The 57,671-nt window shown below is 59.1% G+C and carries 42 protein-coding genes and 1 pseudogene (2 of these 43 only partly in view); 19 read left to right on the top strand and 24 right to left on the bottom strand.

All coding sequences use genetic code 11. From position 1 onward, the window contains the following. The 9 genes from L6R21_08195 to L6R21_08155 all read left to right on the top strand — a co-directional run. On the top strand, positions 1 to 1,523 hold the 3' portion of the coding sequence (locus L6R21_08195) for a tetratricopeptide repeat protein (protein ID MCK6559167.1). 433 nt of this gene lie to the left of the window's left edge; the window shows 1,523 of its 1,956 coding nt (coding positions 434-1,956); the start codon falls outside the window, past its left edge; the stop codon is at positions 1,521 to 1,523. Between the two features lie 701 nt (positions 1,524 to 2,224). Next, on the top strand, positions 2,225 to 2,593 hold the full coding sequence (locus L6R21_08190) for a hypothetical protein (GenBank protein ID MCK6559166.1): 369 nt from the start codon (positions 2,225 to 2,227) through the stop codon (positions 2,591 to 2,593). A 91-nt stretch (positions 2,594 to 2,684) separates the two neighbouring features. Then, on the top strand, positions 2,685 to 4,511 hold the full coding sequence (locus L6R21_08185; protein ID MCK6559165.1) for an FG-GAP-like repeat-containing protein: 1,827 nt from the start codon (positions 2,685 to 2,687) through the stop codon (positions 4,509 to 4,511). A 464-nt stretch (positions 4,512 to 4,975) separates the two neighbouring features. Continuing rightward, the gene (locus tag L6R21_08180; GenBank protein ID MCK6559164.1) at positions 4,976 to 5,341 is read left to right on the top strand and encodes a hypothetical protein; all 366 of its coding nucleotides are present in this window, start codon (positions 4,976 to 4,978) and stop codon (positions 5,339 to 5,341) included. Between the two features lie 125 nt (positions 5,342 to 5,466). Beyond that, on the top strand, positions 5,467 to 7,326 hold the full coding sequence (locus L6R21_08175; GenBank protein MCK6559163.1) for an FG-GAP-like repeat-containing protein: 1,860 nt from the start codon (positions 5,467 to 5,469) through the stop codon (positions 7,324 to 7,326). Between the two features lie 891 nt (positions 7,327 to 8,217). Further along, positions 8,218 to 8,583 carry a hypothetical protein gene (locus L6R21_08170; GenBank protein ID MCK6559162.1) on the top strand — a complete coding sequence of 122 codons (366 nt, stop codon included), beginning with the start codon at positions 8,218 to 8,220 and terminating at the stop codon, positions 8,581 to 8,583. 86 nt (positions 8,584 to 8,669) lie between these two features. Further along, positions 8,670 to 10,523, top strand: coding sequence for an FG-GAP-like repeat-containing protein (locus tag L6R21_08165; protein MCK6559161.1), 1,854 nt, complete (start codon positions 8,670 to 8,672; stop codon positions 10,521 to 10,523). 478 nt (positions 10,524 to 11,001) lie between these two features. After that, a complete protein-coding gene (locus L6R21_08160) occupies positions 11,002 to 11,466 on the top strand; it encodes an Lrp/AsnC family transcriptional regulator (GenBank protein ID MCK6559160.1) in 465 nt (154 codons plus the stop codon). A gap of 108 nt (positions 11,467 to 11,574) precedes the next feature. Beyond that, positions 11,575 to 12,579, top strand: a complete 1,005-nt coding sequence (locus L6R21_08155; protein MCK6559159.1) for an EamA family transporter — start codon at positions 11,575 to 11,577, stop codon at positions 12,577 to 12,579. A 124-nt stretch (positions 12,580 to 12,703) separates the two neighbouring features. On the opposite strand, the gene L6R21_08150 is transcribed toward L6R21_08155, so the two are convergent. The 6 genes from L6R21_08150 to xseB all read right to left on the bottom strand — a co-directional run bounded on the left by L6R21_08150 (position 12,704) and on the right by xseB (position 25,789). Further along, the gene (locus L6R21_08150; GenBank protein ID MCK6559158.1) at positions 12,704 to 16,009 is read right to left on the bottom strand and encodes a DUF4623 domain-containing protein; all 3,306 of its coding nucleotides are present in this window, start codon (positions 16,007 to 16,009) and stop codon (positions 12,704 to 12,706) included. Positions 16,010 to 16,180: 171 nt separating this feature from the next. Beyond that, on the bottom strand, positions 16,181 to 17,209 hold the full coding sequence (locus L6R21_08145) for a PorV/PorQ family protein (GenBank protein MCK6559157.1): 1,029 nt from the start codon (positions 17,207 to 17,209) through the stop codon (positions 16,181 to 16,183). A 78-nt stretch (positions 17,210 to 17,287) separates the two neighbouring features. Beyond that, complete coding sequence (locus L6R21_08140; GenBank protein MCK6559156.1) at positions 17,288 to 21,181, bottom strand: T9SS type A sorting domain-containing protein; 3,894 nt, start codon at positions 21,179 to 21,181, stop codon at positions 17,288 to 17,290. Between the two features lie 131 nt (positions 21,182 to 21,312). Further along, entirely contained in the window at positions 21,313 to 24,126 is a 2,814-nt protein-coding gene (locus L6R21_08135) for a TonB-dependent receptor (protein MCK6559155.1), read from the bottom strand. A 551-nt stretch (positions 24,127 to 24,677) separates the two neighbouring features. Continuing rightward, entirely contained in the window at positions 24,678 to 25,553 is an 876-nt protein-coding gene (locus L6R21_08130) for an NAD(+)/NADH kinase (protein ID MCK6559154.1), read from the bottom strand. Positions 25,554 to 25,555: 2 nt separating this feature from the next. Beyond that, positions 25,556 to 25,789 (bottom strand): exodeoxyribonuclease VII small subunit, encoded by a 234-nt coding sequence (gene xseB, locus L6R21_08125; protein MCK6559153.1) that lies wholly within the window; start codon positions 25,787 to 25,789, stop codon positions 25,556 to 25,558. Between the two features lie 322 nt (positions 25,790 to 26,111). Between xseB and L6R21_08120 the strand changes: the two genes are divergently transcribed. Both L6R21_08120 and L6R21_08115 read left to right on the top strand, forming a co-directional pair. Continuing rightward, positions 26,112 to 27,590, top strand: coding sequence for a CoA-acylating methylmalonate-semialdehyde dehydrogenase (locus tag L6R21_08120; GenBank protein MCK6559152.1), 1,479 nt, complete (start codon positions 26,112 to 26,114; stop codon positions 27,588 to 27,590). A gap of 345 nt (positions 27,591 to 27,935) precedes the next feature. After that, positions 27,936 to 29,192: a GWxTD domain-containing protein gene (locus L6R21_08115; GenBank protein MCK6559151.1), complete on the top strand. Its 1,257-nt coding sequence runs from the start codon at positions 27,936 to 27,938 to the stop codon at positions 29,190 to 29,192. A gap of 255 nt (positions 29,193 to 29,447) precedes the next feature. On the opposite strand, the gene L6R21_08110 is transcribed toward L6R21_08115, so the two are convergent. From L6R21_08110 to L6R21_08100, 3 genes are all read right to left on the bottom strand, one after another. Continuing rightward, positions 29,448 to 31,307, bottom strand: coding sequence for a bifunctional homocysteine S-methyltransferase/methylenetetrahydrofolate reductase (locus tag L6R21_08110; GenBank protein ID MCK6559150.1), 1,860 nt, complete (start codon positions 31,305 to 31,307; stop codon positions 29,448 to 29,450). Positions 31,308 to 31,366: 59 nt separating this feature from the next. Then, on the bottom strand, positions 31,367 to 33,052 hold the full coding sequence (locus tag L6R21_08105) for a HEAT repeat domain-containing protein (protein MCK6559149.1): 1,686 nt from the start codon (positions 33,050 to 33,052) through the stop codon (positions 31,367 to 31,369). 148 nt (positions 33,053 to 33,200) lie between these two features. Further along, on the bottom strand, positions 33,201 to 33,941 hold the full coding sequence (locus L6R21_08100) for a lysoplasmalogenase (GenBank protein ID MCK6559148.1): 741 nt from the start codon (positions 33,939 to 33,941) through the stop codon (positions 33,201 to 33,203). Between the two features lie 242 nt (positions 33,942 to 34,183). Here L6R21_08100 and L6R21_08095 point away from each other — a divergent pair, with 242 nt between their 5' ends. Both L6R21_08095 and L6R21_08090 read left to right on the top strand, forming a co-directional pair. Then, positions 34,184 to 34,720, top strand: coding sequence for a YkgJ family cysteine cluster protein (locus tag L6R21_08095; GenBank protein MCK6559147.1), 537 nt, complete (start codon positions 34,184 to 34,186; stop codon positions 34,718 to 34,720). Then, positions 34,720 to 34,950, top strand: coding sequence for a hypothetical protein (locus tag L6R21_08090; GenBank protein ID MCK6559146.1), 231 nt, complete (start codon positions 34,720 to 34,722; stop codon positions 34,948 to 34,950). The genes L6R21_08095 and L6R21_08090 overlap by 1 nt, the downstream gene beginning before the upstream one ends. A 230-nt stretch (positions 34,951 to 35,180) precedes the next feature. Here L6R21_08090 and L6R21_08085 read toward each other — a convergent pair whose 3' ends face one another. Next, the gene (locus L6R21_08085; GenBank protein ID MCK6559145.1) at positions 35,181 to 36,029 is read right to left on the bottom strand and encodes an HAD-IIA family hydrolase; all 849 of its coding nucleotides are present in this window, start codon (positions 36,027 to 36,029) and stop codon (positions 35,181 to 35,183) included. Positions 36,030 to 36,177: 148 nt separating this feature from the next. Here L6R21_08085 and L6R21_08080 point away from each other — a divergent pair, with 148 nt between their 5' ends. After that, positions 36,178 to 37,212 (top strand): dipeptide epimerase, encoded by a 1,035-nt coding sequence (locus tag L6R21_08080; GenBank protein MCK6559144.1) that lies wholly within the window; start codon positions 36,178 to 36,180, stop codon positions 37,210 to 37,212. On the opposite strand, the gene L6R21_08075 is transcribed toward L6R21_08080, so the two are convergent. The 4 genes from L6R21_08075 to ggt form a co-directional block, all read right to left on the bottom strand. After that, positions 37,191 to 37,781, bottom strand: a complete 591-nt coding sequence (locus L6R21_08075; protein MCK6559143.1) for a Maf family protein — start codon at positions 37,779 to 37,781, stop codon at positions 37,191 to 37,193. The genes L6R21_08080 and L6R21_08075 overlap by 22 nt on opposite strands. A gap of 117 nt (positions 37,782 to 37,898) precedes the next feature. Beyond that, a complete protein-coding gene (locus L6R21_08070) occupies positions 37,899 to 38,441 on the bottom strand; it encodes a macro domain-containing protein (GenBank protein ID MCK6559142.1) in 543 nt (180 codons plus the stop codon). Beyond that, positions 38,441 to 38,842 (bottom strand): hypothetical protein, encoded by a 402-nt coding sequence (locus L6R21_08065; GenBank protein ID MCK6559141.1) that lies wholly within the window; start codon positions 38,840 to 38,842, stop codon positions 38,441 to 38,443. Before L6R21_08065 ends, L6R21_08070 begins: the two co-directional genes overlap by 1 nt. Before the next feature lie 54 nt (positions 38,843 to 38,896). Beyond that, the gene (gene ggt, locus L6R21_08060; GenBank protein ID MCK6559140.1) at positions 38,897 to 40,612 is read right to left on the bottom strand and encodes a gamma-glutamyltransferase; all 1,716 of its coding nucleotides are present in this window, start codon (positions 40,610 to 40,612) and stop codon (positions 38,897 to 38,899) included. Positions 40,613 to 40,813: 201 nt separating this feature from the next. On the opposite strand from ggt, the gene L6R21_08055 reads away from it, so the two are divergent. After that, on the top strand, positions 40,814 to 42,151 hold the full coding sequence (locus L6R21_08055) for a 6-phosphofructokinase (protein MCK6559139.1): 1,338 nt from the start codon (positions 40,814 to 40,816) through the stop codon (positions 42,149 to 42,151). Positions 42,152 to 42,236: 85 nt separating this feature from the next. Here L6R21_08055 and L6R21_08050 read toward each other — a convergent pair whose 3' ends face one another. From L6R21_08050 to L6R21_08035, 4 genes are all read right to left on the bottom strand, one after another. Next, entirely contained in the window at positions 42,237 to 43,874 is a 1,638-nt protein-coding gene (locus tag L6R21_08050; GenBank protein MCK6559138.1) for an NYN domain-containing protein, read from the bottom strand. Positions 43,875 to 44,111: 237 nt separating this feature from the next. Further along, positions 44,112 to 45,326 carry a dipeptidase gene (locus tag L6R21_08045; GenBank protein MCK6559137.1) on the bottom strand — a complete coding sequence of 405 codons (1,215 nt, stop codon included), beginning with the start codon at positions 45,324 to 45,326 and terminating at the stop codon, positions 44,112 to 44,114. Between the two features lie 86 nt (positions 45,327 to 45,412). Next, positions 45,413 to 46,573, bottom strand: a complete 1,161-nt coding sequence (locus tag L6R21_08040) for an aminotransferase class I/II-fold pyridoxal phosphate-dependent enzyme (GenBank protein MCK6559136.1) — start codon at positions 46,571 to 46,573, stop codon at positions 45,413 to 45,415. Positions 46,574 to 46,725: 152 nt separating this feature from the next. Then, on the bottom strand, positions 46,726 to 47,727 hold the full coding sequence (locus L6R21_08035; GenBank protein ID MCK6559135.1) for an EamA family transporter: 1,002 nt from the start codon (positions 47,725 to 47,727) through the stop codon (positions 46,726 to 46,728). Positions 47,728 to 47,983: 256 nt separating this feature from the next. Between L6R21_08035 and L6R21_08030 the strand changes: the two genes are divergently transcribed. Both L6R21_08030 and serA read left to right on the top strand, forming a co-directional pair. Next, positions 47,984 to 49,186 carry a CoA transferase gene (locus L6R21_08030; protein ID MCK6559134.1) on the top strand — a complete coding sequence of 401 codons (1,203 nt, stop codon included), beginning with the start codon at positions 47,984 to 47,986 and terminating at the stop codon, positions 49,184 to 49,186. A gap of 47 nt (positions 49,187 to 49,233) precedes the next feature. Next, the gene (gene serA / locus L6R21_08025; GenBank protein MCK6559133.1) at positions 49,234 to 50,499 is read left to right on the top strand and encodes a phosphoglycerate dehydrogenase; all 1,266 of its coding nucleotides are present in this window, start codon (positions 49,234 to 49,236) and stop codon (positions 50,497 to 50,499) included. Between the two features lie 513 nt (positions 50,500 to 51,012). On the opposite strand, the gene L6R21_08020 is transcribed toward serA, so the two are convergent. From L6R21_08020 to L6R21_07995, 6 genes and pseudogenes are all read right to left on the bottom strand, one after another. After that, the gene (locus tag L6R21_08020; protein MCK6559132.1) at positions 51,013 to 51,828 is read right to left on the bottom strand and encodes a 4Fe-4S binding protein; all 816 of its coding nucleotides are present in this window, start codon (positions 51,826 to 51,828) and stop codon (positions 51,013 to 51,015) included. Between the two features lie 558 nt (positions 51,829 to 52,386). Continuing rightward, positions 52,387 to 53,112, bottom strand: a pseudogene (locus L6R21_08015) (NAD(P)-binding domain-containing protein). Positions 53,113 to 53,443: 331 nt separating this feature from the next. Continuing rightward, entirely contained in the window at positions 53,444 to 53,833 is a 390-nt protein-coding gene (locus L6R21_08010) for a DUF5362 domain-containing protein (GenBank protein ID MCK6559131.1), read from the bottom strand. Positions 53,834 to 53,922: 89 nt separating this feature from the next. Continuing rightward, positions 53,923 to 54,486: a hypothetical protein gene (locus L6R21_08005; protein ID MCK6559130.1), complete on the bottom strand. Its 564-nt coding sequence runs from the start codon at positions 54,484 to 54,486 to the stop codon at positions 53,923 to 53,925. A 100-nt stretch (positions 54,487 to 54,586) separates the two neighbouring features. Then, positions 54,587 to 55,195 (bottom strand): DUF3052 domain-containing protein, encoded by a 609-nt coding sequence (locus L6R21_08000; GenBank protein ID MCK6559129.1) that lies wholly within the window; start codon positions 55,193 to 55,195, stop codon positions 54,587 to 54,589. A gap of 19 nt (positions 55,196 to 55,214) precedes the next feature. Beyond that, entirely contained in the window at positions 55,215 to 55,838 is a 624-nt protein-coding gene (locus L6R21_07995; protein MCK6559128.1) for an arylesterase, read from the bottom strand. 114 nt (positions 55,839 to 55,952) lie between these two features. On the opposite strand from L6R21_07995, the gene L6R21_07990 reads away from it, so the two are divergent. Next, positions 55,953 to 56,681 (top strand): ABC transporter ATP-binding protein, encoded by a 729-nt coding sequence (locus L6R21_07990; GenBank protein ID MCK6559127.1) that lies wholly within the window; start codon positions 55,953 to 55,955, stop codon positions 56,679 to 56,681. Between the two features lie 88 nt (positions 56,682 to 56,769). Beyond that, on the top strand, positions 56,770 to 57,671 hold the 5' end (the start) of the coding sequence (locus L6R21_07985) for an ABC transporter permease (protein ID MCK6559126.1). 1,606 nt of this gene lie beyond the right edge of the window; the window shows 902 of its 2,508 coding nt (coding positions 1-902); its start codon is at positions 56,770 to 56,772; its stop codon lies beyond the right edge, outside the window.

Here is a 57,671-nt window from a genome sequence, read left to right as displayed (position 1 = left end):
CCGATGAGCTGGCCGGCTACGCGCCGGATGCAGTGCTCATCTACGCGGGCCACAACGAATTCTATGGCGCGTTTGGCAGCGCCTCCACCGAGTCGCTCGGCCGGCGCCGCGGTTGGATCAGGCTCTATCTGCGGCTGCAGCACCTCAAACTGATGCAACTGTTGCGCCGTTCTCTGCTGCAGCTCACCTCTGCTTCCGGCGCGCTCGCTCCTCGTGAAAGCGGCACGCTGATGGCCCGCCTCGCCGAAGAGAAGCAAATTCCCCTGGGCAGCGCGCTTTATACTCTCACCGCGCACCAGTTTCATGACAATCTCGACGAGCTGGTGGCGCTGCTGCAAAGCCGCGGCCTCAAAGTGATGTTGAGTGATTTGCCCAGCAATTTCAGCGGCCTGCCGCCGTTTGCCTCGCTGCATGGGGCCCGCAGCGATCGCACCCAGTGGCAGCGTTGCTTCGAGCAGGCCATGCGGCTGGCAGCCGCCGACAGTTGTGCTGCCGCGCTCGCGTGGTTCAACCGGGCGGCAGAGATCGACAGCCTGCCGGCGCGCTTGCACTTTGAAAGAGGGAATTGCCTCCTGCGGCTGGGAAGAGCATCAGAAGCACGCGCAGCCTTCACGGCCGCCCGCGACTTGGACGGCCTGCGTTTCCGCGCCAGCAGCGATTTCAATCGCATCATTCACGCGGTCGCACGCAGCCGCAATCTGCCGGTGATCGCGATGGCCGATACCTTTGCCGCGCACTCGCCGCACGGCATTATCGGCAATACGCTGCTGTTCGAGCATGTCCATCCCAACCTCGACGGGCATCTACTGATCGCCAGAGCGTTCGGCGCGCAACTGCAACGCCTCGGCTGGCTGCCGCCGCCAGCGGGCGCGATTTCGCCGTTGGACACGTTGCCGTGGCGCGTGCAGGGAGTGACGGCATTGGATGAAGAAGTTGTACGTTTGCGGCTGGCCGTGCTCACTTCCAACTGGCCGTTCACGGCCGCAGCCAACAGCTTTGTGCCGTTGCAATACCAGCCGCAGAATCGCCTGCAAGAACTGGCCTATGCCCTGTTGCGCGAAGAAACCAGTTGGGATCAGGCGCATGCTGAGCTTGCGGATTACTATCTCAAGAACAAGCTGCCGGACTTGGCGGCGCGAGAATACGAGGCGCTGGTGATCGGCATGCCCTACGTGGTTGCGCCCTATCTGCGGCTCGGGCTGACTTATCTTGGCCTCAATCGCCTGCCTGAAGCGTACGAGATATTTGAGCAATCCCTGGCGGTCGAGCCGACGGCGCTGGCGCACAAGTGGCTGGGAACCATCGCCGTTCATCGCAATGAGCTGGCGCAGGGCTTGCGTTATTTGCATCAGGCGCTGCAACAGGAGCCGAACGATCCCGAGTCGCTTTACAATCTCTCGATCGGCTGTGCAAAGAGCGGGGATTTCGTGGCTGCGCGGCAATTCGCAAGGCAATTGCTGCAAGCCCATCCCCGCTATCCCGGCGCAGCGGAGCACTGGCAGAGATTGCAAGCCATGAAGTAGGTGGCCGCCCGGGCGGTAAAGTCCGCTGTCATCCCGAAGGGAACTCGTGAAGACTCAAGCACAGCCCCAGGCAATTCGCAAACCCCAGCCCGCATGAGCCGAAACCGAAAAGCAAAGCCTCACGCAAAGCCGCTAAGACGCAAAGAATGCGCAAAGCTCTTCTTTGCGAAACCTTCGCGGCTTGGCGCCTTCGCATGAATAGCTTTGTTTTTTTCACTGCGAGCAGCAGCCCACCAGAGATTCTGCAAACAGCCTCGGGCAGGCCCGCACGGCCAGTTTGCGGTCGCGGCACAGATTGTTACAAAAAATTCAACAAATTTTCCTTGACAATGTCAATTTCGTTTTCTTTCTTGCGTCGTCAATATAGGAACACAAGGTGGGAGCGGGGGTCTCTCTCGTCTCTCTCGTCTCTCTCGTCTCTCTCGTCTCTCGCTTTGTCATGGGATGTTTGATGCCATTTTAGGCGATCCCTGCCATGAAGAAACACCGCTTTCATGGCCGCTGCACGTTTTGCTGAGCTTCCTCCCACCCGGCTTTTTCTTGCTCTCCAAAAAGGAAAAGCTTTGGCAGCCTGCTGAGAGACCACCAAAGCTTCTCAACCAAAAAGCACCCGATGATACTCATTGGCCTCTTGAGAAGCAAGGGTTTCTTTGCGGCTGCCAAGCTCACACGTGAATGCTTTCTCAAGAAAGGAGTTTCAAATGAAACGCTTCTTGGCTGTTCTCGCCCTCCTGCTTGCCGTGGTGGCTCTGGCAACCTCTGCCTTTGAGTCCAAAGCCCGGCCCGTGGACAACATTCAATTTGCGGGGTACGTAAAATACAGGATTGGCACCCCAGCACCACCCAACACGGAAGTCAGGATTTTTCTTGGCAGTGAGCTGAAGAGGACAATATACCTTCAGCACAGCGACGGCCGCTATCAGATTCGCGGTAGCGATGAAGAGTTTCCCACCGGCAGCTACACCCTCAAGGGAGATGATCTCGTCGGCATGCTGGGCGTGGAAACGAACGTGAGTCATACGATTCATGTCTCTACAGATCAGGATATCATTCTTGATACGGCCTACTGAATCACCTCAGCACTCTTATTGCTGACTTCCCTTGCGAGACCGAGACAACAACCTTGTCTCGGTCTTCTATTTCTGGAGAAGAAGAACGCACATGCAAGATCATATTCCTGTTGAATTGACGTTGGTTTTTCTATTGGCATCCTATTGTTTGAAAACCCATGCCCAGGAGAGACCGTCCCCTGCACCAGGATTTCCAACGCTGATTGATTCAATTGGCCCAACGGGCCCTCAAGAGGGGGCGATGCTGGCTGATCTCGATCGCGACGGCCGGCTCGATATCATTGTTGCTAGCAGCAAAACGGTCTATGCTTTCAGGAGTGAGGGCAGCTTGTTACCTGGCTGGCCGCAGAAAACTACTTTTAATACTATCCACTCTCCGGCAGTCGGTGACCTGAACGGTGACGGTACCCTCGAAATTATAACGTTGGACAGGGAGGGCCTCAGCCGGCAAAGCTTCGTCTATGCTTGGGCTTGTAACGGCATACCTCTACCGGGCTTCCCGGTGCGGTTGGAGATGGGGGTGGGTGCCATTTCGTTGTTTGATTTGGACAACGATGGTGATCTGGAAATCATGGGAGGTTTTGGTCAGAAATTCTACGTCTTTCATCACGATGGCTCTATTCTGCCGGGTTGGCCGAAGCAATTGGCGCCCTTTTATCCAATGAGCAAGGCCAGCGTCGGTGATCTTAACCGTGATGGGTTCGCCGAAATCGTGATTGCCGCTGAATTCATTGCACCACAAAAGAATCAAAGTCTTGGCCGTTTGTATGCTTGGGATTGTAATGGGAATATTCCTGCAGGATGGCCAATCGACACGCCAAGCGGTTATCTTTATGCCAGTCGGTGCGATCCCGCGCTGGTCGATGTTGATCGTGACGGCTTCCTCGAGATTGCCGTAGGCAGTTACGTCGACGACCTTCGCCTGCCTCCCGGGTATGCGATTCTATACCGTCATGACGGCACGATCATGCCGGGTTGGCCAATCTACACCGCGGGCACAGATTCGCTCTACGAATTCGGCGCCGGCCCGGCGGTCGCCAATCTCGACGACGATGAAGAACCGGAGCTGATCTTTGCCGATCTTTACGATCACATCGTCGCCTGGAATGGCGATGGCAGCTTGGTGCCAAACTGGCCGGTCCTTCTCGGGCAATTGGATTCCATCCTCGTCGGTCGGTCAACATTCATCAATCCCTCGGCGGGAGATATTGATGGCGATGGCAACGTGGAGATTTTGACCAATAACAACCAGGCCGAACTGATCGATGGCATATGGCTGGGGCGAATCTATGCTTTCAACCATGATGCCAGCAGTCTGCCCTGGTCACCGCTACGGCCGCGACAAACGGCCGCCATCAATACTGTCGCGATGGGAGATTTGGAAGGTGACGGCACTCTGGAACTGATAACCCTTTCCGGCGATACACGGGATCGCGAAGTCTGGCTCACCGTCTGGCAAATCCCCGGCGTGCCTTATGTCAAAGAGCGCTTTCCCTGGCCGATGTACGGCCATGACCGCTGGCATACTTCGCAATATGGTTTCGAGCTGCCGGACGAGCCTTCGGTGCGAGTTGATGACAGAAATCCAACCGGCGCGCTGCCGACGGAGTTTGCACTCGAACAGAACTATCCCAATCCCTTTATGCTCTCCGCCAAGGCTGCTGGCGCATTCACTGAAATCCGCTTTGCGCTGCCCCGAGCCGCGCAGGTGCAGATTCGCCTCTTCGATATCTTGGGAGCCGAAGTCAAATCCTGGGCAATGATGAAGCCTGCCGGTGTGCATCAATTCCGCTGGAACGGCCGGGACAACCGTGGCCAGCCTTTGCCCCGTGGAGTCTATTTCTATCGGTTGGAAGCAGCTTCAGCGGCGGGTAGCGTCGTGCTCACCAAGAAGCTGCTGCTGATGCGGCAGAGGTAGAACTGCCTGGGCGGTAATGTCCGCTGTCATCCCGTTGTCATCTTGCAGAGAAAAGCCTGAAAATCCTGCTTGACAATGAGTTTTTTTTCTTATTCTGCCGTCGCCGGTTCAACGGCATGGTGGGAATGGGGAGTTGATCTCTCACGCCTGGCAGCACACTGGTATCCTCTGCCGCGCTTTCCCCTCTCACTCTGCCCAAAGAGATCAAACGCTATTTTTCTTAGGCGATCACCGCCATGAAGAAACACCGCTTTCATGGCCGCTGCACGTTTTGCTGAGCTTCCCCCCGCCCGGCCTTTTCTTCCTCTCCAAAAAAGAAAAGCTTTGGCAGCCTGCAGAGAGACCACCAAAGCTTCTCAACCAAAAAGCACCCGATGATACTCATTGGCCTCTTGAGAAGCAAGTGTTTCTTTGCGGCTGCCGCGGCGTATGCTTGAATGCTTTCTCAAGAAAGGAAATTTCCGATGAAACGTTTAATCATCTTCTTCGCAGCGGCGCTTGCCCTCCTTTTGGTGGGGCTTGCCGTGTTGAAGTCGGAAGCGCGCACGCCCAGCAGCACGCAGTTCTATGGCAAGGCGATTCACATGAATGGTGAGCCGGCCGACAAGGGCACAGTTGTTCGAGCATGGCTTGGAGGTGTTCCAGTGGAATCTCCTGGTGAAGTGTGGGATACGAGAGGCAACTTTTACATCGGTGGAGACAACTCAGATTTCCCAACCGGAACCTATTCAATTCATGCAGATGATGGTCACTGGACAGGTTCCGTCTCAGCCTACCATACCCAAGGCAGCGCCACTCATACCGATGACATCATCATGGTTCCTTACTGAGCCTGAGGTATTGTCTGTTCTTCATTCATAGGAAACTCGCTGCCTTATCGGCAAGCCATTCGGGCGTTGATCCCGACCTCTCGGGATCAACGCCTCATTGTATGGTATGCGACAGGAGGATTTTCATGTTGGCATCTCACTCCGTTCAGCACTGGCCGCCTCTTGTGATTCTGCTGTTAATCTTGAGCCCCTTCAGGTTGTTCTCACAACCGTCACCTGTCCTCCGCGAAGGCTTCCCAATTCTTCTGGAATCGGGAACATATACTTCGCCTCACGAAGGCCCAAACTTGGCAGATCTCAATCGTGATGGCAAGTTGGAGATTCTGGTGTCGAGCGGTCGCAGGGTCTACGCGTTTCGAAGCGACGGCAGTCTCCTGCCCGGCTGGCCGCAAACCACAACGCATGAAACCAGAGAACCTGCGGTCATTGGCGATTTGGATCATGATGGCAACTTGGAAGTTGTAACCGTTGACTATTCGTACGACGTTGATTCGGCGCACACCCATGAAAGTTTCCTGTATGCCTGGACTCATGACGGCAACCTTCTTCCCAATTTCCCGCTGGCACTGCGGGATGGCTTCGAACCACTCACGCTCTATGATTTGGACAACGATGGCGACCTGGAAATCGTTGGCAACTTCAACACCAGGGTCTATGTCTTTCATCATGACGGCATCGTCGCCAGCGGCTGGCCGCAAGACATTGCGCCTTTTTACCCAATTGCAAAAGCGTCGATTGGGGACATCGATGCCAACGGCCAACCCGAGATTGTGTTACCTGGGCAATATGCGGCGGATCGCTTCGAGGATTACCTCGGCCGATTGTATGTTTGGCGGCCCAATGGCGAGTCGCTGGCAGGCTGGCCGTTAACATTACCCGACAACTACACGTTTGCTTATTCAAACGATGCTGTGCTCGTAAATGTAGACTTGAATGGCCCACTGGAGATCGCCGTGGGAACATTTAAGTTCATTCCTCCCGTTGTCAGAGGCTTTGCCGCGCTCTATCGCCATGATGGCAACCTGATGCCCGGTTGGCCGCATTTTACCGTCGCAGCGGATTCTCTCAATGGCTTTCAGTCAGGGCCAGCAGCCGGCGATCTCGACGCTGATGGTTTCCCGGATTTGATCTTCGGCGATGGCTTTGATCACCTCGTTGCTTGGAAAGGCGACGGCACTCTGGTCCCGGGGTGGCCTGTCATATTCCGAGAAATCGGCAATCCGTTGGTTGGAGATGTTACTCTTTCCAACCCCTGTGCCGGCGACATTGATCATGATGGAAAAGTTGAGATCTTTGCAACAAATGCCGGCGGTTCCTTCGTTGATGGTATCTGGATCGGCAGCATTCCCGTCTTTGATCATGATGGCACATTGCTGCCGTGGTTTCTGCGACCACGGCAACTAGCGGGTCTCAATAGCGTTGCCCTGGGAGATTTGGATGAAAATGGTTCTGTAGATGTTGTCACCGTGTCAACCGGGCGCTCTCACGAAAGACTCCCCAAAGAGACTTGGCTCACCGTCTGGGAAATCCCCGGCGTGCCTTATGTCAAAGAGCGCTTCCCCTGGCCGATGTACGGCCATGACCGCTGGCACACTTCGCAATACGGTTTCGAGCTGCCGGATGAGCCTTCGGTGCGAGTTGAAGACAGAAACCAATCCCACGCGCTGCCGGCAACGTTTGCACTCGAACAGAATTATCCCAATCCCTTTGTTCTCTCGCAAAATGCTACTAGCCATTTCACCGAAATCCGCTTTGCGCTGCCCCAAGCCGCGCAGGTGCAGATTCGCCTCTTCGATATCTTGGGAGCGGAAGTTAAAACTTGGGCGATGATGAAGCCTGCCGGCGTGCATCAATTCCGTTGGAACGGTAGAGACAACCGCGGCCAGCCCCTGCCCAGCGGAGTCTATTTCTATCGCTTGGAAGCGGCTTCAGCGGCGGCCAGTGTTTCTCTCACCAAAAAGCTGCTGCTGATGCGGCAGAGGTAGAACTGCCTGGGGTTAGAATCTGATGATGCGGCAGTTCACCGCCCGGGCGGTAAAGTCCGCTGTCATCCCGCAGGGAACTTGTGAAGACTCAACCACAGCTCCCAGCAATTTGGCAATCAACAACCCGCACAAGCCGAAACCGAAAAGCAAAGCCTCACGCAAAGTCGCTAAGACGCAAAGAATGCGCAAAGCTCTTCTTTGCGAAACCTTCGCGGCTTTGCGCCTTCGCATGAGACGTTTTGCTTTTTGCACTGAGGGGAACAACCCACGCGAGACCCGGCAAACGCCGTCATCCCGCAGAGACCTTGTGAAGACCCAGGCACAGCGCCGTCATCCCGTAGGGACCTTGTGAAGACCCAGGCACAGCGCCGTCATCCCGCAGAGACCTTGTGCAGCCTCATGCGCACCTCCCAGAACATTCGCAGGCTGCCTGGCAAAATGACAGCACCAATCCCCGGTTTCTCTCCTGCCGCTTGCAAAGAAAAGCCTGAAAATGCTGCTTGACAAAGAGTTTTTTCTTTTTCTTATTCTGCCGCCGGTTCAACGGCATGGTGGGAATGGGGAGTCGACCTCTCGCGCCTGGCAACACACCGCTCTCCTCCGCCGCGCTTTCCCCTCTCACTCTGCCCAAAGAGATCAAATGCCATTTTAGGCGATCCCTGCCATGAAGAAACACCGCTTTCATGGCCGCTGCACGTTTTGCTGAGCTTCCTCCCACCCGGCTTTTTCTTGCTCTCCAAAAAAAGAAAAGCTTTGGCAGCCTGCTGAGAGACCACCAAAGCTTCTCAACCAAAAAGCACCCGATGATACTCATTGGCCTCTTGAGAAGCAAGGGTTTCTTTGCGGCTGCCAGGCCATACGTGAATGCTTTCTCAAGAAAGGAAATTACCGATGAAACGTCTGATTGTTTTCTTCGCAGCGGCGCTTGCCCTCCTTTTGGTGGGGCTTGCCGCGTTGAAGTTGGAAGCGCGCACGCCGAGCAGCACGCAGTTCTATGGCAAGGCGATTCTCATGAATGGCGAACCGGCGGAACAATACACAGAAGTTCAAGCTTGGCTTGGAGGTGCGCCAATCGGCAATCCTGGCTATGTTTGGGATACGAGGGGAAACTACATTATCGAAGGATCTGATTCAGACTTTCCCACCGGCACTTATTCCGTTCATGCAGATGACGGTCACTGGACGGGATCCGTCTCAGCCTACCATATCCAAGGCAGCGCCACTCATACCGATGACATCATCATGGTTCCTTACTGAGCCTGAGGTACTGTCTGTTTCTCATTCCGGCGGTGATTCCGGCTTTTGGGATCACCGCCTTCAATCTTCGCGACGGGAGAAGTTCCATGTCATCATCCCGCTGGCTGCAGCGCTGGCCGCTCATTTCATTGTTGCTTTTCGGCCCGGTGGGACTGTTCTCACAGCCGGTCCCTGTGTTAAGCGAGGGTTTTCCGATTCTGCTCGAATCAGGAAAATACACCTCGCCTCGTGCCGGCCCGAATCTGGCGGATCTCAACCGCGACGGCAAGTTGGAGATTCTGGTGTCGAGCGGCCGCAGGGTCTACGCGTTTCGAAGCGACGGCAGTCTCCTGCCCGGCTGGCCGCAAACCACAACGCATGAAACCAGAGAACCTGTGGTCATTGGCGATTTGGATCATGATGGCAACTTGGAAGTTGTAACGGTTGACTATTCGTATGACGTTGATTCTGCGCATACCCATGAAAGTTTCCTGTATGCCTGGACTCATGACGGCAACCTTCTTCCCAATTTCCCGGTGGCATTGCGGGATGGCTTCGAACCACTCACGCTTTATGATCTGGACAACGATGGCGACCTGGAAATCGTTGGCAACTTCAACACCAGCGTCTATGTCTTTCATCATGACGGCACCGTCGCCAGCGGCTGGCCGCGAGACATTGCGCCTTTTTACCCAATTGCAAAGGCGTCGATTGCGGACATCGATGCCGATGGCGAACCCGAGATTGTCATGCCGGGGCAATATGCGGCGGATCGCTTCGAGGATTATCTCGGCCGGTTGTATGTTTGGCGGCCCAATGGCGAGCCGCTGCCAGGCTGGCCGATCACGCTGCCGCAGAACTATACCTTCGCAGCCGGCAGCGATGCCGCGCTGGCTGATGTTGATCTGAATGGTACGCTGGAGGTCGCAGTGGTAACTTTCAAGTTTGTTCCTCCCGATCTGTTCGGTTATGCTGCGCTCCACCGTTACGATGGCACGATGATGCCCGGTTGGCCACATTTTTCGGTTGGCGGAGTACCTGTTGCCGGCTACTATTCACGTCCTGCAATGGCAGATATCGACCAAGACAGTTTTCCGGATTTCATAGCCGTCACCAATTATGATCATATGGCAGCGTGGAAGGGCGACGGTACTTTTGTTTCAGGCTGGCCTGTGATCTTGAGTGAAGTTGACGCAACCACGAGAGGCCCCAGCACTTTTTGCAGCTCCGCGATTGGTGACATCGATGGGGATGGACTTTTGGAGATTGCCTTAAGCAATAATGAGCAGGTTTTTGCCGGCAGTGTTTTGAGAGGCCGGATTTCCATTCTTAATCACGATGCGACCAGACAGTCGTTTTCGCCTTTGTATTTGCGGCAAAATGTTGGCTTCAATACCGTCGCACTGGGTGATTTGGATTGCGATGGCACTACAGAAATCGCAGCAGTATCAAGTGGCCGTCCTGACTCACTAACAAAAGAGACTTGGCTCACCGTTTGGCAAATCCCCGGCGTGCCTTATGTCAAAGAGCGCTTCCCCTGGCCGATGTACGGCCATGACCGCTGGCACACTTCGCAATACGGCTTCGAGCCGCCGGATGAGCCTTCGGTGCGAGTTGAAGACAAAAAACAGTCCGGCGCGCAGCCCGAAATGTTTGCGCTCGAACAAAACTATCCCAATCCCTTTGTTCTCACCGCCAAGGCTGCTGGCGCATTCACTGAAATCCGCTTTGCGCTGCCCCAAGCCGCGCAGGTGCAGATTCGCCTCTTCGATATCCTGGGAGCGGAAGTCAAAACCTGGGCAATGATGAAGCCTGCCGGCGTGCATCAATTCCGTTGGAACGGCCGGGACAACCGCGGCCAGCCCCTGCCCAGCGGAGTCTATTTCTATCGCTTGGAAGCAGCTTCTGCAGTGACCAGTATTTCTCTCACCAAAAAGCTGCTGCTGATGCGGCAGAGGTAGAACTGCCTGGGGTTAGAATCTGATGATACGGCAGTTCACCGCCCGGGCGGTAATGTCCGCTGTCATCCAGTAAGGAACTTGTGAAGACTCAACCAGAGCCCTCTGTCATCCTGTAAGGACCTTGTGAAGACTCAACCACAGCTCCCAGCAATTTGGCAATCAACAACCCGCACAAGCCGAAACCGAAAAGCAAAGCCTCACGCAAAGCCGCCAAGACGCAAAGAATGCGCAAAGTTCTTCTTTGCCGAACCTTTGCGGCTTTGCGCCTGCGCATGAGACGTTTTGCTTTTTGCACTGAGGGTGACAGCCTGCACGAGATCTATCAGACGGTTTCAGGCTGGTCCGCGTGGTCGCGCCAAGGCCTGCAATGAATTCCCTCCTCGAGAACCTCCAGTTGGCCCCGCCACCCGGCACAGCCCGGCCGTGAAACAAATTTTTCCCCACCGGCGTATATTCTGCCCAAAACTGGAAAAGCAGAATGATCGACGAACTTGATGCGAAAATTCTGAACATTCTTCAGAAAAACGCACGAATTCCGAATGCTGAAATCGCGCGCCAAGTCGCGCTGGCCCCCTCCGCCGTGCTGGAGCGCATCCGCAAACTGGACGAGCGCGGTGTCATCGCTGGCTACGAAGTGCGCCTCGATGCCGCGGCACTTGGGTTCGGTCTGACCGCCTTTATTTTTGTCAAGACCGAGGAGAGCCTCGGCGGAAGCACGACCACCCGGCAAATTGCCAAACTGGCCGAGGTGCAGGAGATTCACAATGTCGCCGGCGAAGACTGCTATCTCCTCAAAGTGCGGGTGCAGGACACCCGGCATTTAATGGAATTCATGCGGGAAAAATTGGGCCGAATCAAGTCCGTGCGCTCCACACGCACCACCATCGTATTGGAAACGGTCAAGGAGTGCCGCACGCTTCCTCTTCCCGAAACAAACGGGTAAAGGTTTGTCCGCTTTTCCAATAGCGCGTCCGCCGAAGCCCTCTCGATCTGCCCGGCCAGTTTTGCTGTGCTCCAATCACCAAACCGCAAGGGACTTCTTGCAACCACTATGAACCAGCACACCCAGTTCAAACTGTTTGCCGCCTTTGCCGCCATCTACTTCATTTGGGGTTCGACCTACTTGGCGATCAAGTATGCGCTGACCGCCCTCCCTCCCTTCCTGATGATGGGAACGCGCTCGCTGGCCGCCGGCTTCATCCTTTACCTGTGGAGCCGTGCGCGCGGAGCAGGAAGAGTCAAAAGAGAAAACCTCCTGCCCCTCCTGACGATCGCAATCTTGTTCTTTCTGGTGGGTCACGGTTTGCTGGCGTGGGGACAGCAGCGAATCGCCTCCGGGTCCGCGGCGTTGCTGGTGGCTTCCGAGCCGTTGTGGATCGCGTTGATCGAGGCGTTTCTCGTGCGCGAAGACAAAGCGAGCCTTCGCACGATCATCGGGATGGCTTGCGGCCTCTCCGGCCTCGGCTTGCTATTGGCGCCCGGACAACAATTCAGCACGGCGCACTTGGATTTCGGCGGCGCATTCGCCATTCTCGTCGGCACACTGTCCTGGTCGATCGGTGCGGTCTATTCCCGGGTGGCCAAACTCCCCAGCACGCCGGCGCTGGTGGCCGGGCTACAACTCATGGTGGGCGGATTCCTGCTCATCCTCACCGGCCTGCTCATGGGTGAAGGCAGCCGGCTGCAAATCGCGGCGCTTTCCCTGCTGCCTCTCCTGAGCTGGGTGTATCTCGTCGTCTTCGGCTCAGTCGTTGCCTTCACTGCCTATGTTTGGCTGCTGCGCATCACTTCGGCAACGCGGGTGGCAACGCACACTTACGTCAATCCGGTAATCGCGGTGTTTCTCGGCTGGGCGCTGGCGGGCGAGCCGGTGTCCATGCAGACCTTCGCAGCGACGATCGTGATCGTTATCTCGGTTTATCTGGTGCTGGGACAAAATCGCGAGAGGCGCAACAGCAGCTTGCCCATTGCCAGCAAAACCAGAGCGGTTTCATCATCAAACGCAATGGATCCGTGGCCGCTCCCGGCCGTGGCGCCAAAACCGGAATCCAGCTAAAGGCGCGCTGTTTGAACCCGGCCGGGCAGCGCCACAACCCGATCTTTCCACCCGCAAAAAAAATCCCGCAGCCACCGCAAAGGGTGGCGCGGGATTTTTGGTTACAGCTCTGCTGCACCTGAGGCTACTTGGTGAGCACCATCTTGTTGGTCTTCACGAAGTCCGGCGTTTCCAGCTTGTAGAGGTAGATGCCGGAGCTGGCGCGCTGGCCGTCGCGATCGAACCCATTCCATCTCACCGAATGCGTGCCTGCCACCTGCGCGCCGTCAAACAGCGTCGCCACGAGCTGGCCGGCGAGATTGTAGATGCTAAGGGTCACCCGCGTATTCTTCGGGATGCCGTAGCGAATCTCGGTTTCCGGATTGAACGGATTGGGATAGTTCTGTTCCAGCACATAGGCGAGCGGCGCCTGGCCCGGCCGGTCTTTGACGGCCGTCGGCCGGCGGTTGTCAAAGTCCCAAGCATCATAGTAAGCGGGGTTGATGCTGCCGAATTGGGTATAGATGGTGAAGGTCGGGCCGCTGTCATCGATGTTGGCAACATGGTTGTTGCCGAAGCCGCCCTTGCCGCCTTCGTTATCACCGCCCTGAATGCCGAACTTGTACACTTGGCCGACCTGGCTCTTGGAACCGATGCCGGTGCTGTCCGGCGAGGCCAACACCATACGCGTGAAGATGGAGTCGCCCGCGACGCGGTCGCCATTGGTGCCGTCGTCATACATCTTCTTGTTGAGGTTGTTCTGCAGGCCCAGGCCCCAGTCGCCGCCGGTGTTGCTCCAGCCGCCGACTGCCGGACCATTCATCCACACGCCCGCCGCCAGGATGTTGGTGGCCTTGGTGATGTTGAAATCGCCCTGAATGTCGAACAGCGTATCGCCGGCCATGACTTGATAGATCGCCGGGCGCAAATCGACTTCCCAGGTTACCATCACGTTGCGCGCCAACCGCGATTGATTCGGGAAGGTGGGCTGGCGGCGCGCGTTGACTTCGCTCGCTTCGACGTCATCGATTTGGAATGTGGCACCGGGCACGTTGAGGCGGCGGCGTTCCGCACGTGAGGCCGGGCTGCCGGTGAAATTGAAGTCGTAGTAGTTCTCGCGCACCTCGACGCCGTTCTTGGTGACATAATACTGGTAGTCCAGGTCCTTGTTGATCGTGCTCACCAGATCAAGCTGGCCCTGGTAGATGTTGGTGAATCCCTGCCGTGCCAGACGCACCCGGCCGACCGTATTGGCGGTGGCGTTGTAGCCGGCCACTGCTTCCAGCGTATCGCCATGCGAAAAACCGCGCTCCCGGATGGCCTTGGTCACGTCGGTGCGGAAGGTCACAGTGATGGCATCCTTGTTGTTGGTGGGCAGCGGCGGGACATCACCGAGCCACTTCCAGTAGAGCGTGGTGTCCGGAGTCGCGGTGTTCAGCAACAATTGGCGGTTGCCGCCGAAACCACCGAGCTGGTTTTCCCACAGGACGACATTGTCGGTGCCCTTCTCGAGCACGACGAATTGATACGGCACATCCGCGGCCGCTTTCGGGAACTGTGCCACGCCGCTCCAGAAATTCGCGGCCGGATAGTTCAACTGGCCGGCATTCTGCGTGTCTTGTTCCGGGGCGAGTTTGAAGCTGGTGCCCCAGTCAAACGGCGCGACGCCGCCGCGAATGCCGATTTCACGGGTGGCGGGATTCCAGTCTTGATAGCCTGCCACATTCACGCGTAACAGCACGTCGATCTTGTCGGCGTCGGTGAAGGGCGTGTAGAATTGATCGCGGCCATTGACGGTGTTGTAGAACAGCAACGGCACGGTCTCATCGGCGTTCCCCACCTTCCATTCCCGGTTGGTGGAGCCGGTGCCGAGATTCGCTTCCCAGCCGCTGTTGCCGTCGTTCTCGGAATCGGCAAAGAGCTTGAAGCGCAGCTCGGTGCCGGATTCAAACTCCAGCGTCGTGGTCCAGTAGTCGCCGGAGACATAGTTGAGCTTGCCGCCGGTGGCATTGTCCCACGTCAACGGCGCTTCGTTGCCGCGGATTTGAATGTTGGCCCGGCTGGTGATGGTGTCGGGCACGGTGGCGGTATTCACCCAGAAGGTCACCTTCACCTTGGCCGAAACCGAGGTCTTGTTGTTGAAGTAGACCTTATCCAGCACCTGGCCGCCGGCCGCCAGCGTGAACTTGCGGTTGTCGACGTTCTCCCAACTGCCGCCCTGGGTGGCGCTGTCACCGCGGGCGGTCAAGTTCTCGATGACATACTTGAACTCGAATTCCGAACCCGCCGCGCTGGCAGGAAAGCCGACGGTCAGGGTGTAGACATCCGGGTTGGCCGCGCTGGCAAAGGCTTCAATGCGGTTGCCCTTCCATTCCTCCAGGCCGGGATTGGCTTCATTGATGAAATTGCCGCGCAGCACGACAATCTGGGAATCCGGTTTGAAGAAGCCCAGTTGTTTCTGAATGCCCATGTCGATCTGAAACGTCACGGGCACGCGCGTCACGGCCTCCGCCAGGCTGTAGGAACCGATCACGTTGTTGGAGAGCAGCACGATCAAGGCATTGCGCACGGGATCATAGCCGAAGGCGCCGGTGCCGTTGAGATTGGCATTGGTGCCGACCATCGCCGTTTCACCTACGGCAAACGCACGCTCCGGGCCGTTGGTGACATTGATCAACCGGGTCCATTTCGGCAGACCGGCAGAAATGTTTTGATTGACGGCAATGAACTCAGGCGTGGTCTTGAAATACTTGATGCCGCAAGACTGGAAGCCGGCAACTGCTTCTGCAACGCCGCCGAGCAGCATGCCGGTTTGATCGAACAGCGCCGGCCGCACGCCGTAGGCATTGCCCCAAATGTTGCCGGCAGGCGCAGTGGCATCGATGCCCAAGCGCGCCCGGGTGCCCACACGAATGGTGTCGTTGACCACGTAGGTCACGCCATCCGCCGTGGTGAGCAGGCCGGCATGCAGCGTGTTGCCGCCGCCCGCGGCATAGATTTCTGTGTTGGCGCCGGTGCCGACCACACCGAAGGCATCACCATAGCGATGCGGCGTGGTGGGGAACAACGCATCGAAAGCCACGGTGGGTTGCGCGGCTTCGTTCTGCCAGCGATAGACCTTGAAATTGGCGGTGTTGCTGACGCTGAGATTGCAGGCATAGATGACACCGTTCTCATCCACATCGATGAGATTGATGGGGAACGTGCCACCGCCGACATTGGTCAGGTCCAGCGTGCCCAGGCTGTCGCCATTGGCCGCATTGAGAATGACGACGCGCGGGGCGCCCGTTCTGGCAACGACCAGCACATGATCCGTGGCCGGATTGTAGGCCAAGCCGCGCGTGTTGTTGTCGGCCTTGAACCACGAGACCGCATCGGCCTTGATCTCCCAGTTGGGTGTCATCTTCACCTGGGAAAAGGCGGCTGCCGCCATTAGTAACAGAGACAACATCCCTATACCTAGACGTCTCATACTAACCTCCGCTTGAGTTTTGGGTGGTACGGCGTTGAGTTTGTTTACCCTATTGACCCGTTGTCGCGTCATCGGCCATCCATTTACCTCCCTGAGTTGTGGTGAACAAAGCCCGGCTCATCGGGGTGCGCTGCGCAGGCGCTCCGGATTTCAGAAGGCCAGGCCGAGTGAAAACATTTTGACATTGTCGAGCAGGCCGTAATCGGCATAGGCGAAGTCGAAATTGAGCATGCCGGCCGCGCCCATGTTATATTTCACCCCGGCGCCCAACGTCAGCCCCTCTTCACTGTCCTCGCGGAAGAGCGATTTGTAGCCGCCGCGCAAGAACAGCGTGTTGTACAGCTCGACTTCAGTGCCGAGATTGAGCACGCCGGTGTTGTCGCTCGGCCGCAGCGCGTCGGCGGCCAGCGTGACGCGCGTGTTCTGCGCGCGCAGCAAATCATACGCGAGCCCCACCCGGAAAAACAGCGGCAGCGGCCAGCGCTCCGTGCGCAATTCGGAAACCAGCGTCTCATTGTTGCCGGAGTTATCCGGATCGATGTCGATGCGTTGCAGCAGGTCCTTGCCGCCAAATTTCATGTCCGCCCCGAAATTCGAAATGCTCATCCCCAGCCGCATGTCGTTGAACTGGGTGATGAACAGCAGGCCGGCATCGAAGGCAAACGAGCTGGCCGTCTCGTTCCAGATTTTCTGCTGGATATATTTGGCGTTGCCGCCGATGGCAAAGCGATCGGTGAAGCGCCGCGCATAGCTGGCGGCCACCGCCAGATCGTTCGCCGACCAGCGCGCGCCGGTGCCGGTTTGATTGTACTCATCGACGACTTCCTCTTCGCCGTAATCCAGCAGGGTCACGCTCAGGCCCAGGGCGTTGCCCTCTCCCACCTGCAAGACGAAGCCGGCCCAGTTGAAATCCGTGTTGACCAGCCATTGCGTATGCGAAACCAGCAGTTGTGATTTCTCCAACATGGCAATGCCGCCGGGATTCCAGTACAGCGCGGTGACATCGTTGCCCAGAGCGGCGAAGGCGCCGCCCATGGCCGCGGCACGCGGCCCAATCGCGATGCCGAGAAACGGCGCACTCGCCGTTCCCACTTTGGCCTGAGCCCGCAGCTCACTCGCGCCCAGGCTGAGGATGAGCAGCGCCAGGCTCAGCGCCACGATATTCACTTTGCGGATCATGTTCTCGTGCTCCCTGTTTTCAATCGAGCAGTCTCGAAACTTGTTCTCCAACGCGGCGGCCAGGGGTGGCCGCCGGCGCTACTTGATGATCGCGATCTTGCCCTGCTTCTGGCCGGCCTCGGAGTCGACCACGTAGAAATACACGCCCGGCGCGATATCGAGATTCTCAAAGGTCTTGAGGTTCCAGGCCACGGCGCCGCTCTGGAGGTTGCCGCCGTTTTGCAGCGTCTGCACCAGCTCGCCGCGCGCCGTGAAGATGCGAATCGTGGCGTTGACCGGAACATTGGTGAAGGTGATGCGCCGTTCGCCGCGCCCGCTGGTGACGCCCTCCGGCAGCGGCGGCTCGTGCACCGAGGCCACGACGTAGGGATTGGGCACGACGCGAATATCGGAAAGCATCTGGCTGGCGCGGGCCCGATCGACCGTGGGCAGCTCCGGTGCAAAAGTGAAACGATCGCCGCGGCGGAACGGCTTGCTGGTGTTGATGAACAGCGTGTCGCCCGCGCCGAAGGAGATGGTGGTATCCTTCGAAGAGGAGAACACCATGTCCCAGGTCACGACCGGAATATTGTTCGCACCGGTCTCCACCAGCACTACTTCGTCAAAGGTCGAAATGGTCGTGCCGTCGTTGTCCCGGTCGAGCACGAGAAAATCAATATAGCGCCTGTCGGTCAAATTGTAGACGCGATAGTTGACCGGCACCGGCTGTGCCCCGAGGAAATCCGAGGAGGTATCGACAATCGTGCTGGCAAACTCGAAGCGATAGCTGGCGGCGTTGCGGAAGCCCTTGATGGTTTCGGTGCCGAGATTCAACTCCAGCGGCACGAAGCTGAAGAAGAACGGCTGCTTGTCGCGGTTGAAGCGCGACCGGCTTTCGATTTTGGCAATCGCCTTGGCGTTGCGGAACGACAGCACCAGGCCGTCGAAATTGTCGGCATCGGAGAGCCGCGGCGCCGTGGTACTGCTCGGCACCTGGCGTTGCGTTGAATCGAGGTTGGCGCTGCGATAGACCGGATAGTAGCGGTAGCTGATGGCGTACTGTCCGGCCGGCAGCGCGCCGCGCCGCGCACCGCGAATGCGGCCGCGATCCAGCAGCACGAGATACTCGGAGGCCGGCACCGTGGCGCCGGCGGGATTGCGCACCACCACCGAGCCCGGCACCAGGTTTTGCTTCGACAGATTCACAAAAACCGTATCCTGGGCCAGAAAAGCCTCCGTCACGCCCGTGCTGTCCATGATCGAATAGGAGGTGGTGAATTTCTCCAGCAGCTCCTTGTTGTCGCGGTGATCGAGATTGGGCTCGCCGCGATCGGGCACGCCGTTGCCCTCGGAGCCGTCGGGATCATTGGTGTCTGCCACGCCGTCGCTGCCCACGTCATCGGTGAGCAGATTCCAGTTGTTGTTGTTGTCGATGCCGTCGGTCGAGGTGTCGTAGAACTCCAGCACGTAGAGGTGGCCGGTCAGGGCTTCGTGATTGAGCACCTGATAGTTGATGTCGCCGGTCGCAACGGTCTGCACCGGGCTCAGCGGCACGCTGTCCTTGGGATGCTGGTAGCCTGCCACTTTCGTGCGCGGCGTCGCGATCACGGTGTTGAGATCGGTCTGATATTCTCCGTTTGCCAGGCGGCGGATCACGCGGGTGTTTTCTTTGGGGAAAATGTCTTTGGAAGCGTCGCCGCGATCGTAGGCCACCACCGCGTAGTAGTAAGTGCGGCCGTTCTCGACATTCTCATCGATGTAAGTATGCTGCAAACCGGTATCATTGCCGAGCAGGAACGACAACCCGCGCAAATCCTGATACAGCGAGCCTTGCGCCTGGAAATAGCCGGTGAGGCCGTTGATCAGGTCGAACTGGGCAATGGGCTTGAGCTGCTCGATGGTGCCGTCGGCGTTGGTGATCAAACGCGCGTCATTGAAGAGCGGATCAGTCGAGCGATAGACTTTGTAACCCTCGAAGTCTTTCTCGCGCGTCGTCGGATCCACCGACTCCTCCGCATGGCGATCCCAAGTGAGCGTCACTTTGCCGTCGCCGGCATAGGCCTGCACCACCGGCTTGCGCGGCGCCTGCGGGAATTGGTAGTTGCTGTTGTAGATCTTTTGCACGGTGTCGCGGTTCTTCAGCAGATCATCGAGATCGAGCTGCCGGCCGCCGCCCGCGCCATAAACCAGCGCCAGCGAGAAGCTGCGCGTCTGGCCGGCAGGCAGCGGGAAATAACCCGAGCCGAAGATGAAATCTCCATCTTCGCCTTGAATCGGCCGGTTGTTGACGATCGACGGCGGCACGTCGAAGAAGCCGGGCGTGAGGCGCTGCCACAGGCTCTCATCGTCGCGGATCGAGAAATTGCCGGCAGGCGCGAAATATTCGAAGCTGGTCAAGCCGATTTGATCAGACTCATCGACGTCGGTCTTGTCGATGTTGGGTTCACCCGGCAGATTCGTGCCGGCGCCGCTGGTGGCCAGGGCATCGCCTTCGCCGAGGTCGCCGGTGCCGGCTTCACCATCGAGGCCGACGTCGTGGAATTCCACGTCCCAGTCATTGTCATTGTCGATCTTGTCATCGCGCTTTTCATCGAGCATGCGGTCGATGGCGCCGCGGCCGGTAAGATAGTCGATGCGGGCGAGCGGATTGAGGCGGTCGAACAGAGTGTTGCCGTTCTGATCCACCCGCACCTGGCGGTAGTGCAATTGCGAGTTTTCGTCGATGACGCCGTCGAGATCATTGTCGATGCCGTCATAGGCATTGGGATTGACAATGGTGCGGAACTGGCCCGGCAAGCGGTAGGTGTTGCCTTCGACCAGCTTGGTGATGCCCGGGCGCACGAAGATTTTGGCGCCCAGCGTCGTGAAGGTCGTGTCGCGGTCGGGAACAGTAGCTATGGTGCGCCCGAACCGGCCTTCATTGGTGATCAACACCACTCGCTGCCCGGGGAGGATGCGCACCGAATCGAACTCGGTGGACTGAAACAGCCCGGCCGTGGCAGGCACGCCGCTGTCGACGTAATCATCGAAATCGCCGTCGTTGTCGAGGCCGTCAAACGGATTGCCCGGGCTTTCCAGAAACGCGTAGCCGACGACGCCCACTTCACCGACCCAGTTGGGGTTGCGTCCGGAAACGTTGTCGTCAAAATCCGCGGTGTAGGTGAGATCGCGCTCGACATCAAAGAAGGAAAAATCGTCGTCATACTCGCGGCGATCTTCCGTGGAGGTCACGCCGACATAGGTTCCCACCAGCGAGCCGAACACCACGCGATTGTAGTTGGTGGTGCTGTTGTTGGACACTTCATAAAGCCAGAAGATGTTGTCTTGCGCCAGCACATCGTTCCACTGCAGCGCGCGCACCCGCACTTCCAGCCCCAGGCCGTTGCGGCTGGGATTGTTGGCATCGGGCTTGAAACTGACGCCGAAGCGATTGTTGGCGGCGACGTTGAACTCTTCGTCGGCGTTGTCATCCATGACGAAGTAGGTTTCCAGGTCGGCGTTGAATTGATTGCGGCCAAAGTAGCCGTTCCAGGCGCCGCGCCAGCCGGGATCGAGCGCATCATCCAGGCGGTCAGGCCAGAAGCCCGGCCAGGAACTGGGGTTGTTGCTGATGGCCACATCTTGTTGGCTGGCGTTCAAGTAACCGGAGACCGGCTCGAAGCCCCAGCGCTTGCCGGTGGGCGATTGCTCCGGCCCGCCGGAGGACGGGCGATCCACCGGACACACCACCACCGAGTGAAAGACCGTATCGGCGGCATTGATTTCGGCGCCCACCAGGATGCTCACGTCGCCGACGTAACCGTTGTTGGGGTTCAGCCAGGCGCCCCGGTTGCCGCGCGTCGAAGGCTGGCCAATCACGCCCCAGTTGCCGTAGACGGTTTTGACCAGATTGCCGTCCATGATGCCGGAGCGGCGGAACTCCGCGCCGCTTTGTGCCTGCAGCGCAAAGGGCAACAGCGCCAACAAAGCAACGATGCTCAAAACTCTTTTCATGAGATGACTCTCCCTCATGTCGAACTCACACATGTCTGCCGCCTTCCGGGCGGTTTGATTAGTTGGAAATGCACGTCCGCAGGAGGCTGCGGGAGGCGCTGAGCGACCGCCCGGACGGTCGAGCGCAAAAGTCAGAAAGTGATGGTCGTGCCGAACTCGACACGGCGCGGCTCGGAGAAATAGGTCGGATAGGTGTACCACTCGTCGATCGAATTCACCGGCGTGCGCGTGCCCACGGTGCGGATCGCAAGATTGCGATCGGTGGTGAAATCGGCCTGGCCGGTGTCATTGAAGACGTTGACCTCGTTGAGCGTGTCGAACAGGTTGAACACCCGCGCAAACAGCGAGAGATTCAGACGGGAAAGCCGGAAATCCTTGTACAAACGCAAATCGACGTTCAGGTTTCCCGGTTTGCGTTCGGAATTGATCGACAGCGCCGAGATGTCGGTGACCTGGCGTGGCGAATACGGCTGTGCGCTGGCGGCCTGCAGAATCAGGCCGGCGCCCCAGCTCGAGCCGTTGTAGGCGGTGGAGATATTGAGCGTGTGGCGCTGGTCCCAATCCACCGGCGTGAGCTGGACTTCCGGCAGGGCACCGGAGTTGGCCGCATTGCGCGCGGCTTCTGGATCCGAATTCGAAGCCTTGGCGACTTGGAAGGTGTAGTCGGCGTTGGCGGAAAAGCCGCCGGCAAAGCGCCGGCTGTAGGAAATGATGACGCCGCGCACCAGGCCAAAATCAGCATTGACGAATTTGTTGTAGTAGGCGGCGCCGCCGAAGACTTCGATATTGTCGGCGCGCGTGCTGGTGAGATCGCGAATATCCCGGAAAAACGCGGTCACATCGATCGTGCTGTTACCGGTGATCTCCTGCTTCAACCCGATCTCATAGTTCGTGGTCTGTTCGGGCTCCAGATCAGCATTGCCGATCAAACCCTGGTTGCCGGTGCCGCTGCCGATTTTGAAATCGCTGTTCTGATACAGCCGCTCGAACTTGGGCGCCTGGAAAAACTGGCCGAAGGAAAAATGAAACACGCCGCCGGCCAGCACGGGGAAGGAAACGCCCAGCCGCGGGCTGACCTTGGTCTTGCTGCCCACACTCTTATACCAGTATTGCTGGCGCTGCTCGATGGTCAGACTCGGCTCGTCCGCATCCTGTATGCCGTTGCCGTTGCGATCGAAGAAACGGTTTTCCGGCCGGATGGGATTGTAGATGTTGGGATCGCTGGGATCCGCCAGCACGCGGCCGTCGGGATCGAAATGATCCAGCCGCACGCCGACATTCACGATGAAGTTTTGCAGCTCGATCTTGTCCTGCAGGTAAGCTGCAAATTCCGTGGGCCGGTGCGTGCTGCGGTTGTGATCCGGCGTGCTGAGATCCGGCACGCGCGTGCGGATGAAAGGTGAATCGTTGGCAGGATCGAAATCCGATTGCTCGAGCACCGGCTGCAGACTGATGTCTTCGAAGAACACCCGGTTGCGGCGATACTCCACCCCGGTTTTGAATTGATGGCTGTTCGTCACCTGGCTGGTGATATCGAGCTTGACCAGGCCGGTGGAAGTGCGGCGGTTGAAATGACGATTGCTCACGCCGCCGGTTTTGAAGCTGAACAGCAGTTGATTCGACAATTGCGGATGAACATAGCGCGGATCGTGCGGATCCTCGTAGGCATATTCCCGGTATTCCTTCTCCGTATAGGAGACGGCCAGATCATAGAAGGTGCGATTGCTGACGGTGTGGGTGAGTTTCAGGATGTTGGTGAGGCCGGTGCGGAAGCGGTTGACGTTGCCGTCGGGGTTGAGCACGAAGTCGCGGTCGAAGTCTTGATAATCGACATCATCGTAGATCGAGGTGAGCGTAAACTTCATCGTCGGGCGAAATCGGTAGGTCAGCTTGCCCTGGCCATAGACCTTGCGATTCCAGTTCATCGGCACATAGGCGCCGTCGCCCAAGCCGGAAGGATCGCGCGAGGCGATGAAGGTGCCGGTCGAATCCAGAAAGCCGATGTTCTCCGGTTTGTAAACGCGCTGGCCGCGCAGCCAGCCGTCAAAGTAGATGTAGCGGCCGGCGACGTTGAAGGAGAGCTTGTCGCCGATCAGCGGGCCGTAGAGGCTGCCCTCGAAATTGCGGATATCCGCTGGATTGACGTTTTTGATGTCACGGAAGAGGGGCGCCGGGGTGGCCGCCTGCGTCGAGTAGGGTGCCGGAAAGCCGCCCCAATCCAGCTTGTCGTTGCCGCTGACGTAATCGCCAAAATAGGTGGTGAGCGCGCCGCCAAATTGCGCGGCTCCTTCCTTGGTCGCGATGTTGACGATGCCCGAGAGCGCCTGGCCGTATTCCGCATTGAAGGCGCCGCTGATGACTTGCAGCTCCTGCACCAGGTCTTTGTTGACGTCGACCACGGTGCCGCCATCATAGGCGTCGGTGACCGGTACGCCGTCGATCCAGTAGGCCACCTCGCCTTTGCGGCCGCCGCGAATGTGCAGGCCGTCCTTGTCGACCACGCCCGCCTGCAGACTGATGACTTCATTCACTTCGGTCACCGGCAGGCTCTGGATGCTTTTGTCACTGACGATGGCGGTGGTGGCGGTGAGGTCCTTTTGAATCAATTCGCGCTGCGCCACCACTTCGACTTCTTCGCCAAGCTGCAGGGTTTCCTCGGCCAGTTGGAAGTCGGCGCGCGTGGTGAGATCGATGCTGACGCGCACTTCTTTGAGCGTCATCTCACCGTAACCGATGAGCGAGGCTTTCACGCTGTAGACGCCCGGCGGCACGTTCAGAATGATGTACTCGCCTGCGATATTGGTGGCCGCGCCCAGCGTCGTTCCTAGAACCACGACATTGACGCCCGGCAGGCCCTCATTGCTCGTCCGGTCGATGACCTTGCCCGTGAGCTTGCCAGTGGTGCCGGCAAAGCTGGCCGTTGCCAACACGGCCAACAGGATCAAAGGACAGCAGATCAGCAAAACCCGGAGTCTTGAACAAGTCTGCATTACCGCCCTCCCGTCCTTGAAAATGAACTGTGTGGAGAATTGTTGAAAAGATGAATGATCATTTGCCGTCCCGCCCCTGGCCGGGGATCAGGCGGCAGTTTGGCAACTCGAGTCCCTTGCACCCGCTCGCAGGCGGTTGGAGAGGCCGGCGCGGCAGGGGTTGAAACGAAACGGCGGACAATCCGGAATTACTCGTGATGAGGAAGCGTGCCCGTTCGCGGGGCGGGCATCAAACTGTAGTGGCTGAGGAAGAAACGGCAGTACAGGAAGAGAAAAGACTGGAAAGCGGTTCCGGTTATTCAAATCACTCGCCACAACGCCTACCTTCATTTGCATAATTCAATATGAATCCAATAGAAAGCGGCTGCAACTGTTTGCTGGAAGGCCTTCCAAAAAATCGGGCAAATAATACATACGCCCATTTCATTTGTCAAGCCCTTTTTTCGTGGTCGGCAAAATGATTCATTATGCAGAAAACCCATGATCTCTGCACGCCGGCTGGCAGATTACTTGCGCAAATCCTCCCCCCAGTGAAATTTCGCGCGCAACTTGTCATAGAAACTCGACGAGGCTGGACCGGACTTGCGCACCAGGTTGACGCTGTAGTCGGCCTTGCGTATTTCCACACACATGCCCGAGACGATCCGCCGTGCCGGCTGGCCGTCCGCCGAAAGATGCGCCTGTGTGTCGGCGGTGGCAATCTCGACCATCACGGTTTTCTCATCGGGGATGACCACCGGGCGGGCGTTGAGAGAATGCGGGCAGATCGGCGTAATCACCATGGCTTTCATCTCCGGCGGCATGATCGGCCCACCGGCCGCAAGGGAATAGGCGGTCGAGCCGGTGGGCGTTGCCACGATCAGGCCGTCGGAAATGTACGTGTTGAGATATTCATCGTCGATCATCACCTTCAGGCGCACCAAACGCATCTGCCCGGCCTTGTCGATCACGAAATCATTCAGGGCATAAAGCGTGGCGGCTTCGGGCGCATTGCGGAGGCGGCCCTCCAAGACCATGCGCTTTTGCACTTCATAGCGGCCGGCCAAAATCGCCTCCAGCGCGCTGTAAAGCTCCTCCGGCCCGATTTCAACCAGAAAGCCCAAGCCGCCGAACTTGACGCCGAGAATCGGCACGCCCGACCGCCCCACCACATGCGCCGTCGCGAGGATGGTGCCGTCTCCGCCCAGCGAAATCAGCATGTCGCAATTGAGATGAACGGAGTCGCGCGGCGCCACGGTCACGCGCGGCGAAACCACGCCCAGGTAAGCGGCCAAATCATCGGCGATCACCACCTCGGCCCGATCACTCAGCCACTGCAACCACCGGGGCGCCACCTCCACAATCGCGGCGTGCGTCAAGTTTCCCAGAACGGCAAAGCGCATGTTCATCCGATCTCGGGATCACTCATGAGTTCGAGCTGAAAACCGGCCTCGGTTTTCACCAGCTTCTGCAGTTTCTTTTCGGCTTCTTGCAACTGGCCGGCGCACAGGCGGTAGAGGCGCACGCCTTCTTCAAAAACCTTGACCGCCTCCTCCAGGGGCACTTGTCCCTGTTCGAGTTGCTGCACGATGGCATCCAGCTTCGCCATCGCCTCTTCAAAGGAAATCTTTTTGCTCATTCGGCCTCCGGCAGTTGCGATTGATCAGCAATCTAACAAACTGGTTCACAATGGCAAATTTCGGTCAGAGAATCAAGCAGAATCTCTGCGCCAGCGGCCGCAAAAAATGCCATTGCTTCTCGCAGCGATTTGTGATATGTTTGCCCCGCTTTGCCGGCGATCGGCGCTGTCACCGCAAGCAGGCGCGGTTCGGCCGCCGGCCGGGATGCTGTTTGGCGGGCAGCGTCCACCTTGCGCTCCGTGCCAAGCCTCAGCCTCCCCTCCCGCCATGAGCAGTCACAAGACCAGCCATTGCCTCACCTTCAGGTAAGGAGAACGTGCCATGACGACCACTTCCCGCTTGCCCAACTACATCAACGGCGCTTGGTGCGCCGCGAGCGCAACCGAATTTCTCGAGGTGCGCAATCCGGCGACCGCGGAGCTGCTGTGCCTGGTTCCTCTCTCCCCGGCCCAGGACGTCGACCAGGCGGCGCAGGCAGCGCAGGCAGCGTTGGCCGGTTGGCGCAACACGCCGCCGACCGAGCGCATTCAGTATCTGTTCAAACTCAAGATTCTGCTGGAGGAGAATCTCGAGGAAATCAGCCGCACGATTACCATGGAATGCGGGAAGACGCTGGAGGAGGCGCGTGCCGAGATGCGCCGCACCATCGAGAACGTCGAAGTGGCCTGCGGCATTCCGATGATGATGCAGGGCCAGATTCTCGAAGACATCGCCGCGGGCATCGATGAGATGATGATTCGGCAGCCGGTGGGCGTGTGCGCCGCGATTGCGCCGTTCAATTTCCCCGCCATGATTTGTTTCTGGTTCATGCCTTATGCCCTGGCCTGCGGCAACACCTTCCTCATGAAACCCTCGGAAAAAGTGCCGCTGACGCTGCAGCGGATATTCGAACTGCTGCACCGCACCGGCCTGCCCCGGGGCGTGGTGAATCTGGTGAATGGCGCCAACGCCGCAGTGGATGCCATTCTCGAACATCCCCTCATTCGCGCCGTTAGCTTCGTCGGCTCGACACCGGTGGCGCGCCACGTCTATAGCCGCGCGGCAGCCAACGGCAAGCGCGCGCAATGCCAGGGCGGCGCCAAGAATCCCGTGATCGTGCTGCCCGATGCCGATTTGGAGATGACGACGCGCATCACCGCCGACAGCGCTTTTGGTTGCGCCGGCCAGCGCTGCCTGGCCGCCTCCGTGGCGATTACGGTGGGCGCAGCGCGACAGCCATTTACCGAGGCCATGGCCGAGGTTGCGCGCACGCGCGTGGTGGGCTATGGTCTGGAGGAGGGCGTGCAAATGGGACCGGTGATTTCGGCGCAGAGCCGCGACCGCATCGCGGGCCTGGTTGCGAAGGGGGTGGCGCAAGGCGGCCGCCTGTTGATCGACGGCCGGCAGCCCCAGATTCCCAAATATCAACACGGCCATTTCGTGCGGCCGACGATTTTGCACGAGGTGCCGCCGGAGAGCGAAATTGCCCGCACCGAAATCTTCGGGCCGGTGTTGAGCTTGATTCACGTCGACACAATTGATCAGGCCATTGCCCTGGTGAATGCTGGCGCGCACGGCAACATGGCCTGTCTGTTTACCAACAGCGGCGCAGCGGCTCGCAAGTTTCGCCACGAGGCACAGGTCGGCAATCTCGGCATCAACTTGGGCGTGGCTGCGCCCATGGCCTTCTTTCCCTTCAGTGGGTGGAAGGAGAGCTTCTTCGGCGATCTGCATGCGCAGGGCCGGCATGGCGTGGAGTTTTTCACGCAAACGAAAGTCGTGGTCGAGCGCTGGCCCAAGGAATGGTCGCGCAAATTCTGACCTCTCCGTGCGCGCGGTTTGACCGTGGCGCAAGCCGCGCGTGCAATCTCTCCCGCACTGCAGGAGAGCTCCGGCGTGGCGTCCTCCGCTGGCCGTGATATCACAACCTGCCTGACTGATCCCCTCTCCCACCCTGCGCGTGTCTGCAAGCTGCTCGTCGCCAGTGCGCAGTTCTGCCGCTGCTTCGATTAAGAAAAAGACATTTCCCGCAGCAGCTTCAGCAGGGTTTCGGCATTGAAGGTACAAGATTCGACAACACATCAGCAGACCACTGCCCAACGCTTTTCTCCGTGATCTTCCCCGCGGTCTACGCATCGGGACGCTTCATCCGAAGGAGTCGGATTCATGAGAACTTGCATCGCCGTACTGTTTTTGTTTCTTGCCACCACGGCCCATGGCCAGGGCTACATCGTCGAGCCGGCCACGCAGCCGGACTTCATTTGCGAAGTGTACAACCTGGGATCAAAGGATCCTGCCAAGAGCCGCCTGAGTGCATGCCTGAGCATCTTTCACTCGGATTTGCAGTTCGTTCCCGTTGCCGGCGGCTACGAGGCCAATTTCCGCATCGCCGTTCGTCTGACCAAAGGCGCCGGCGAACTGGCGGCCAGTCAAGAAACCTCCGAGCGCCTGCATTTTGACACCCTCGCCGAAACGCGCTTGCCGGAAAAATACAGTTTCTACTACTTCGAGCTGGAGGCTGCGCCGGGCGAATACCAAGTCGTCTGCGCCGTCACGGATTCGGCGCGCGGCACCACAGCCACCCGCACCCTCACCAAGAAGCTGCGGAATTTTTCCAGCCAGGCTTCTGCCCTGGAGATCAGTGAGATCCTCGTGGCCGATCAGGTGATGCGGGACGGCGCGAACGGTTTGATCATCCAGCCCGGCCTCTATCAAAACACCGCCTCGCCCAGCCGCGAAGTGTTTCTACATTTCGAGATTTTCCATCATGACACGACGCAGCCGTTGATCCTGCGCCAGACGATTTTGAATCGCAGGAAGGAAAAAATTATCGACCAGCAACGGCCGTGGCCGGGCCGGCAGCCGCGCGTGCAGTTTGCGCTGCCGGTCTGGACCGACATGCTGCCCTATGGCGACTATGAAATCGTGCTGGAAGCACGCAGCGGAAAGATTCAAAAGACCGCCTCGACCACCTTGCGCGTCGTGTGGGATGGCATTCCGCAAACCGGCATCCATCTCGGCCAGGCGATTCAAACCGCGCTCTGCCTGGCAGAAGGTGAAGCGCGCCAATTGCTGGCCGCGGCCCTCACTTCCCCCACCGCCGAACAACACCGGGCACTGGCAGCCTTTTGGGAAGCTCGCGATCCCTCGCCCGGAACCGAGATCAACGAGGCGATGAATGCCTTCTATCAGCGCGTCGCCATCGCCAATGAAAAATTCGGCGGCAGCCGGGAGGGCTGGCAAACCGATCGCGGCCAAACCTTTCTGAAATTCGGCGCGCCTGACAAGATCGTCCTACACCCGCGCTCGATCGCCAGCCGGCCCTACCAAGTGTGGCACTATCACCGCTTGCATCGTTCTTTCAAGTTTGTCGATGAGGAAGGCGTTGGCGATTTTGAGCTGGCAGGCAGCTCCGAGGATTGACGTCGCGGTAGATTTTTCGGCAAGGCACCCCGAAGCGCTCTGCGACCGGATTCCCAGGATTGACAGGCTTTTTGTTTTGAACCGGAGTCCGGTCGCTGAGGCTTTTCAGGTTTGGTCGACCCAACTTCCTCGGCAGGCGATCAGGCAGGAGACTGCCTCAGACTTTGTGCTGAACGGGTGGCGAGGTGCAACTCTTTCTTGCCAATCTTCTGCATTCATCCTCCCTACCTTACTTCGGCGAACCCGCCTCGCGGCTCACACTTTCACCCTGCCGGTTTTGGCACTCTCGCTGCGGCGCACCAGGGCGCGGCATTTCTCGATCAACTCCAGACACATTTCGTAACGCACGAACGGCGTGATGAGATAGATGCCGTTGAAATAGTCCAGCACACTTTCCAGCACTTCCGCGGCAATGGTCACGCCTTCGCGCCGGGCCCGTTCGCCTTCGAAGCGAAACAGCCGCTTGCGGGTTTTTTCCGGCACGCGAATCCCGGGGACTTCATTGTGCAGGAAATCGGCATTGCGGCCGCTGACCAGCGGCATGATGCCGATGAAAACCGGAATATCCAAATCGCGGGTGGTGGTGTGAAGCTCCTTGGCCATGCGCCAGTCAAAGATCGGCTGGGTCATGACGAAATCCGCGCCCGCCTGGATTTTCTTGTGCAGACGGCGCACCTGGGTGTCGAGGCGATCGACATTGGGGTTGAAGGCCACGCCCACAACGAAGCGTGTGCCCTGTTTCATGGCCCGGCCGGAGAAGGCAATGCCCTGATTCATGCGCTTGATCATTTCCACCAGGCCGAAGGAATTGAGATCGAACACCGAAGTGGCACCGGGTTGATCGCCGAATTTGGCGGGATCGCCGGTCAAAGCCAGCACGGTGTGCAGGCCGAGCGCATGCAGCCCCATCAATTCCGACTGCAGCCCAACGAGGTTGCGATCGCGGCAGGCGAGATGAATGATGAGCGGCATGTCGACTTTCTGTTTGATGAGGGCGCCGAGCGCAAGGTTGTTCATGCGCGTGATGCCGAGCGAGCTGTCGGCCATGGTGAGCGCATCGATGCCGGCGCGCTTGAGTTCACGCGCGCCCTGCAGAATGGGCTCGAAATCCAAATCGCGCGGTGGGTCAAGCTCGACGATGATGGCCGGCCGGGTTTTGACTTTGGTCAGAAAATCGGGCGTGATGATTTCTTGCAGGCTGGGTGGCGGGGGCGCAGGCCGGACCGATATGATCTTGTCATTCACCGGCGGCAGGCCGCGCAGGCTCTCGGCAATCGCCTGAATGTGTTCCGGCGTGGTGCCGCAGCAGCCGCCGATCAGGCGCACGCCCTGTTGCCGCAGCTTGAGCGCGGCTTCGCCGAAATACTCGGGCGTGGAAAGATAGATGTAGCGGCCATCGACGTAAGCGGGCAGGCCGGCATTGGGGAACGCCGACAGCAGCAGGCCTTCCTCCAGCGGCACCTCCCGCAATGCTTTCAGAATGCCGGCCGGGCCTTTGGCGCAGTTGATGCCGACCACGGCCGCACCCAGGGCGCGCAGCCGTTTGAAAATTGCGGTGAGATGCTGGCCGTCGCTGGTATAGCCTTCTTCATCCGCCACCACCTGCGCGATGACCGGAATGGCGCTGAGGCGCCGCGCCTCTTCCACTGCGATTTCGAGCTCCGACACCACCGTGAATGTTTCAAAGATCAAGGCATCGGGCTGGCCCTCCACCAGCGCCGCAATCTGCTCGGCAAACAAGCTGCGAATTTCGACGGTTTCCATTTCTTCGCTGGCGCGGTCGCGCACCGGTCCGAGGGAAGCCAGCACGTAAGCCTGCTCGCCGGCGGCCGACCGGGCCAGGCGCACGGCAGCGAGATTGATTTCGCGCACGCTCTTTTCCAGTCCGTAGCGCGCCAGCCGTTTGCGATTGGCGGTGAAGCTGTTGGTCTCCACCGCTTGCGCGCCGGCCTGCACGTAGGCACGATGAATGCCCAGAATCAGTTCGGGCTGGGTGAGATTGAGTTGGTCAAAGCTCTGCGAGAGGGCGACGCCCTGGCTGTAAATCATGGTTCCCATCGCGCCGTCCGCGATGAGGAGGTCATGCTGCAAATGCTGCAGGAAGGGAATGCGCATGCCGGAATCTTCCTAATGTGTCTGAGATTGGTGCGGCCGGTTGGAGCCGGCGCTGCGATTCACAATTGATCAGAGATGGTTGAGGGCGCGATCTGATTGGCGAAGCCGGGCTGGTTGCGCGCCTGCCCCCACCACTGCTGCCACGCCGAGATGACGCGCTCGTTGGCCACCACCATGTCGTGGTTGAGCGCGGGGAAATGGATCGTGCCCAGATCTTGCCGCACGAGTTGCGACAAGGTCTGCACCAGGCGGCTTTGCGCTTCGGCGGTCGGTTCTTGGTTGAGAATGTCGATGAGGGTGGCCACCATGTTGGTGTGCCTGCCGGCGACGATGTAGTCCAGCATAAGCTGCACGTCGTGGAGTGTGAGATCGTAGTGGCGCCAATGCCGCAGCCATTCCGCGAACAACGGCAGGCTGGCGGGCTCGTTGAGCTCGCGCATCACTTCGATCAAGACGCGCAGGTGTTCGCCGGTGCGCGGCTCGCCGGCCAGCTCCAGCGTGATTTGCGCCGCCAGGCTGTCGTTCATTTTCACCAGCGCCAACAGTCCTTCGCGCTGCAGCAGGAGATCCGAGCCTGCTTTTTGCCGCAGCAGCGCGGCCAACGCTTTGATGGCAAGCGGCTGAGATGATTCACTCAACACGCCGGCGGCCGCGCTGCGCAAATAAGGCTCGCGTTTGTCGTCGCCGAGCAGGCGCACCAGGAACTGAATGCCCTCTGCCGAGCCAATCATACCCAATGCCCGCACGGCTTGCGGATGGTTTTCGCTGTTGATCAGGCGCATGAGCGCCTGATTGGCGCGGCTGTCCCGCAGTTCCGCCAAGCCGCGGCACGCGGCGTCTTTGACCTTGGGGTCACGCACTTTCAAGAGTTCGAGCAGCACCGCCAACGCCTGCGGATGCCGGCTGCGGCCGATGGCCAGAATCAAAGGCTCATAAGTCTGCGCGGCCGGCCGCCGCACCCGGTCGACAAGCTCGGCGAACTCCACCAGGCCGGCCGACGAAGGCTCGATGAGTATGTATTGTGGCGCGACGATGGTTTGCGGGACAAAAGCCGAGGAAGTGGTCTGGTTCGAATGGGCGGTGGGTAGGCTGCGATAGCTTGCGGCCAGCGAGAAAATGGCAAAGTGCTGGCGGTAATCGAAACGCAGCTCCAGCGTGTGATGGCTGAGTGGCGGGATGGAGAATCCCTCCGGCAACTGGATATCCTGCGCGTCGCCGTTTTCCCGCGGGCGCAACGTCGCTGCCGCGGAATCCAGTCTGGCTTCGACCTCCAACTTTTCCTTTTTATCATCCAGGGCGACATCGGCCAGGGCCGTCAGGCGCAGGCTCTGCACCTGCACGGTTTCGCGAAAGCGCTGATTTCCCAGTTTCCACACCACGGCATAATGGTTGGCCGACGGCTGCTGCTGCGCGAGCAATTCCCAATAAAAGGCCGGATTCTGCCAGGTCGCCAGGGTGAGATAGTTGAACCCAATTCCCGCCCACAGCCCGAACAGCAAGAGCAAGGCGCAGAGAATGCGGTACCGGCGGCGGTAAAGATAGACCGGACGAGTGCGGCGATACGTTCGCACGCGAGCCATGATGCGATACAACAGAAAGTATCCAATCGCGCTGGCGCCCAGCCAAAACAAGACCAGCTTGGCCCAGTCCATCGTGCGGCTGTGGCTCGCCTGCAACACGTACGCGACAATTGCCAAACCCGCCAGCAATGCCACGTTGGAGATGTAGTACAGATTCCTGCCCATCGAGCGGCTTCAGATTAGGTCAAAAAGAGAGTAGCGGTGAGCGCTGCGGCAATCGCGATCGCATTGTGCGGCTGCGGCTCTCGGCAGATGTGCTTCCGGCTGTTCGCGCTCGCATGCTGGGGCAAGATAGAAAATAATCAGTCCGAATTCAAGAGGGCGCTTGCTGCGTGTGGATCGCGACGCGATGATGAAGTAGGCCAGCCCGCAGGATCAAGAGCTGGCCCAGCAGGTAGGTCGACCAAATGAGCTGACCGGCGATAAAAGGCCGTGCGCGCAACAGGAAATATCCGAGCAGCGCATCAGAAATCAGAAACAAGACACCACCGAGCGCCACAGCGGCGCCGAGTTTTCCCCACGCCAGTGCCACCCAAAACGACCCCACGACCATCGCAGCCAGCACGAAGCTGTAGGCCAGCGAGGCCGAGATCACCATGCGCGGCGCCTCTGCCGGTATGACGCGCGACCAAATCCCAATCGCCAGCAGCGGCACGGCGGCAAGCGTGAAACCCAGCACCCGGCTGCTGCTGCCGTGCACGCGCGGGCGGCTGAGCAACACAAAAGCAGCGAGATAGCACACATGCGCCACTGCGAACGGCGGAATGGAAAGCAGGGTGGGCGGCCGGATGATGGCCGTGAAATCGATCAAGTCGGCGTTGATGCAGTCACCCACGAACGAGAACAGCGCGCCGGTGACCAGCAAACCGGCGACCCGTTGCCATTGTGCGCGCGCGAGCTGCGGGCCAACTGCGGCAGCATGCCTGATTTCATGCCTGATGACGAAGCCCAATGCGATCAGCCAAAGCATTTGCAGAAGATGAAACAGCCGGTGGAAGATCTCCACGGGTGGTGGCAGGAAGGGCGCGAGCAACTCACCGATTGCAAGCAGCATCAGTATCAGCAGCGTCAGGCGAGAGCTGCGGCTCAGGTTGACTCGCGGAGCGGATGGCAACGGAATGGCAATCATGGTTAGTCTTCTCTTTGTCGGCATGAGCGGAAGACGGCTCCGCAACAGGAAACAGTGCAAAGTATCGCTTGAGGTTTAACCTCGCTTGCATTATGTTCACGCCTCGCACTGACGCGAGGTGCGCGGACAATCAACGGATTCTCTCATTCCGCTTTTTTTCGAAGCCAATGTATTCTGCCAATTCCCCGCTGGTTCAAATCACGCCTGCCCGGCCGGCCGCGCCTGCCGAGGAGGCCCGCAACTGGGTGCTGTGCTCCGGCTGCACGCAATGCTGTGAGTACATCAGTCTCGAAATCGACTCACCCACCACACTCAAGGACGTGGATCACATTGTCTGGTACCTCATTCACCAAAACGTCTGGGTTTGGGTGGATGACGACAACAAGTGGTACGTCCAATTCAACACGCCCTGCGAGAAACTACAGCCGGAGGGCCGCTGCGGCTGGTATCAAGACCGCCCCAAAATCTGCCAGGACTACAAGCAGTCCGAATGCCCACGCTACTCGCCGGCCGCGGCCGAAAAATTTCTTTTCAAGGGCGCGGACGATTTCTTGGACTGGTTGGCGCACCATCGCAGCCGAGCCAAGCGCGAGTTGCGCCGGCGCTATCTCGCAAAACGTGCACAGCGCTGGCGCAGAACGAATGCCAAAACCACCACTTCGTCTCATCCAACCGTTTTCACCAGGCAAGAAAGGAGCAGGTGATGCCTCCCGAACCACGCAAGCGCGATCCGCAGGCGCCGGCCAGTTTGATACTCGAAGTGCGCACCAGCGACGGCCGCGTTTGGGGCGTGCTCACGGCCACGGCCAAGCATTTCTCTTCCGGATCGATCGGCTTCTACGCCAACGGCAAAGTGGAGAATCCGGACTCGCACGAACGCTATCAAGTCGGCGCCAATCTCATACTCATCGGCAGCAAGCCGGAGGACAAGTAGCTCGTGTGCATTTGAGAATATTGCCGCGCGCGCGGTTTCTTCATTTCTGGATGAACACGCGTGAGGTCCCACGTTTCTGAGCCGAGGCTGAGCATTCCTGGGACAATCTCAAGCCAGATTTCGTACGGTTGAGCCGTGGTCTGCCCGACTGGAGGCTTGAGACTCTGAATCGTCCAGCAAAGGCCGCGGCTGAGTCCAAGCTGACTGTTTGCGTGCAAAGCCACCAGCTCTCACCGGCGTCTTGCCGCAGAGCGCTCGCGTTGTGCCTGCCGCAGCAGCGGAATCAAATCCATGCAAGTTTCGAGCATCAAATCCGGCTGGGGCGCGGCGTGCCAGGCCTGTGCTCTCGTGGTCACGCCGGTGAGAACCAAAACGGTGAAGATCCCGTTCCTGGGTCCGGCGGCAATGTCGGTTTCCAGGCGATCGCCGACCATTGCCAGTTCAGCGGCAGAAATCCCAAAACGCTGCTGGATGCTGCGGTAGAGATGGGGCTCCGGCTTGCCGATGACGATTGGCGCAACGCCGGTGGCCGCAGTGAAGGCTGCCGTAAGCGCGCCGCAATCAGGTTGCAGGTCATGGCCGGGCAACGGGCAGTTCAGGTCCGGATGCGTGGCGATGAACCTCACGCCTCGGCGCAGATGGCGGCAGGCAAGGTCGAATCTCTCCCACGTAAAGGTCTTGTCGAAACCCAACACCACGAAGTCCGGCGCCGCCGCCTGCGTTTCGAAACCGGCCTCTTGGAATTGCCGTTGCAGGCTTTCAGTGCCGAGCAAAAAAATCGGCTGCGGCCCTCCCTGCGCCAGCAAATACTCGATGCTGGCGCGGCCGGAGGTGTAGATGTCTTCCAGTGTCGTTTCAATCCCCATCCCCTTGAGCTTCAACCAATAGTCACGCGGGCTGGCAGCGGAATTGTTGGTCACGAACACGCAAGACTTGCCAAGCTCACGGAGACTCTCGAGAAAACGCGCCGTGAAGGGGAAGACTTCGTTGCCCAAATACAGGGTGCCGTCCAAGTCCAACGCAAACACCTGAATCTGAGCCAGGCGCGCCATCGTCTTTTTCGCGAGAGCCTCGATCATTCGCCGGTCTGTTGTCATAGTGGGAATGCGCCAACCATAGCCAATTCCACGTTCAAAAGCAAGCGCGGCAGAGAAGACTCGATCAGACATTGGGTTTCGCCGCGCCTGCCGCATCTGTTGTCACGTCATAGCGAAGGAGAAGAATCACATGCTGCTGGAGTTATCAACCTATCGCCTTGAACTCAAGCATACCTGGACGATCGCCCGCGGGTCTGCTGATTTCAAGGAGTACAGTTTCGTGGAATTGTCGGCTGAAGGCGTGGTCGGCCGCGGGGAGGCCGCCCACAACATTCGCTACGGTGAATCGCTGGAGAGCATTCGGGAGTTTTTACTTGAAGCGAGGGGCCTGTTTGATAGCGCAAATCCTTATGAATTTTATGAGTTGAACAAAAAAAATCTGGCGCTGGCCCAGGGCCAAAATGCCGCTAAAGCATCACTTGACATGGCGCTGCTCGATTGGGTTACTCAGAGGCTTCAGGTACCACTTTATGCTCTGTGGGGGCTGAATCCTGCTCATACCCCGAAGACCAGTTATTCCATCGGCATCGACAGCCCACAGGCCGTCTATGAGAAAGTGCGAGAAGCAGAAGCCTATCCAATTCTCAAAATCAAACTGGGCGGTGAACAGGATGAGGAGATCATGCGCGCCGTCCGGGAAGCGACCGACCGCCCTGTGCGTGTCGATGCGAATGAGGGCTGGCAGGATCGGGAACTCGCGCTCGAAAGAATGCAGTGGCTTGCGGGTTTGAATGTCGAATTTGTCGAACAGCCCATGCCGGCAGGCCGCCTTGCTGAAGTGGCGTGGTTGCGTGACCACTCGCCCCTGCCGCTGGTCGCCGACGAGGACGTGAAGACTGTGAATGACATTCCGGCGCTGGCGCGTGCCTATCATGGCATCAATATCAAGATCATGAAATCCGGAGGATTGCAGGAGGCGCTGCGCATGATTCATGTGGCGCGCGCCCTGGGCTTGAAAATCATGCTGGGCTGCATGATCGAAAGCTCACTCGGCATCACCGCCGCGGCACACCTTTCGCCGCTGGTCGATTGGGCGGATTTGGACGGGAATCTTTTGATCAAGAATGATCCGTATCGCGGCGTCAAAGTGGAGGGCGGACGCTTGCTGCTGCCGCATACGCCGGGGCTGGGCGTCGAGAGGATTCAAAGCGCGAAGATCGAGTAGTCCCATTTGCGCAGCGCCGTGGTCAACGCGATAATCGGCAGTCCGATGATTGCGGTCCAGTCTTCGCAATCCAGGCGTTCGAACAGCAGCAAACCCGGGCCTTCGGTTTTGACGGAGCCGGCGCAATCGATGGGGTTATCCAGCGCAATGTAGGCACGCAGCTCCTCGTCGCTGAGATCGGCGCGCAACCGGCCGCTGCCCGTGATGAGAAATTCCTGGGAGAGATTGGCCGCAGTGTGATGGAGATAAAGGCCCATGTAAAACTCGTGGGTCCTGCCGCGCAGGCTCTGCAGCTCGCGCCAGGCGCGTTCCGGGGTTCCGGCTTTGGCGAGCACGCGACCGTCGCACCACACGACTTGATCGGAGCCGATGAGGATCGCGTGCGGATAATCGCCGGCAACGCTCATGGCCTTGCCGCGCGCCAGCGCCAACGCCAGCTCACCCGGATCGCCATTGTGCACGTGGTTTTCTTCGAAGCGGGGCGCGACGGCGCGAAACCGGAAACCCATTTTGGCCATCAGTTCCCGGCGGTAGGGCGAAGTGGAAACGAGAACGAGGTCGGGTGGCATGTTCATTAGTCTGCGTAATCGACAAACTCTGAACCTCAAGTTCGAAGCTGGCGGGTTCTGTGCTCTATGCAGTCGTGCCTCGACGTTCTCACGCGGCTCACAGCAACGGTGGCTTTCTCAGCCGGTCGCACCGAGTTGCTGCAATTGCCGCAAAGTTGATTCAAACACCGCATAGGCTTCCTCCCCCCACAAACAAAACATCACTTGCTGCAAGCCGGTCTCGCCCTGCAAATACTCCCGCGTGGTTGACAGCATGACCTGCGCGCAACGCTCGAGCGGATAGCCGAAGATGCCGGTTGAAATTGCTGGGAAGGCGATGCTCTGAAGGCGGTGTTGATCGGCAAGCGCAAGCGCATGGCGCGTGGCCTCGCGCAGCTTGCGATCTTCGTCCCCCTCTCCCAGGCGCGGTCCGACCGCATGAATGACATGTTTGGCCGGCAGGTTGCCGCCGGTGGTGAGGACGGCAGTGCCCACCGGCGTGCCGCCGATCCGGTCACATTCCTGCTGGATGCGTGGTCCACCTTTGCGCCGAATCGCGCCGGCCACGCCCCCACCGAGTTGCAAGGCGGAATTGGCGGCGTTGACGATGGCGTCGACCTTCATCTCGGTGAGGTCGCCTGCGCGCAATTGCAGCGCGGTGTGCTTGATCAGAATTTCCATCATTGAAAATCCATGAGCATGCTGTCAAACAAATAGCGCAGGTTGCCCCACTGCGAGTAGTACATGAAGAAGGCCAGGGCAATCGCCACCGCGATGGAAAGCAGACGCTGCACTTTGAATTGCGCCTCGACGTTGAAGAAGCTCATGAGGGCCAGCGTGAGGCCGCCTAGAAAGATGACGCCCGGGAAGAAATCACTCAGAAAGATCAAACCAAACAGCAGGCCGAACAACAACCCGCCCATCAGCTCGCCGATCAGGCGCCGCAGGCCGGGCCAGACATTCATGTTCTTGCTCAGGCTGCCGATCCAAATGCCGAGCAAAATAATCAACAAGAACAGGGAAAGATTGAATCCGGGGTCGAAGTTCCGGGTACGCAGCCAGTCGACCAGCTTGTCCAACATGAAACCAGTCCTTGAAAAGGTAAGTTGCGGTGCGAGAGTTGCAAGTGCCGTGTATCAATATCCGAGGGCCGCGCCGTCGCTGGCGCGCGGATCAGCCGCGCCCAGGCGCAGGCCGGTCACCGGATCCAGCAGAATCCCCATCGCGCTGCCCTGGCTGCGCGAAGATCTCGAGAGGGAAACCCGGTGACCGTAGCTTTCCAACAGCCGCTGGGTGTCTTTCGAGAGGCCGAATTCCTCGACGCGCAGCACGTTGGGCAGCCATTGATGATGCACGCGCGGCGCCGCGATCGCCTCGCTGATGTCCATCTCGAAATCGATGACGTTGCTCACCACCTGCAACACCGTGTTGATGATGGTGCGGCCGCCCGGCGAGCCGATCAAAAGAAAGGGTTTGCCGTTGCGCGCGACGATCGTGGGCGTCATCGAAGACAGCATGCGCTTGCCGGGTGCAATCACATTCGGCGGCGTGCCGATGAGGCCGGTGCTGTCCGTGCGGCCAGGCTGCGGGTTGAAATCTCCCATCTCGTTGTTCAGCAGAAAGCCCGTGCCCTCTGCCACGATTTTGGAGCCATAGCTGTCTTCCAGCGTGTAGGTGACCACCACGGCATTGCCCGCCGCATCGACGACGGAATAGTGCGTGGTTTCCGCTGATTCGTAGGCCTCATTGAATCTTTCCGGATCACTGCGCGAGGCCTGCGTCAGGTTGATTTGCGCCCGCAAGGCGGCAGCGTATTCTTTCGAGATCAGTTTCGCCACCGGCAGGTTGGGATTGAAATCAGGATCGCCGAGATAACGGGCGCGATCGGCATAGGCGCGGCGCATCGCTTCTGCCAGCAGATGCAGATGCTGCGCCGAGCCAAAGCCCGCGGCGCGCAGGTCGAATCCCTCGAGGATATTCAACATCTCGACCAGCACGGTGCCGCCTGAGCTGGGCGGACACATGGAATAGACCTCGTAGCCGCGATACGTGCCGTGAATTGGCGGGCGCTCTTTGGCCTCGTAACTGGCCAAGTCCTGCGCGGTAATCAGGCCGCCGTGCTGGCGCATGGCGGCCGCAATCAGCCGGGCGGTTTCGCCGTGGTAGAATTCGGCACGGCCGCGCGCTTGCATGCGGCGCAGCGTTCTGGCCAGATCGGGCTGCTTCCAGATCTCGCCAGGCTGATACACTTCCCTGCCGTTTTTCAAGAACACCCGCGCGCTAGCTGGATACTTGAGGAATTCCTCCTTGAGATATAGAAAATCCTCGTGCAACCCCCAACTCACCGGAAAGCCCTGCTCGGCCAGCTTGAGGGCGGGCGCCAGCAACTCCTTCATCGCTTTGCTGCCGAAGCGCTCATGCGCCAGGAAAAATCCGGCAACCGTCCCGGGCACGCCGATGGCGAGGTAGCCTTCGTGATTGATCGGCTCGTCGTAAACGCCTGCCTCATTCAAGTACATTTTGGCGTGTGCCGCGGCCGGCGCTTTCTCCCGGAAATCAAAGGCGGTGAGGCGGCCGTCGGCCGTGTGCACGATCATGAAACCGCCGCCGCCGAGGTTGCCGGCCGAGGGCAGCGTCACGGCCAGGGCAAAACCCGTGGCGATGGCCGCATCCACGGCGTTGCCGCCGCTCTGCAAAATCTGAACGCCGGCTTGGGAGGCGAGCAGGTGCGAGGACACCACCATGCCGTGTTTGGCTTTGACCGGCGGCAGTGAGGCGCCTGCCAGGAGTTGGACCGGCAAGCTTGCAAACCAGGCCGCGAGGATGAGTGTCTTGAGACGGGCGATGATCATCAGGCTCGAATTCCCTCAGTTTGGGTGGTTCCAACGCACAGTTGAACGCCGCAAAGCGCGCTCAAAGTAAATTTTTTTGTCCGTGTATGCAAGGTGATTTTTGATTGATTCTCAGGAATTTCTCACTATATTCCCCGGCATTGTCCGAAAAGATCGGCACTATTCACTACTGCTTAGATTTGTACAATGGGAGTTTTTCGCATGAGCACACATCACAAGAGAATGGCGATTCTGGTGGGCGGCGGCCCCGCACCCGGCATCAACAGCGTCATCGGTGCGGCGACGATCCGCGGGATCCTCAGCGGCGAGGAAGTCATCGGCATCATGGACGGCTTCAAATGGATCATGGACGGCCAGATCGACAAGATCAAGGAACTGACCATTGAGCGCGTCAGCCGCATTCACTTTCGCGGCGGCTCGTACATTGGCATCTCGCGCGCCAACCCGACCAAAAATGCCAAACATCTCGAGAACACGGTCACCTCCCTGCTGCGCATGAATGTGGACCGCCTCATCACGATTGGCGGCGACGATACCGCCTTCTCCGCGATGAAATTGGAAGAGCTGGCCAACGGCCGCATTCACGTCGTGCATGTTCCCAAAACCATCGACAACGACCTCGATCTGCCGCTCGGCATCAATACATTCGGCTTTCAGACCGCGCGCCATCTCGGCTGCGACATCGTGAAGAACTTGATGGTTGACGGCCGCACCACCTCACGCTGGTACTTCGTCGTCACCATGGGGCGCAAAGCCGGCCATCTGGCGCTGGGCATCGCCAAGGCTGCCGGCGCCACCCTGACCCTGATTCCGGAAGAGTTTCGCGATCAGAAGCTCAGGCTCTCCGTGCTCGTGGATATACTGGTCGGCTCGATCATCAAGCGCTTGAGCTACGGCCGGCCCGACGGCGTTGCCATCATCGCAGAAGGCCTGGTGGAGATCCTCGATCCCCAGGATCTGCAGACGCTGGTCAACGTCGAGCGCGACGCGCATGACAACATCCGGCTGGCGGAGGTCAACTTCGGAGAGATTCTCAAATACGAAGTGCAGGCGCGGCTGAAACAGTTCGGCATCAAGAGTACAATCGTGGCGAAGAATATCGGTTACGAGCTGCGGTGCGCCGACCCGATTCCCTTCGACATGGAATACACGCGCGATCTGGGCTATTGCGCCGCGCGCTACATTCTCGAAGGCGGCAACGCGGCGATGGTTTCGATACAGAACGGCCGCTTCGTGCCGATTCCATTCCATGAAATACTCGACCCCAAGACCGGCCGGGCGCGCGTGCGCATGGTCGATATGAGTGCCGAGTACTATCATATCGCCCGGCGCTACATGATCCGGCTCTCGCCCGAGGATTTCGAAGATCCGCACGAGCTGGCCAAGTATGCCGCCACCGCCAACATCTCGCTCGACGAGTTTCGCCGGCAATTCCAATACCTGGTGGATCTGGAACGAGCGAATGGCACCGAGCTGCCGCTCACCATGGCGAAGCAAAAGAACGGCGAAGCCCTGGCGACGTCGATTTCAGCCGAGTAGAATTCCCTCCTGCTGCGCACATTCTCGCCATCGCTGCGCCGATCACGGCGCGGCGATGGCGTTTTTTGTTTGATGCGATCCGCCCTCACGCCGCCGGCTGCGACTGCTCGCCGAGCCCCCCCATGATCCAGGCCCGAATCTGGGCCACCTCCTCCTCAATCAAACTGAGCTGCGCCGTTCGGCACAAGTCCAGCGTGTTTTCCACCAGCTTTTCGCCCAACTGCACGGGGTCCTCCCGTTCCTGGCCGCCAAAGCGATAACCGGTATGACCAATGCCGATCAACACGAAGTTGACGTGCGATCTTGCCACCGGCGCGCCCTTTTCCACGCAGCGATCACGCACCGTTTTCGAAGTGCGCGTCATTTGATAGCCGTTTTCGTTGATCTCACGCGCCAATTCGTGAAACAGCAGGGCATAGTGCTCAGGCATAAGATAGGGCGTTTCCGTCAAACGATGGACTTTGCGCGCCAGCTCGGCGAGCCCGGGATAGCGTTGAGCAAAATGATCCGGCGGGGCGGCGGCTTCCTGGCTGGCGGCGGGCGGCGCGGCAAAAGCCGGTGCCGCCGGCAATTGATGGCGGCCCGGGTCATAGACGTAGCCGGGTGTCAGCGTCGAGGTGTGCAGGTTGCCGAGATCAAGTTGCATGAGCAAATCCTTGAACGTGCCGGCTCCCAGCCATGTGCTGCCTGCCAATTGCTCGCCAAAACGTTGCTTCACTAAACTGGCCAGCGTGGCCCAGGCCACAGCCTTGTCCGAGTGGGACACGTACTCGCGAATACTCTGCGCCATTTGCGCTTTCACATCGGGGACGGCCGCTGCCGGCGCGGGTGGACCTGCCGCCTCCAGGCTATCGGCCAACACCGGCGCGGGCGCGGTCTTGACGACCACGCGCCAGGGGTCTTCATCGCTGATGGCGAGATCCTCCCGTTGCGCGATCAGGGCCTGCGTCAAGCGGCGCAGCGAGTAAAAGCCGAGCCAGTGATTGCTCTCGCGGAATTCTTGAAACTCTTTGAAGACTTCCGGCAGCTCGCTGGCCTCCACGCCGCCGGGTACGGCCGCCATTTCCCGCAATCGCGCCGCCATCCGCTTCAACAGCAGGTTCAGCGTGGCATCGATCTCCTGCTCATTGATCGGCTCTGGCGCTTCCTCGTCGGGATAGACGATGCCCAGGGCCTCGCGCACGAAAGTGTCGCGCTCGATCACGATATCACAGGCGGCCCGGTAAGCCAGTGAAACCCAGCCCACCGCCAACACCACGCCGTAACGGCCATGCTTTCTGATGCGCAGCAGCACCGGCGTGAAATCCGCGTCGCCGGAGAGTACGATGAACTCATGGAAATAGGTGGCGTGATTGAGCGTGTCGAGAATGTCCATCACCATGTAAATGTCCGTGCTGGTTTTGCCGCGGCCGGTGAGCGGCGGGCAATCGATCACCTCGAAGGCCGAGCGCACGAAATCAGGCCGGAAGCTGCTGAACGATTCCGGATTCAGATAGCAGCGCCTGGTCAGAATTCTGCGCTGCACGATCTCGGGCAGGTAGGTGGTGGTGGAAAGCTGTTTCTCCAACCAGGACAGCCACAATTCCGGATTGGTCGAGAAGCGGCGCGCGGCTTCCGCATCATGCTTTTCCAGGTTGATGCGAACATTGTCGAAATCGACGAACAGCGCGGAATAGATGACTGAAGGCGGTACAACGGACGGAACGGTTTTAAGAATGGACATGGTCTCCCCCTTTGACGTGAGTGGGTGACGGAATGGTTAGTTCCTGAATCGTGCACGACACTTGATGCCCGCCTCGTCTGTGATTGCAATCGCAGGCCGCAAACTCAAGTCGGCTCAGTTTGGCTTATCACCCAACAATAGGTGATCGCTGCCTTTGGGCGACTTCCACCTCTGGCCTGGGAATCGATTCCCAGGGACGGAGGGCAACAAATGATGCAGAATTCAAGTCGTTGCTTGTTAGTGCTGGTGCTTCCCGGCTTGGAGCTTTTGCGCGGTCTTTTCCACTTCCGACCATACCCGCAGCAAATTGCCGGAGCAGATTTTTTCGATATCCTTCTCGGAATAGCCCAGGCGCAAAAGCGCAAAGATCAAGTTGGGATATTCGGCCACGCTTTTCATACCGGTGGGCAGCGCATCGCCGACGCCATCGAAATCAGAGCCGAAGCCGACGTGATCGACCCCCACCAGCTTCACGACGTGATCGATGTTCGCCACGAGGTCGGCTATGGTAACTTCCGGGAACCGGTGTTCTGCGCGGTATTGCTGCAGGCGGCTGCGGCCCTCGGCGCTGGCAAGATCGATCTTGTGTTCCTCAATGAAGTGCCACATGCCGGCATCGGCAGCCTGATAAGCGCCGCTGACAAAGGAGGAACCAAATGCAATCTGAATCACGCCACCGTTGCGCGCCAGCGCCCGGATCATGTCGTCATCCATGTTGCGCTCCCAGCCGGGGGTAAAATGGCGGCAAGAGGAGTGCGAAGCAATCACCGGCGCGCGCGTGAGCCGCAGCACTTGGTAAAAAGTCGAATCCGTCACGTGCGAGATGTCGATCATGATACCCAGCCGGTTCATCTCCGCCACGACTTCCCGGCCGAACGGACTCAGGCCCTGCCATTGGCGGTTGGGATCATAGGAAGAATCGCAAATGTGATTGCTTTTCGCATGCGTAAGCGTGATGTAGCGAACGCCGCGCGACCAGAAGTGCCGCAGATTTTCCAGCCTGCCCTCGATGGGCGCGCCGTTCTCCATGCCCATCGGCAACGAGATCAGCCCCTGCTTGAAATGATCACGCACCTCGGCGACCGAGCGGGCAATCGCAAACTTGTCGGGCCAGCGACGTTGGAACCCTTCCACCATGTCGATGAGACTGTCCGCCAGTGCTTTGGCCAGGCCCTTCGGCTCGTAGTCCGAGGGCACATAGATGGACATGAAGGCCGCATTGAGGCCGCCCTGCTTGGCACGCACGTAGTCGAAGTTCCCTCCTTCAGTGCGGCCGGAAATGTCCTCATATCTCTCGCGCAAACGGTACGGCACGTCGATATGAGTATCGACAATGATGAACTTTTGCGCCAGGCGTTGGGCTTTTTCCCGCAGTTTGGCCTCGTCCGCCGGCTGGGCGTGAACGAGTGCAAAACATACCAGCAAGCCAATCATCGCGCTGATTTTCTTCATGTGACTCCCTTCCTGAATTTGGGTTTTCGAGCCGGCGGGTATTTCCCCCTTTTGCCATTCCAGCCGGCGGTCCGGCGCGTTCGATTCTACGCCCGCAGGGCTTGATCAAAATCGGCGATCAGTTCATCGGTCGACTCGATGCCGACAGAGACGCGTATCAAGCTGTCGGTGATCCCCAACTTCAGCCGCTCCTCGGCGGCCAGGCCGGCGTGGGAGGTGGTGGCCGGCCGGGTGATCAGTGTGTGAATGCTGCCCAAACTCGGCGCCTTGATGGGAATCTGCGTGCGCGCGATGAAGCGTTTGGCGGCAGTCAGTCCCTCGTGCAGCTCGAAGCTCAGCATGCCGCTATAGCCGTTGAAGAATTCGCGCGCGAGCGAGTGCTGAGGGTGGCTTTCCAAGCCGGGATAGTTCACCCGGGCAACTTCACGATGCAGGCTCAGAAAGCGCGCAAGCTGCAGGGCGCTTGCATTGTGCTGCTTCATGCGCACCGCCAGCGTGGCAATGCCGCGCTGCAGCAGGAAGCAGGCATGCGGATCGAGCGCGCCGCCGAGGTGATTCAGTTTGTGGCGAATATTCTCCACCAAACCGGCGCGGCCGATCACCGCGCCCGCGACGATGTCCGAATGGCCGTTGAGGTATTTTGTGCCGCTGTGCAGTGAAAGATCAAAACCCCATTCCGCCGGCCGAAAGTTGTAGGGGCTGGCAAAAGTGTTGTCGATGATCGCGACCAAGCCGTGGGCATTCGCAAAGGTCACGGCCGCGCGCAAGTCTGCTACTTGCAGCAGCGGATTCGACATGGCCTCCACATAGAGCACACGGGTCGTGGGGCGCAGCTTCTGCGCCCAACTTTCGGGAGCGTTGCCGTTGATGAAGTCATACGCAATGCCGAGCGCCGGCAAATCCTTGGTGATGAAATCGTGCGTGCCGCCATAGAGGTTGCTCTGCGCCAGCAGATGATCGCCGCTCGCCAGCAGAGTGAGCAGCGTGGTGGAAATCGCGGCCATGCCGCTGGCCGCGACCAGCGCCGCTTCGGCATTCTCCAGCGCCGCCAGCTTCTGCTGCACCGCGTGATGGTTGGGCGTGTTGTTCAACCGGATGTAGCGCAGATCATGATAGCCGGTCTCTTCGCCGTCATACTCGAACATCGCGGTTTGAAAAATCGGCATGCTCACCGCGCCTTCGATGCGCGGCGCCGGCTCGCCGGCATGCACCGCCTTGGTCTCGATGTCCCGAAAAGCATGGGGCATATCCCTCTCCTTGCTGCCGAAAACGTTTGATGGTTACCCGCACCAACTCATCATGCGCAGAGTCGGCCGTGGCTTTCGAATTTCACCGGCACCTGCTTTCACTTTGTCCGGCGGTGCCCGCCTGGCATCGCCATGCAGTGATCTGGCCCAAATCAACAGGCATCCGGGCAAACTTGTTCCGGTTTGGCCGGCGCCGGCCGTGCCGTTGTCTCGGGAACAACTGCGCCGCGCTCCGGGCTGGGCAATTGCGCCGGTTGCCGGTTCAACACAATAGCGATAACCGCAGCGACAATCATCAACGTCGCCGCCAGCGCGCGAGCGGTCAAAGGCTCACCGCCAATCGCCCAGCCCAAAATCACCGCAACGACGGGATTGACGAAGGCATAGGTCGAGGCGCGCGCGGGCGTGGTCACCCGCAACAGCCAGAGGTAGGCGGTGAAGCCGATCAAGGAGCCAAAGACGATCAAATAAGCCAACGCGAGCGCGGATTGCAGCGAAACTTGTTCGAAGTTGAGTTGCTGCCACTCGCCCGCGAGCAAGCCCAGCATCAGCAGCAGGAAGCCGCCGCAGAGCATCTGCATACCGGTGGCCAGTAACGGCGAGGCTTTGATGCGGCTGTGCGTGGAGTACAACGATCCCGCCGCCCAGGAAAGCGAGGCCAGCACCAGCACCACCATACCCAACGGATCCACGGCGCCGCTGCCCATCAAACGCTCGGGGCCCACCAGCACGGCAATGCCGGCGATGCCGATGACGATGCCGAGCATGGTCCGGCCATCAGGCTGGCCGCGCTTCTGCCACAGCCACAACAACACCACAATCCAGAGCGGCACCATTGCCACCAGCACGGCAGTCAATCCGCTCGGCACATATTGCACGGCCCACACCACGCCGCCATTGCCGGTGAACAACAACAAGGCGCCGCTGATCGCGGTGGTTTTCCACAAGAGCAACTCGGGTTTGGGTGTCCCTCGTATTCTTTCCCAAAGATAAAGCGCGCCGCCGGCGGTGAGAAAGCGCGTGGCCGCCATGAGAAACGGCGGCAGCGTGGCGACGGCGAAACGCATGGCCAGGTAGGTCGAACCCCACAGCAAATAAACAGCGGCAAATGCCGTCCAAATTTTCCAACGGGCGGGTGAATGAGAGCCGGACATTCTCCTCCTTGCAAACGATGGTGTTGAGCGGTCAGGGTTTGATTGTCGCAACCAAAAGGAACAAAGTCAAGCGCAGAATTGCCACCCCATCGTTGCGCAGGTGCAGCTCCGCAGCCGGTAAACTTCGGCCTTGCTCGTCTGGCTGCGGCATGATATATTGCGCACCATTTGCAGCCGAACGGCGCAAGCGCAGTAATGCGTGCGCGGCACGCGCTGTGAGCGGCGGCCAAAGTAAAGTCTCAGACCAACAAGCCCGATGAATTCTCCCTCTTCCGGATGTTTGACCGGCGTGCGCGTGCTCGATCTCTCGCGCGTGCTGGCTGGCCCGTTCTGCACGCAGTTGCTCGGCGACATGGGCGCGGAAATCATCAAAGTCGAGCGGCCCGGCATTGGCGATGACACGCGGCAATGGGGACCGCCGTGGTTTCACGGTGAATCGGCCTATTACCTGAGCTGCAATCGCAACAAGAAAAGTGTAACCATCAACCTCAAATCCCCGGCCGGTGTTGAACTGATTCGCGAACTCGCCGCTCAAAGTGATGTTCTGGTGGAGAATTTCAAAGCCGGCGAGCTGGCGCGCTGGGGTTTGGACTATGCCGCGCTGCGCACGCGCAATCCCGGCTTGATCTATTGCGCGATCACCGGCTATGGACAAACCGGTCCCTATGCCGCGCGGCCCGGCTATGATTTCATCATGCAGGCGCAAGGCGGGATCATGAGCATCACCGGTGACGCCGAGGGCGAGCCTGTCAAAGTCGGCGTGGCGATCGCAGATGTGATGGCCGGCATGTATGCCGCCACCGCCATTCTCGCGGCGCTGCATCAGCGCGAGAAAAACGGTGAAGGGCAATTCATCGACATCGCCTTGCTGGACAGCCAGGTCGCCTGGCTGATCAATGTGGCGATGAACTACCTCGTTTCCGGCCAGGCACCGCAGCGCTGCGGCAACGCCCATCCCAATCTCGCGCCCTATCAGACTTTTGCCACGGCCGACGGCCAGCTTGCGATCGGGGTGGGCAATGACGAGCAGTTTCGCCGGTTGTGCCGCTGCCTGGAGTTGCCCGCGCTCACGGCAGAGCCGCGCTATGCCACCAACGCGCTGCGGGTGCGGCACCGGGAGGATCTGATTGCCGCGTTGCAGCGCCGGCTGCGTGAGAAATCCACCAGCGCGTGGCTGGATCTGCTGCTGGCCGCACGCATTCCGGCCTCGCCGATCAACACCATTCCCGAAATCTTGCAGGATGCTCACATCCTCAGCCGCGAGATGGTGCGAAGCATTGCGCATCCCGCCGGCGAGGAATTGCGGCTGCTCGGCCCGGTGGCGAAATTCTCCGCCACCCCTTCGGCCGTGCGCCTGCCGCCGCCCCTGCTCGGGCAACACACGGAAGAAGTCCTGCGCACGCTGTTGCAACTCGATGACGCCGGCTTGCAATCGTTACGCGCCGCAGCGGCGATTTGAAAACCTGCGCCCCGGCGGCGCCCTACCTGGAATTTTGCGAAACGCCCATGAACACCATGCCTCGTGTCAAACATCTGCTGAAGAGTCTGCCCAAGACTTCCTTTCCCAAAAGCAAGATTCGCGTGTTGCTGTTGGAAAACATTCATCCCGCTGCGCTGGCGCGCTTCGAGGCGGAATCCTATCAAATCGAATCTTTGCCCGGCGCGCTCGACGAAGAAACCCTGTGCCGCAAAATCGAATCCGTGCACGTGCTCGGCATTCGTTCGAAAACACAAGTGACCGCCGCGGTGTTGCAGCACGCGCGGCGATTGTGGGCGATCGGTTGCTTTTGCATCGGCACCAACCAGGTGGATCTGGTGCAGGCGCGGCGCCAGGGCGTGGCGGTTTTCAATGCGCCCTACAGCAACACGCGCAGCGTTGCGGAATTGGTGATCGGCGAGATCATCATGCTGTTGCGCCGCGTTTTTCCCAAGAATCAAGCGGCGCATAGCCAGGTTTGGGACAAAAGCAGCGCCGGTTGCTTTGAAGTGCGCGGCAAGACCCTGGGCATCGTCGGCTACGGCCACATCGGCTCGCAGGTCTCGATCCTGGCGGAGGCGCTGGGCATGGAGGTGATTTTCTACGACATCGCGGAAAAGCTGCCGATCGGCAATGCCAAACCGGTGCATTCTCTGGTCGATCTCCTGCACCGCGCGGACGTGGTGACGCTGCATGTGCCGGAGGATGAAACCACCATCAATATGATCGGCGCGGCGCAACTGCGACTCATGAAGCCGGGCGGCTTCCTGCTCAATCTCAGCCGTGGCCGCAATGTGAATCTCAGCGATCTGCGCCACGCACTAGTCGCGGGCCATTTGGCGGGCGCGGCAGTCGATGTCTTTCCGCACGAGCCGCAATCCAACCAGGAGAGATTCGAAACTGAATTGCAGGGCTTGCCCAACGTCATTCTCACGCCGCACATCGGCGGCAGCACGTTGGAATCGCAGGAGGACATCGGCAGCAAAACCAGCGAGAAGCTCATCACCTACATGAACACCGGCGCCACCCTCGGCAGTGTGAATTTCCCCGAGGTGCAGTTACCGGTGCAGGGCCGGCGCCATCGCGTGCTGCACATTCACAAGAACGTGCCGGGCGTGATTTCGACTTTCAGCCAGGAGTTTGCCCGCTTCGGCATCAACATCGAAGGGCAGATTCTCAAAACCGAAGAGGAGATCGGTTATCTAGTCACTGACGTCGATCGTCTGGTGGACCGGCAGATTGTGGAAGATTTGAAAGAGATGGAGGTCACGATCAAGGTGAGAGTGCTGTACTAGCTGGCCGTTACTCTAATCCATTCGGCTGGCCCCCTTGACGTGTCATCTTGCAGGGAGCTTGTGAATCGCTCGCGACTGCGGCCAGTTCTTCGTAGTACTACACCGTTAAGTCGATTCCTTTCGCACAGATCAACAGCCCCAAAAGGGTATCATATGAAAGCAAAGGGCAACGCTCTGGGAATCGGTCGATTCAAACATTCGGGAGCCCCATGGGCTTGCTACGATAGATTTCATTGGTTCCCAGGGCGCTGCTCGTGGGCTGTTACCTGCGACCCCGTTGGGGTCAATTTAGCCTTTCTTGAAAAGACGGCGTGGATTCAACGTTGTAGCCATCGGATCCTTGCAGGATGACAGCAGCGATTGACTTGACACTGTCACATTTCAAAAATTACCGTAGCGCCGCGGAATTCACGGGGCGAGATTGACTGAACGCTCAGCGAGCTCGGCGTCTCCACGGTGAATCTGACATGGACAAGTCAAAACAACCTGGCAGATGCGAAATCCTCGAACGGCTCACCCCACCACTTGTCCCTGCCGGTTCGTCAGTTTCACGGGCGCCGCATGGGCATGGCCATCGGTTTCGCGAAAACTCAGCGTGTCCATCGGACAGACGGTCACGCAAATGCCGCAGCCGATGCAGGAACTGGTGGCATTGTCCAACACCTGCTGTTTGAGCGCGTAGCTCATGACATCGATTCCCACCTGGCAATGACGCGAACACTCGTAGCAGCCGATGCACTTGTCATTGGCGACAATCTTGAATTTGCCGATCTTCAGCTTGCTGAACAGAGCGGATTGTATTTGCATGAGCTTGGCCAGCGGGCACCAGTAGCGGCACCAGATTTTGCCGCCGAGAAACGGATACAGCGTCACCGGCAAAATGCCGACCAGCCAGACATCAGCGTAGATGCGATAGAGGCTGATGCCCACTTCCGCCGCGCCGGTGAGCGCGTGGTAAACGTCCTGCAACAGCATCAGGGCGGTAATCACCACGGCAGAGATCAGCACCGCGAGGTTCATCCATTCCCACTTGATCGAAGTCCTGCCCTTGGGCGCAAGATGGCGCCAGCGGTCGCCGAATGTCTCCGCCAGGCCGCCGCAGCCGCAGATCCACGAGCAATAGCGCTTGCCGTGAAACAGCACGACGATCGGAATGATGACGAAAGTGAGTAATACGCCCCACACCACCCACACCTGATGCGGGCTGTAGAAGAAAGTGTAGAAGAACAGCGGCCAGGCATAGACCAAGCCATAGCTGCGCCAGGCCTGTTCCGCGAATACCGGATCACTCGCCAGCCTCTCCCCCACCCACTGATACTGCACCGCCATTTGAAACAAAAATTCCGGAATCAGAAAAAAGAAGATCCACTGGAAGCTGATCAGACTGACGTAGCGCCAGATTTGGAATTTGTCTTTGCGGTCGAGGCCCCAGCGCTGCAATGCTTGCAAGCCGAAGAACGTCATCAGCGCGGTGTAAAGCACGGTATACCAGAAAGACCACGGCCGATTGAAGAAGGACAGAAACTGGTAGCCCCAGTTGTGAAACGGCCAGAACTCTTCACCCTTGCCGACTTTGACGCCATAGACCGTGTACCACACGAAGAAAGACAAGCCCAGCCAGGCAAAACGATCGCCGCGCGCGCCGAAAAAAATCAGACTGCCGAGACTGAGCGCCCACAGCAGGCCGCCGAGCCAGCCCGGCAGCAGGGACAGGCTTACGCCCAGCACCGGCGCGTGGCCGCCCAAGCCGGCGCCGAAAATCGCCAGGCCGAGAAATCCGGCAAGCGTGAGCAACGCCGCGCGCAGCAGGCTGCCTTCCCATTCGTTTTCCATCTTGAGGCCGAGCGACTTGAGAAACTCGCGCGGCACCTCGGCGCCAATGAGCACAAAGGCATGATCATAAGGAATCGTGCGGGTTTCCCGGCGGCCGTCATGAGCGACGGCGAGCGTGGCCTCGCGCTCGCCGAATGCGGTGACGTTGGAATGAAATATCGGCTCGATGCGCTGCGCGGCGATGGCTTGATTGAGCTGCCGTTCATTGTCACGAAACACCCGCTCGAACTCTGCGCGGCGATAGGAAAGATAGACTTTGTTTTGCTCGCTGAGCGTGACCGCCGCCTCCACCGCGCTGTTGCCGCCGCCCACGACCAGAAGGTTCTCGCCTTTGTACTTGCGCGGCGAATAAAGGCGATGATAGACGCGCTCGCGCTGCTCGCCCGGCACGTTCAGCTTGCGCGGATTGCCGCGCTGGCCGGTGGCGAGCACCACTCGCTTGCTGCGATAAACCGCTTGCGGAGTCGTCACCCAAAAAACGCCGCCCTTCTTGGCGAGGGCAGTGACACCCTCGCCAGTGTGAACCTGCAGATGGTTTTCGGCGATGATCTGATGCCAGCGCCGCATCAGGTCTTCCTTGGTGGCGCCATCGAGCCAGAGCTTGCCCTTGGCCGGCTGGCTGTCCGGCTCGGCATAAACGTACTTGCCCTCCGGAAAATTCTCGATGGTGTTGGCGATCTGTTCTTTCTCCAACAGCAGGTAACGCATGCCGCGTTCCGCCGCCTGCAGCGCGGCATTCAAGCCCGCTGCGCCCGCGCCGATGACGATCACATCATACAAACTCGCATCCTCCCCGCCGATGGCATGCGGCAGCGCGGCAATGTGCTCGATGACGTCATAGCCTTGCGCCATGGCATACTTGATCACCGGCGCGCCGGCCAAATCACCGACGACAAAAAGCCCGGGAATGCTGCTTTCATTGTGTTGCTTGAGCCGGGGCCGTTCCTGCATGCCGCTGCCGGAATGCAGGATTGCCAAAATGGCCTGCCGCAGGCGGGAGAACAAGACGGGCTGCTTCTGCTGAGCTGACATGAGACCTCAATCAATCGACACGAACCGGAGAAGAACTGCGCAATAGCAATAAACCGCGCCGAAGACGGAAGTATTCCCGCTACAGCCGGGACCCTGATTGAAACATCGAACCCAGGAAGAAAAGGACGAACAAAATGTAGAGCCCGACCAGCACCAGCGCGATGATCAAAAAGACTTTCTGAATGAAAAAGTACTTCGCCTGCCGCTCGAAGCCCTGTTGCAGCGCCACGCCATCGTTGGTGGCGAGATATGCGGTGAAGGAATCAGCCGCTTCGCGCAGCCGGAGGCCGGCAATGATCAGCGGAATTCCCACCACGGCGGTGATGATTCCCAGACAAGTGAGCGCGCCGTAGATGATGCTGAACACGCCGACAAAGCGCATGTCGCCGGTCATCTTCGACACCGTCATGTGCAGCATGGGATTCGAGGCTGAGGGCATGCCGTAAGTGCCGCCCGACAGATTGTCCATGATAGTCCTCCATAGTTGAATTTGATGTGCACTGCATGATGTGGGAAAGCAGTCTTTCTCTGAATATCAGCACAGCGGTTGGTATGCGTTCAGGCCAAACGATCGAGGTCCGATTGCACCAACGGCTGTAAGCCTCCTCCGCAGCCGGCGCACTGTTTCGCCGCGGGATGATTGGGATGGCCGCAACGGCCGCACGGAACCGGCGCGTACGTCGCCGGCACTTTCACCAGCCCCGGCGGAACTTGCGAGGCGAGGGCGGCCGGACGTGTCAAAACGAAAAGGTATCCCAGAATGCTCAAAAAGAATCCGAGCAAGAAATACGGCATGGGTGCCAGGCCCTTGCTCAGCGCGCGGTAGCCGCTCAAACCGCCAAAGAGCAGGCCGCTCAACACATACAATCCCGCCGCCAGCCAGCCCCAACTCATGCGGCCCTGCTGCAGGTCGCGCACGGATTTCTGATTCTCATGAAACAAAGCCGTGCGCGGCCTGCCGGGATCAGTCTTCGCGCCAGTAACGTGGTGTGCGGAATCGTTGGGGATTGTTTGGGGAGATTGTTGAAGCTGATTGGGCAGGCCGTCATTACTGGCGGCGCCGGTGCTGACCATGAGGCATACGGTGAAGGGAATAACAAAAAGCCGCGCAGGTTTGATCATTCCCAGTCTCACGAGAAAGTATTGAGGCATGGCCGGCGTGCGGCCGGCGGAAGAAGTCGCTGCAAAATGAACAATTCCGCCGGAAAAAGCAAGGCCAGGATCAACGCCTGGCCTTGGGAGTCACCAGCTTGAGGCCGGAATGCGTGGCCGAGAAGCTCACGACTTTGACGTCGACCAGACCGGCCTGCTTGCCGGCGGCGCGCACGTCACTCTCGTTGCAATGGGATTGCCCTTTGCGAAAGATAACCCACAACGCGCCGCTTTTGCCGAGATGTTTCTGAAGCTGCGCCAGCCGGCGCAACGCCGCTTTGTCACTCACGCCGAGCAGAATCACGTCGCAGACCTTGGGCGGTTTGACGGTGCTGAACGCGCCCACCCGTTCGCGCAATTGCCGCAAAAAGTCATCGTCTGCAAGATTGAGCGCCGCGACTTCACAATCCGCCTTGATTCCCAACTTGTCCAGCAGGCTTTTGGGATTGAGAATTTTCTCCCGCCACTTGTCCGCCAGTGGCCCGAGCTGGAAGCGCGCAACGCCTGCCGCAGACGTGACGGCCAGCTCCCCGTCCGCTGCCGTTAATGCAGTGATCTGGTCAAAGGGAATCTGCAGGCGAAATTCACCGCGAAACAAGAGCGCGGCTGCTTCGAGATAGGCGCGGCCTTCGGAAATTTGGCCGCCAAAGCTGACCTGACATTTGGCCTCTTGCCCCATGCGCCCTCCGATTGAACAGTTATTTTCGGTTTGCAGGTAACGGCTGCAACACCGGCCGCAACACCTTCCAAACGTTTTGCGCCACAATGCGATGGCCGGCAGCAGTGGGATGAATGCCGTCGGGCAGATTCAACTCCGGCACGCCGCCCACGCCTTCCAGCAGAAACGGCACGAGGGCGGCCTGGTTGCGTTTGGCCAAATCCGGAAAAATCGCGCGAAACGCGCGCGTGTATTCCGCGCCCAGATTGGGCGGCACCATCATGCCGGCAATCACGATTTTCACCGCTGGATTTTTTGCCCGCACGCGAGCGATGATCGCCTGCAAATTCTGTTTGGTGAGCTCGAGCGGAATGCCGCGCAATCCGTCGTTGGCGCCCAATTCGAGAAACAGAACGTCGACGTCGCGCTGCAGCAGCCAGTCGATGCGTCGCAATCCGCCCGAGGACGTTTCGCCGCTCAAGCCGGCGTTGACGACGTTGAAATTCCAGCCCAGCGAATCGATCTTCTGTTGAATCAACGCCGGGAAGGCCAATTCGGGATCAAGCCCAAAGCCGGCCGCCAGGCTGTTGCCGAGAAAGAGAATGGTCCGCGGCGCACCGGCGGTTTGCCCCGGCGGCGAGCTCCGGACCGGCGTGGTGATCATGAGCAGGCTCAAGAGAAAAAGAATTTCCCACACGTGAAAACGTTGGCGCATGTGTTCTCCGGTTTCGTACATTGTCGGCACAATTCTGAGAATCGAATCAATCAAGAGATAGTTATGGATTTGAATCCGATGTTGCATGTGGAAAAGCTCAGCAAGTCCTTTCAAAGCGGCCAGCGCACGCTGACCGTCTTGCAGCAGGTTTCGTTCGCGCTGGCGGAACGCGCGACTTGCGCGATCGTCGGGCCCTCGGGCAGCGGCAAAACCACCCTGTTGGGCTTGTGCGCCGGCTTGGATCGTCCCAGCACCGGCAGCGTGACGTTGAACGGCATTCAGATCGACGGCCTCGATGAAGACGAACGCGCGCGCGTACGGCGTGACTTCATCGGCTTCGTGTTTCAAAGCTTTCGACTGCTGCCCACGCTCACCGCGCTGGAGAATGTGATGGTGCCGCTCGAGCTGCGCGGCGAAACCAATGTGCGGCCGGCAGCCGCCGATTGGCTCGAACGCGTGGGCCTGGCCGACCGGATGAATCACTATCCCGCGCAACTCTCCGGCGGCGAACAGCAGCGCGTGGCCCTGGCGCGCGCGTTCATCAATCGCCCCAAAATTCTCTTTGCCGATGAACCCACCGGCAATCTCGATGCCGATACCAGCGATCGCGTCATCTCACTGCTTTTTGATTTGAACCAGGAAGCCGGCACGACGCTGGTGTTGGTGACTCACAATCTCGATCTCGCGCGCCGCACGCAACGCATTCTGCGCTTGCGTGGGGGCGCCGTGATTTCGGACGAACGGACTGACGGCGAATATAAGGCAAAGGCAGGCGCAGATGCAAGAGAGTAGCAAGTCCTCTCCGCCGGACTCGGTGGCTGCCGTGCCGGCACAAAACGGGAACTTGCGGCGCGCTCCTTCCGCAGGTTGGATTTGGCGCATGGCCTGGCGTGACAGCCGCACCCATCGCCGCCGCCTGCTGTTGTTTGTTTCCTCCATCACGTTGGGCATTGCGGCGCTGGTGGCGATCAGCTCGTTGCGCCAGAATCTCGCTGCGGCGATGCAGGCGCAGGCCAAGGTTCTGCTCGGCGCGGATTTGGTGATTTCCGGACGCCAGCCGTTCGCTCCGGAGATGGAAGCGCTGTTTGATTCCCTCGGCGGCAAGCAGGCGCGCGAAGTGCGCTTCTCTTCCATGGTCTATTTTCCCAAACAGGCCGGCACGCGGCTGGCGCGCGTCAAAGCCGTCGCCGGCGATTTCCCGTTTTATGGCAAATTCGAAACCGATCCGCCTGCGGCTGCGGTCACCTTTCGTGACGGCCAGAATGCCCTGGTGGAGGAAGCCCTGTTGCTGCAATACGAGGCCGCGGTGGGCGATTCCATCAAAATCGGCAATCTCACGTTTCGCATCGCCGGCCGCTTGCTGCGGATTCCGGGCGAATCTGCGGCCAACGCCTTTTTCGGCCCGCGCGTTTTTATTCCGATGAGATTCCTGGAGGCAACGCAATTGGTGCAGCGCGGCAGCCAGATTACCCACAGCGTGCAATTCCAACTCGACCCCAAAGTCGACGCGGACCGGCTGGTGCGCGACCTCAAGCCGCAACTGACCAAGCATCGCCTCAACAACGAAACCGTGGCGAGCCGCACGCGGGAACTGGGCCGGGCATTGCAAAACCTAACGCGCTTTCTCAATCTCGTCGGCTTCATGGCGCTGCTGCTGGGCGGCATTGGCGTGGCGAGTGCCATTCATGTCTACATCAAACAGAAGCTCGATGCCATCGCCGTGTTGCGCTGTTTGGGCGCGAAAATCCGGCAAACCTTCGGCATCTTTCTGGTGCAAACGCT

This window comes from bacterium (genome assembly GCA_023150945.1).
Classification (GTDB): Bacteria; Zhuqueibacterota; Zhuqueibacteria; order Zhuqueibacterales; family Zhuqueibacteraceae; genus Coneutiohabitans.
The sequence above is the reverse complement of the archived record's forward strand: the minus strand, read 5'-3'. Positions and strand labels throughout refer to the sequence as shown.

What these genes read in the sequence shown, in the direction of transcription:
- L6R21_08190 (MCK6559166.1), top strand. Translation starts at nt 2,225, where the DNA reads ATGAAACGCTTCTTGGCTGTTCTCGCCCTCCTGCTTGCCGTGGTGGCT.
- L6R21_08185 (MCK6559165.1), top strand. Translation starts at nt 2,685, where the DNA reads ATGCAAGATCATATTCCTGTTGAATTGACGTTGGTTTTTCTATTGGCA.
- L6R21_08180 (MCK6559164.1), top strand. Translation starts at nt 4,976, where the DNA reads ATGAAACGTTTAATCATCTTCTTCGCAGCGGCGCTTGCCCTCCTTTTG.
- L6R21_08175 (MCK6559163.1), top strand. Translation starts at nt 5,467, where the DNA reads ATGTTGGCATCTCACTCCGTTCAGCACTGGCCGCCTCTTGTGATTCTG.
- L6R21_08170 (MCK6559162.1), top strand. Translation starts at nt 8,218, where the DNA reads ATGAAACGTCTGATTGTTTTCTTCGCAGCGGCGCTTGCCCTCCTTTTG.
- L6R21_08165 (MCK6559161.1), top strand. Translation starts at nt 8,670, where the DNA reads ATGTCATCATCCCGCTGGCTGCAGCGCTGGCCGCTCATTTCATTGTTG.
- L6R21_08160 (MCK6559160.1), top strand. Translation starts at nt 11,002, where the DNA reads ATGATCGACGAACTTGATGCGAAAATTCTGAACATTCTTCAGAAAAAC.
- L6R21_08155 (MCK6559159.1), top strand. Translation starts at nt 11,575, where the DNA reads ATGAACCAGCACACCCAGTTCAAACTGTTTGCCGCCTTTGCCGCCATC.
- L6R21_08150 (MCK6559158.1), bottom strand. Translation starts at nt 16,009, where the DNA reads ATGTTGTCTCTGTTACTAATGGCGGCAGCCGCCTTTTCCCAGGTGAAG.
- L6R21_08145 (MCK6559157.1), bottom strand. Translation starts at nt 17,209, where the DNA reads ATGATCCGCAAAGTGAATATCGTGGCGCTGAGCCTGGCGCTGCTCATC.
- L6R21_08140 (MCK6559156.1), bottom strand. Translation starts at nt 21,181, where the DNA reads ATGAAAAGAGTTTTGAGCATCGTTGCTTTGTTGGCGCTGTTGCCCTTT.
- L6R21_08130 (MCK6559154.1), bottom strand. Translation starts at nt 25,553, where the DNA reads ATGCGCTTTGCCGTTCTGGGAAACTTGACGCACGCCGCGATTGTGGAG.
- xseB (MCK6559153.1), bottom strand. Translation starts at nt 25,789, where the DNA reads ATGAGCAAAAAGATTTCCTTTGAAGAGGCGATGGCGAAGCTGGATGCC.
- L6R21_08120 (MCK6559152.1), top strand. Translation starts at nt 26,112, where the DNA reads ATGACGACCACTTCCCGCTTGCCCAACTACATCAACGGCGCTTGGTGC.
- L6R21_08115 (MCK6559151.1), top strand. Translation starts at nt 27,936, where the DNA reads ATGAGAACTTGCATCGCCGTACTGTTTTTGTTTCTTGCCACCACGGCC.
- L6R21_08110 (MCK6559150.1), bottom strand. Translation starts at nt 31,307, where the DNA reads ATGCGCATTCCCTTCCTGCAGCATTTGCAGCATGACCTCCTCATCGCG.
- L6R21_08105 (MCK6559149.1), bottom strand. Translation starts at nt 33,052, where the DNA reads ATGGGCAGGAATCTGTACTACATCTCCAACGTGGCATTGCTGGCGGGT.
- L6R21_08100 (MCK6559148.1), bottom strand. Translation starts at nt 33,941, where the DNA reads ATGCTGCTTGCAATCGGTGAGTTGCTCGCGCCCTTCCTGCCACCACCC.
- L6R21_08095 (MCK6559147.1), top strand. Translation starts at nt 34,184, where the DNA reads ATGTATTCTGCCAATTCCCCGCTGGTTCAAATCACGCCTGCCCGGCCG.
- L6R21_08090 (MCK6559146.1), top strand. Translation starts at nt 34,720, where the DNA reads ATGCCTCCCGAACCACGCAAGCGCGATCCGCAGGCGCCGGCCAGTTTG.
- L6R21_08085 (MCK6559145.1), bottom strand. Translation starts at nt 36,029, where the DNA reads ATGATCGAGGCTCTCGCGAAAAAGACGATGGCGCGCCTGGCTCAGATT.
- L6R21_08080 (MCK6559144.1), top strand. Translation starts at nt 36,178, where the DNA reads ATGCTGCTGGAGTTATCAACCTATCGCCTTGAACTCAAGCATACCTGG.
- L6R21_08075 (MCK6559143.1), bottom strand. Translation starts at nt 37,781, where the DNA reads ATGCCACCCGACCTCGTTCTCGTTTCCACTTCGCCCTACCGCCGGGAA.
- L6R21_08070 (MCK6559142.1), bottom strand. Translation starts at nt 38,441, where the DNA reads ATGGAAATTCTGATCAAGCACACCGCGCTGCAATTGCGCGCAGGCGAC.
- L6R21_08065 (MCK6559141.1), bottom strand. Translation starts at nt 38,842, where the DNA reads ATGTTGGACAAGCTGGTCGACTGGCTGCGTACCCGGAACTTCGACCCC.
- ggt (MCK6559140.1), bottom strand. Translation starts at nt 40,612, where the DNA reads ATGATCATCGCCCGTCTCAAGACACTCATCCTCGCGGCCTGGTTTGCA.
- L6R21_08055 (MCK6559139.1), top strand. Translation starts at nt 40,814, where the DNA reads ATGAGCACACATCACAAGAGAATGGCGATTCTGGTGGGCGGCGGCCCC.
- L6R21_08050 (MCK6559138.1), bottom strand. Translation starts at nt 43,874, where the DNA reads ATGTCCATTCTTAAAACCGTTCCGTCCGTTGTACCGCCTTCAGTCATC.
- L6R21_08045 (MCK6559137.1), bottom strand. Translation starts at nt 45,326, where the DNA reads ATGAAGAAAATCAGCGCGATGATTGGCTTGCTGGTATGTTTTGCACTC.
- L6R21_08040 (MCK6559136.1), bottom strand. Translation starts at nt 46,573, where the DNA reads ATGCCCCATGCTTTTCGGGACATCGAGACCAAGGCGGTGCATGCCGGC.
- L6R21_08035 (MCK6559135.1), bottom strand. Translation starts at nt 47,727, where the DNA reads ATGTCCGGCTCTCATTCACCCGCCCGTTGGAAAATTTGGACGGCATTT.
- L6R21_08030 (MCK6559134.1), top strand. Translation starts at nt 47,984, where the DNA reads ATGAATTCTCCCTCTTCCGGATGTTTGACCGGCGTGCGCGTGCTCGAT.
- serA (MCK6559133.1), top strand. Translation starts at nt 49,234, where the DNA reads ATGAACACCATGCCTCGTGTCAAACATCTGCTGAAGAGTCTGCCCAAG.
- L6R21_08020 (MCK6559132.1), bottom strand. Translation starts at nt 51,828, where the DNA reads ATGGCGGTGCAGTATCAGTGGGTGGGGGAGAGGCTGGCGAGTGATCCG.
- L6R21_08010 (MCK6559131.1), bottom strand. Translation starts at nt 53,833, where the DNA reads ATGGACAATCTGTCGGGCGGCACTTACGGCATGCCCTCAGCCTCGAAT.
- L6R21_08005 (MCK6559130.1), bottom strand. Translation starts at nt 54,486, where the DNA reads ATGATCAAACCTGCGCGGCTTTTTGTTATTCCCTTCACCGTATGCCTC.
- L6R21_08000 (MCK6559129.1), bottom strand. Translation starts at nt 55,195, where the DNA reads ATGGGGCAAGAGGCCAAATGTCAGGTCAGCTTTGGCGGCCAAATTTCC.
- L6R21_07995 (MCK6559128.1), bottom strand. Translation starts at nt 55,838, where the DNA reads ATGATCACCACGCCGGTCCGGAGCTCGCCGCCGGGGCAAACCGCCGGT.
- L6R21_07990 (MCK6559127.1), top strand. Translation starts at nt 55,953, where the DNA reads ATGGATTTGAATCCGATGTTGCATGTGGAAAAGCTCAGCAAGTCCTTT.